Genomic DNA, 57671 nt, shown 5'->3' on the forward strand with positions numbered 1-57671 from the left:
AATGAAGAGTATGAAATCAGAAGTTCATTCTTTAAATTCAGAAATGAAGACCATGAAATCAGAAATGCATGATCGGTTTGATACGATTGAAGCAAAACTCGAAGGTGTCCCTAACCAGTTGGAATTAACTACCGAAGCACGAATAAATGAAGGGGATTTTATTGTCGATAAGGTGAATAAAATGGAGAAAGAAATTTATGTTTTAAAAAATAAGATGTCTAAGAACACTTAAATACGCATTTTTTTGATAATTAATTTTCTGTAATCGAGCGTCCTAAGGGACAAGCAATTCTATGGTTTAGCGCCCCATGATGAAAAAGGAAAACACACTTATAAAACAAAGCAAAATCTGTCGGAACATACACTTGACCCTGCAGTTTTTAAAGGCTTAGTTCAAATATCCCACGTACACTGCTGAACCGGTCGATATTTCGATATCTTAAGCGAAGTAGGATGGAACACAGGTAGGTAAACCGTCCAATCAGTATTATGTTCTAATAAAGTAGGCACTATTTAAGTCTGATGTTGATAAAGGTTAAAAAGATTAGAACTTCCATTTATCTGGAAGTTCCAATTCGTAGTAATGTCTATCTCAAATACCCCCTATTACTTACATAAATCCTTTTCTTTACAATGAGGGAGGGCTATCCGGAAGTGTTGCTGCAAGAATTAAATAAATAATCAAATTAGCTGGTAGAAATATAAATATTAGCCTCACTCCCAACGAAGGAATACCAAAGTATTCGGCAATTCCTTCACATCATACCCCGACTAGGTCTTTATCCGTTGATGATTTTCTTAAATTATTATTCAATGCTACTGCTACCTCCTTAATGTATTTATAAAAGTAATGTACTATACTGTAGTTCTACAAATTTCTAATTAAGCGTTTCATCTGCAATCAATAGATAATTGTGAAATACTTGGAAGGCTTAATTCAAATATTCCACATGTACTTCTGGACCGGTTGATATTTCCATATCTTCCGGAATCTGCAGGTAAATAAGCTGTTCACTCCATTTGATACCAAAACCAAAAGCATACCCAAATGGCCCCATTTCTTTATCCTTAAACTGCTGCATTGGGAATTCTTTGCTGAAAGAAGCAAAACTTATTTCCTCTGTGCTTTCCGGGAATATGAGTTCCAAACGATCTGAAGTCATTTGAAGATACACAGGCCGGGAATCAATCTCCACCTCTCTGCCCTGAAAATAGAGAGGCGTACGGTAGAAGGCTGCTTCAATTGTTTCATTCTCTGTTCGCTCTACTGCGATACGCGAGTCGTAATTATTTTCTCCTTGAGATGCTATCCGTAATGTATCTTCTTCATAATCAAATTCCCACTCTTCCACCAGATATTCCTCAATGGATGCCACACTGTCTGCACCGGAAATTACACTGCTAAAAGTGTCCCAGTGATCCGGATGTTGAATCCCCGCTGTTTCTTCTGTGGAAACAGGGATAAAATAGTAGATAATAACCGAAATAAGCAAAATAATCCCATATCCTCCAAGCATCCAATAGCCTTTTTTTGCTATTTTCCTTCTGCTGAACCACCTGACTCCCAATATAACCAACACTGATAAAACCAACAAAATAATGAAAGGTATGAAATCCCCTATATTCATTGTCTCGCCTCCAGCCGTTTTGTTAGTAAAATGGAAGTCATGAAACAGACAACCGATGTAACACTAACCTTCAAAATAAAAAGAAAAGCATTTGCTTCTTGAAAATAAAAGGCAACGATCCGTCCAATAAGCTCGGGATCTCGTTGCACCAGCCAAATAAAGACTCCAATGAGCAGTACTGGCAATAAATAGGGGAGTGTCCGATGCAACTGGGAAACGGTACCAAGCACATAGCCAACTGATCCAATAAGAATCAAGTAAAATATCATCGAAAATATACCAATAAATATATCACTTAGCTCATAATGTACATTGGCATCCAAAACTGGTGATGTTTCATTGAAAAAGTACACAATAACCCGTAATAAAAAACCTGCCAATATCGTTGTTGTCCCGGCTATAACGCTTGCCAGCAATATAAATAAAGCATTGGAAAGATGGTTGCTTGTATGATTGGAAACAAAGGTAAAACCGTGTTCCCGTTCAGCCTTGGTGCTCATCATAACGGAATGAGCGATGATCCATAGAATAGTAAAAATAATGACGGTGACATTCGTATAAACCGTTGCATGAATCGATACGCCTGAACCTCCGGAACTAAATGATGCATTTCCGTTCAATGAAAAGAGGATGGCAATAATTTGAATTACGACCAATGAGCTTAAAACCCCATTATATGCCTTCAGCTTATACTGAAATTGCCTGATCACCGTACTCCCCAAGCTCATATTATTTAAAGACACTTTCAATTCCCCCTTTACGCTTGCTAGTAAGGTGAACGCATAGGTCGCTGGCAGATACTGGAGAAATCTCCATGCCCAATTGCTTCGCCTGGTCCAAGGAAAAGTAGTCATTTTTCACCATGGCATAGGTCGTATTATTACCAACCTGTTCACTATGGATGACTTCTTTATTTGCCATCCACTGCATAACAACCTCAGTTCTGCCGGAAATCCCCACCGCATACTCCTTCAGTTCATCCATGGAGAGATGGAAATATTTTTTTCCACCATCAAGGAGCATTACATCTTCAAGCAAATCCTCAATCTCCTCCAGGTGATGACTGGAAATAATAATTGTTCTCGGATACGCGATATAGTCTTTCAGGAGTGCCCGGTAAAAATCTTTCCTCACACTTGCATCCATCCCGGTAGTAGGCTCGTCAAACATAGTAAGTGCACATCTGGATGCAAGCCCGATAATCATATTAAAGGTACTCTTTTTTCCTTTGGATAGATGGTGATGTGCTTGTTTTGGATGGAAGGAAAAATAATCAAATAATCTTTTCGCCAATGTGGCATCCCAATTTTCATAAAATCGTTCCGCTTCATTTAAAATTTCCGTTAACGTTAATCGGTTGGAAAACCGCATTTGAGCATCTACATAAATCACATTTGCCGAGACGAACAGATTTTGAAATGGATCCTCATTAAAAACCTGAACATTACCCGAAGTAGGATGCCAGAAACCGGCTAGAATTTTTAATAAAGTTGTTTTGCCTGCACCATTTCTCCCGATAAGTCCGGTAATGGTGTTTTCCTCAATGGAAAATGTTAGATCTTGTAATGTATTTAATTGCTCTCTCTTTTTCGTTAAGCTTTCACATTCAATAACACTCATTCTGCATCCCCCTTACGTTCATGAATGGTGGTTTGAAGCATCCGTATTAATTCCGCTTCATTCACTTCCAGCCTTTCTGCCTCCAAAGCCACATCCGAAAGCATTCCTTTTAATACCTGGTTCTTTCTTTTATCAGTAATAATCTTTTTTGCATCCACAGTGACGAATTTCCCCAGCCCCCGTTTGTTGTATAAAATCTTTTCATTGTAAAGTAAATTTAGTCCCTTGGCAGCAGTTGCAGGATTGATGGTAAACATTTCTGCAAGCTTGTACTGGGAATAAACCTTATCATCTTGCTTCAGATTGCCATTCAAAATCTCCGTCTCGATCCACTCCGCAATCTGCACATAAATCGGTTTGGTACTGTCAGAATGTAGAATCAAGCCCACAACTCCTTTCATGTGAGTCTGTGCATTAGTCGTGTAATGTAGTATAGTTCATATTTGGATATTATGCAATAGAGAATGAGCATTTTTTATATAAAAATTATCGCGTGTATAACATTAATGTTACGGACAAAGACTAAGAAAAATTCTAGTGCAGGAGGAATCGGGATGGTTAATAAAGGGAAGGAATTCAACAATATGTTCAAGGAAAACAGACAGAGTGGAGAGCATCGGAATGGGCGTAAGAGCCAGTATAAAAATAATAATAAGCAGCAGGGAGAAGCGCCTAACGAATATTTGAGTCAAAAAGAGGACTAGCTTTATTAAGGTATCTTTTGTATACAGGGAAAAAATAACCGGGGTAAACAGAGCTTTATCCCGGTTTTATCATGGTTTTTTTCGGTATGTGGTATGTAAAGTTAATCTTTTTCACTTTCCCTTGGCTACCTTTTTTCCAATGTCTACTTATCGAAAAATATTAAATTCAAAAATTTTATTGACATTTTAACTTCATAATATTATAATTTAATTAATTAAGTAATTACTTAAATATAGAAAGGTAGGTGAACATACTTGTCCTTGAATAGCTTATTCAAAGCACTATCCGATGAAACAAGAAGAAAAATATTGGATCTTCTAAGAAACAGAGATATGACAGCCGGGGAGATTGCGGCACATTTTGAAATGAGTAAACCAGCAATTTCACAGCATTTATCTATATTGAAAAATGCTAACTTGGTTTATGCCCTGAAGAAAGGACAGTATGTTTACTATTCTCTTAACTCAACGGTTTTCCAAGATGTCATGAAGTGGATCGTACAATTTAATTCAAGAGGGGAGGATGCATGATGAAAATAATGAGTATTGTTTTGTTGACTGTTTTAGCTTTCGCTGTAAGTATTTATTTGGCTGTTTCGGAAATCGTTATAGAAGAAACACAATACGGCGCGCGAGAGGTAGTACTTTTCAGTATCCCGCTCACTATGCTATTAGTTAACAGTAATCTCTTCATTATTCCTAAGCTTATTCAAAAGAAAGGTTCCTACGATCGTTTAAAAAAAGGGTTTGAAAGCATTTTTTTATCGATTTCGATTATTTTATTTTTGCTGCATGGCGGACTGCTTTTTGTATCAACCGGAACGGAAATTAACTTGCTTTTATTCGTACCATTAAGTGTAGGACTTGTACTTATTACTACCGCAAACACCCTTCCAAGATTTCAAATTGATTTGGATGAAGACACTTCACCTCAGACAAGCAAATTGTGGAACACGGTAATCCGTCCATTTTCCCTGCCATTATTTATTGGAGGCATTCTGATGTTATTTAGCATCTTGCTTCCAGAGCCACTGATGATGATCGTTTTCTTTACTATTCTTTTCCTGACTATACTTGCTTCAGTAGTTCGTTCGTATCGGGCATATCAGAGTTAGCGCTTTGATATCAGCCTCCACCATGTTGAAGTGCCAAAGAGTGTGATACTAAATACTGCAGCTGAATTTTTCTAATTGTAGAAGGTTTAATGAAAGATAGAATGGGTTTCCATGAATCACCGTATAATTGGGCAGTAAGCATATTGACTATGCATAATGATATGATGGAGAAACTAAATGCGAAATCCAAGCTATCCTTCCATTGAGTCTTATTTCTGGATGGCATACAGAAGATATACAGAAAAAGTGGATAGAGCAGCATGCGTTGACGGATGTGATGGAGGAATTATCAGAGAAATCAGAGGAGGAAAAGATCACTTTAAACCAAAATTTTGTTCAGTTGTCCAAAGAACTGAAGCAATTATATGGGAAGCCGGTAGATGATCCAAAGGTTCAAGAAATGGTAGCGGCATATCTGGAGGCAACTTTTTCATTTCTAGGCGAAGATGTAATTCACCAGCTGGCAGAGGCAGAGGTGAAAGAAGCGGAATTACAAGAATTTGAAGGTATGACGCCTTCTCCTTTTAAGGAGGATGAACAAAAATGGCTCGATAAAGCAGTGGAATATTATGTGGAACAGGCGGAAACCACGTAAAAACCATGGTTCAATGAGAGCGTTTCTTGAAGATGCTAAATTTGCAGCTTGTTCTTCACCTGCTTATTCTCCTTCAAAAGGCTTATAATGGTAAAGTATAAAAAGAGGATTAAAAAGGGGAGATTAGATGATAAAACAAATTGAAAAAATCCAACGTAATATTGATTTTTCCGGAACAGTATTGATTAAAAACGAAAAAGGTATTCTGGCAGATGTAAGCTATGGATACGCAAATCGCTCCGAACAATTAAAGAACAACACAAACACTCGGTATGGTATAGCTTCAGGCTGCAAGTTATTTACAGCAATCGCTGTCTGTCAACTTGTCGAAAAGAAAAAACTCAGCTTTGACATGAAGGTTAAAGACTATCTTGAGGTTGAATTCCCTCAATTTCATGATGAAATAACAATCCACCATCTTCTGACACATACTTCCGGAATTCCTGACTATTTCGATGAGGAAGTGATGGAAGACTATGAGGAATTATGGATAAGTAATCCAATGTACAATATAAGGTCTTTGAAAGACTTCCTGCCTCTGTTTCAAGACAAACCCATGAAGCTAAAGGCGGGAGAAAGATTTCATTATAATAATGCCGGTTATATTTTGCTCGGATTAATCGTTGAAAAGGCGAGCCAGCGCAAATTTGACGAATACATACAGGAGAACATTTTTCAAAAAGCCGGAATGGAGCAGTCGGGATATTTTGAGTTTGATGCGCTCCCTCCTAATGTAGCACAGGGCTATATTGACTTTGATGATGGAACTTGGAAAACGAATATATATTCCCTGCCTGCAAAGGGAGGGGCAGACGGCGGAGCTTTTGTAACGGCTGCAGATATGATGAAGCTTTGGGAAGCACTGATGAATAATGACCTTTTAAGTGATGAATATACACAGCTATTACTTAAATCCCATGTTCAAGCAGAAGATGGAGATATTTATTATGGTTATGGTGTCTGGATTGAGCAAGCAGGCTCTGAAATTATTAAATACCATCTCATGGGCTATGATCCTGGTGTCAATTTTTATTCTGCTTTTTACCCGAAAACTTTAACTAAAGCAGTTGTTTGTTCGAATGAGTCAGCAGGTGCGTATGATATTATGCTGGGGATTGAGAAGAAACTAGATGTTTTCAGTGGTTAGTATCTTATAGCTTTAAAATTTAAGTCATGAAAGATAATGGAAGTCTCCACAGGAATTCAATATGGATTATGTACACTTATGCTATACGTAAAAAGTGGAGACAAATAATAAAAAACTGTTTGACCGCATTCGGGAGAAGGAGGAAAATTTGAAGGTTTCCCTTACATATATGGAGAGTCAATAATTATAAAACACCGCTACTTTGAAAGGGAAGCGGCTCTTCTTTTATTTTGAGTTGGAAAGACAAACCTTCAACTGCTTCTTAGCTTATTTTCTTTATTATATTTTTCAATAACTCTACAAATACTATTCCCGATATTACTTAAGGAGTGGTTAAAGTTGAGTCAACCAGAAATCAGAAATGCAATTGAGAAAATACTGGATGAAAGTCATACTGGAACCTTGGCAACAGTTAAGGATAATAAACCGCATTCCAGATATATGACTTTTTTTCAAAGGAATATGACCCTGTATACACCGACGGATAAAAATGCGGATAAAACGGAAGAGATTGATGCAAACCCGTATACACATATTTTAATTGGCTATGAGGGGGAAGGATTTGGTGATGCGTATGTGGAGTATCAGGGGAAAGCTGTATTGAATAATTCTGAAGAAATGAAAAAAACACTTTGGAATGACGATATGAAAATATATTTTGATGGTCCGGAAGATCCTGCTTATACATTATTGGAGATACAGCCGATTGGAATCAGGTTAATGAATAAAAAAGGAGAACCGGCAAAGGAATTGGAATTATAAGAGGATAGGTTTCTAAGCCGTTAGCGAAAATAAGTAGCCGGTTACTTAATTGTAAAGATTAACTGGTATCAAAAACTTTCTGCTGGTCCGTTCGGGAGCTAAAGTTAAAATTAAAAACGGTTAAAGACCGATTCTTACAATACGGAAGTGAAATAAAAAGGGAAAAGCAATATTATACTTGCTTTTCCCTTTATTCCCTCACCTTACCCAAACCTCCCTGAAATATAATCCATTGTCCGCTCATCTCCGGGATGATTGAAAATCACATCAGTGCGGTCAAATTCGACTATCTCACCATGCAGGAAAAAGGCGGTTCTATCGGAAATACGTGCTGCCTGCTGCATGTTGTGTGTCACAATGACAATAGAATATTTTTTCTTTAAATCCTGAATCAGCTCTTCCACTTTTGCTGTTGACCCAGGATCCAAGGCCGATGTCGGTTCATCCATTAAAATGACATCCGGTTCGATGGCGAGACAGCGGGCGATGCAGAGACGCTGCTGCTGACCGCCGGAAAGGCCGTATGCATTCTCTTTCAAACGATCCTTTACTTCATCCCAGATGGCCGCATCGCGAAGACTTTTTTCCACGATTTGATCCAGTACTTTCTTATTGCGGATACCATGTATTTTTGGTCCGTAGGCGACATTTTCATAAATGGATTTTGGAAATGGGTTTGGTTTTTGGAAAACCATGCCCACACGGGTTCTCAGTTCTTCCACTTTAAATGATTTATCAAGGATGCTTTTTCCCTTATATCGGATCGTACCGGTGATGCGGACGTTTGGCACAAGTTCCACCATTCGGTTTAATGTTTTAATATAAGTGGATTTACCGCAGCCGGATGGCCCGATAATCGCTGTTATTTCCTTTTCATACATCGGTAAATTAATTTCCTTTAAAGCGTGAGTTTCCCCGTACCACAGGTTTAAATCCGTTGTATCATAGACCAGCGGCTTCAAAGCATCTGGTCCTGATGTCATTTTATTCGGTTGTCTTGTTTTTCCAATGCTATTGATTGCTTCTGTAACACTCATTGATTTTCACTCCTTAAAATCTTTTTTGGAATTTATTTCGTATAAGCACGGCAGTAGCATTCAGTGCAAACAATAATAGAAGCAATATAATGATTGTTGCTGCAGCTAAGTTTGCATATTCTGCAACGAGAGATGAATCCAGTGTCCAGTAGTAAATCTGCATTGGCAGCGCCGTGAACGTATCCATTAAGCTGCTCGGAAATGGAATAAGCAATGCAGGAATCCCAAGAACAGTTAATGGTGCTGTTTCTCCGATTGCTCGGGATAGTGCCAAAATGGATCCTGTAAGAATCCCCGGCAGTGCTGATGGCAGAATGATATTTCTAATCGTCTGCCATTTGGAGGCTCCCATACCGTACGATGCTTCACTTAAATGCTGTGGGACAGCTCTGAGTGCTTCCTGTGCTGCTACGATAACAATAGGCAGGACAAGAAGAGATATAGTCAATCCCCCGGCAAGAACGGCATTTCCCAGATCCATAGCTCGAGCAAAGACGGTCAGCCCCAGCAGTCCATAAACGATGGACGGAACCCCAGCCAAGTTAGAAATATTTGTCTGGATCAGCGATTGTAGCTTTCCTTTTTTGGCATACAACTCTAGGTAAATGGCTGTGCATATTCCGATTACCATGGTGACAGGGATGACAACAAGCATGAGCCAGAATGTTCCGAGCAGTGCACCCATTATGCCGGCTCTTTCTGGGTCAGTTGATAATGCGCCTGTTAAGAAGTCCATGTTAATCCACGAAATACCCTGGGTCAAAACGCGGGCAATCAATATACCCAATATGACGATCCCGAAAAGGGTGGCTAGGAGAAACACGATCTTAAAAAAATTGTTTTTCAGGACCCTGCCATTTATTCTTTTTTCCATGTCGACTTTGTTTACAAGTTCCATTTTAATATTCCTCCCTGAATCTTCGAGAGACATATCGTGCCAGTAAATTCATGATTAATGTAAAAACAAATAAGGTCATGGCGACAGCGTATAAACTATAGTAGATCGTGGTTCCGGCTGAAGCGTCACCGCTCGCTACCTCCACAATGTACGCAGTCATTGTCTGCATGGATTGTGTCACATCAAACGTAAAGTTTTTTGAACTTCCGCTTGCAATGGTTACAATCATCGTTTCCCCGATAGCCCGTGAAATCCCGAGTACAAAAGAGGCAATAATGCCGGATAGCGCAGCGGGAATGACTACACGAAAAGTTGTTTCCAGTTTCGTAGCCCCCATTGCAAAAGCTCCCTCCCTCATTGCATTTGGTACAGACACCATAGCGTCTTCGGATAAAGAAGCAATCATCGGGATAATCATGATACCCATTACAATTCCCGGACTAAGAATGTTTGTCACTTCTACAGCTGGAAAAATACTACGGATGACCGGTGTTACAAACGTAAAGGCAAAAAAACCATATACAATGGTAGGAATACCGGCTAGCACTTCAAGGAGTGGCTTTAATGTTCGGCGAACCTTTTCTGATGCGTATTCACTTAAATAAACAGCTGTCATGATTCCAATTGGTCCTGCAACAAGAATGGCGATAATGGAAGAGATCAGTGTGCCTGCAAGCAACGGCAATATGCCGAATTCCGGATTCTGGCTTAATGGTCTTAACACATTACCGGTAAAAAATTCAGCAAACGGCACGAGCTGGAAAAATTCAATCGTCTCGGACAGAAGTGTAAAGATGATTCCGACAGTAGTTAAAATAGAAATAGCGGTAATAAGAAAAAGGAGTGCAGGAATTAGTTTTTCTTTAAATTGAGAAAAACGATTGTTTTTGTTTTTTGCATCAATCATGTCTCTTACGGAAACGGCATCTTGTTTATTTGCCATCGTATGTTTCTCCCTCCGGCTATAAGTCATAGAGGATGAGAGTAAACTTGTTACCCTCATCCACCATGATAGTTTCATAGTTTTAAATTATTGCAGTGCTTCTAAGTCTTCAATTAAGCTTTGTGCTTCTTCATCAGGGATTGGAGCAAATCCTGTTTCCCCCGCAAAATTGTTTATATTATTCATAGCATAAATGGCAAAATCAAGTACTTGTGGTTTTTCTTCTGCATTATTCATATTCAAGTAGGTGAATACCGGACGAGTGAAGTCCGCATAATCTCCATCTTCCGCAATCGTGTCTAGTGATGGTTCTACAGGTCCGTTGCCAAAGTCAACGCTTACTGCCTGCAGGGTATCCTGGTTATTTACATAGTATCCAAATCCGAAAAAGCCAATGGCATTTTCATCTTCTTGTACCAAGCTTACAAGTGTTGAATATTCTTGCTGGAGATTGACATCGTCTATTAAATCTTGTTCTTCAAGGATTTCTTCATAGAAAAATTCATAGGTACCATGGTTTTCGTTGGGTCCAACCGGGTTGACTTCTTCATCAGGCCAATCAGGATTTACATCTGACCATGTTTCCACACTGCCATCGGCAAGAAAAATACTTGTTAACTCTTCCGGTGTCATTTCTGTTGCCCAGTCATTGTTAGGGTGGACAACAAAAGTCAATCCATCCAGTGCAACCTTTAATTCTTTTGGCTCGAAGCCAAGGTCTTCCGCTGCTGCCTGTTCATCCTCTGAAATTGGACGGGAAGCATCATTGAAGTCTGTTCCATCCTCTTGGAGGAATTGTTCAAATCCTGCACTAGTTCCTGCGCGTCCCACTTCTACGGATACGCCTGACTGTTCGTTTAACATATATTCTTCAGCAAGTCTGGACATTAACGGGTAAACCGTTCCGGATCCGTCTATAACAACACTGCCTTCAAGCTCCTCTGACTCACTGTTGTCTGCACTTTCACTTTCAGTAGAAGTTTCATTTTCCTCTGTTTCTGTGTCATTCTCATCTGTATCTTCTTCCTCACCTTCTGTTCCACATGCAGCGAGTCCAATAACTACACCTGCGATAAGCAGGAACAAAAGTACTTTTTTTAATTTCATCAACTAATTCCTCCCTGTGTTGTTGTTAACCTCAATTCCGAGTATAGGGGGCGAATGTTAAGGAAGTTTATATACAATGTAAAGATTATGTAAATTAGTAGGTCTTTTGTTTGGAATAAATTATGATAATAGGGAAAGGGGCATGGAAATGGAAGTATCCTATTTATATATCTATGAGAAATTATTGGATTTTTATGGTTCGCAGGAATGGTGGCCAGCTGATAGTGACTTTGAAATGATGGTTGGCTCCATTCTTGTGCAAAACACAAATTGGAAAAATGCAGAAAAAGCGCTGGAACATTTGCATGATCATGTACAGCCGGAAAAGTTAGCAAGACTTGAAGAAAAAGAACTGGCTGAGAAGATTCGTCCGAGTGGCTATTATAATATGAAGGCCAAAAAGATCAAAGCCTTTTTGGACTGGTTTGAAAAATATGATTATCAACTTTCTTGCCTTAAATTAAAAGAGAAGCTTGAGATACGTGAAGAACTGCTAATGGTCTATGGAATTGGCAAAGAAACGGCTGATGTTATCCTGCTTTATGCAATGGACAAGCCGGTTTTTGTCGTGGATAACTATGCGAGGCGAATTTTTTTCAGGCTGGGATACGATTTGCCTAAGGCTTATGATAGATTCAGAGAGCAGGTGGAGGCAGAGCTTCCAGTAGATATTACGTTATATAATGAATATCATGCTTTACTGGTGGAACATGGCAAAAAGCATTGTAAAGCTACGCCGATTTGTGAGGGGTGTCCGTTATTGGATGTTTGTGCACAACGTTTTTAATACGGAACCTGCGCTTTCATATTACGCTTCCAACGCAAGATTCCGGATCTGCTCTGTCAGTTTCTCCGGGATTTCATCAGTAAATAAGTGTCCTGTTTTTGGGTGCGTAACCAACTGGGCATGAGGAAGGTCCTTGGCCAGCTTTTCACCTGTTTTTAAGGATACGACCCGATCTTCCTCGGCATAAATTAATAGTGCCGGTGTGCTGACTTGCTGCACCTGCGCTGACCGCAAGTCGCCTTCCCGGTAACGAACAAGACGCAAGAGTGATTTATAAAAGTTCTTTTCATTTATTGGCCTGCCATATTCTTCAATCATTTCCTCCGTGATTACTGAATGATCGGAAAGCACCATTTCCAGTGTATATCTCACCCCTTGTTTTTTTACCTGCCTTTTAATGAAGAGATAAAAATAGGGCACATATGAAAGGAGCTTGATCCAATGATTTGAAGGCTGCAGATAACCCGAACTGTTTAAAAGGATGAGCTTTTTAACTTTTTCCGGAAAAAGCTTGGCCGTATACAAACTAATCTGCCCACCCATAGAATGCCCAGCCACATAAACCTCTTTCAGATTAAAATAATCAATGCACCCTGCGATGAGCGTGGCAAAATTTTCATAGGAATTGATAAATCTGCTTGATTTCTCACTTCTGCCGAATCCCGGCAAGTCAATGGCTACGACAGCAAAATGTTCCTCCAGTAAAGGCATCATCCTTCTAAACGTATATACGGAAGCAACCAGGCCATGTATGAGTAATATGGGTGGCTTGCCGTTTAATGTATATTCGCAATAAATATTTACGCCAGATAACTTAATGTTTGTCTTGGTGAAATTTTTCATTTTATCCGTCCTGTTCAGATAATGTGGTATATAATATGATATCAAAACAACAGTTGAGAGGAAAGAACTCACTCCCTCTGTTCTTTTTTTTGTATTAAATTGAAGTAATTAGCGGCCGTCGTTCGAAATAGTGAAAATAATTAAAAAAATACTATATTATTTTTGTGATTTCAAGTATATTAGAACTATGGGATATTTAGCTAGGGGGTGAGCCTCATACGTTACGTCATTGGCTGTTTTATGATAGGAATCTTTTTTTTCTTTTTAACTGATCAAATTATGGCCTCTGAGATCATACAGCTTCATTCCGAACAAGAGGAATATGAAGTTGGATCTTTAATGGAAATTTTGGAGGATGAAGATAACAATATCGATCTGGAAGACATTCTCGCCGGTACCTTGGATAATAAATTTTATCAATATAACGGTAATGTCCCCAATTACGGCTATACGTCATCCACTTTTTGGGTGCGCATGACGTTTGAAAACCGGACAGCAAATGAGGAATGGATGTTGGAAATAGCGTATCCCCCCCATGATTCACTTGAGCTGTACACGAAAAGCGGTGATGGGGATTTCCATTACAGCAAAACAGGGGATCAGCTGCCTTTTTCCGAACGGGAAGTTCACCACCGGAATTTTATATATAATCTTAGCATAGCCCCTGGTTCCCGGGAAACCTATTATTTGAAGGTTGAAAGTGACGGGTCTATGCAATTGCCTGTCACGCTATGGCCCCCCGATCAATTTAATCAAAAAAGCCAGCTTGAATACATCCTGCTCGGTATATATTATGGTTTTGGCCTGATTATGATTTTTTATCATTTGTTTTTGTTTTTTTCACTGAGATTATCGAGTTATTTCTGGTATGTCCTTTTCATTGCTTCTCTCATGTTTTTGCACTTTACACTAAATGGGTTGGCCTATCAGTTTTTCTGGACTGAACAACCATGGTGGAACCATCATGCTATATTATTTTTCATCGTGATGACGAACATGCCGGCATTATTTTTCACAAAATCATTTTTAAATACCGCTTTTTATATACCCAAATTAAATAAGATAATTAACGGCGTAATCATACTCCAGCCTGTTTTTATTATTATGTTGTTTATAAGCTATGAGCTATCACTTGATATAATTATGGTCGCTACCATTGGTATTATTTTACTAATCATTATACCCACAGCCATATTAAGCTGGAGGAGAGGTTATGCGCCCACGAAATATTTCTTTTTTGGCTGGATAACTTTTTTACTTGGTACTGTTGTAAGTTCTCTAGCAGATATGGGAATACTGCCCATCAACTTTGTAACAAAGTATGCTTCCCAATTGGGTTCCGCTGTAGAGATCGCTCTATTTTCTCTTGCATTAGGGGGAAAGATTAGACAACTTCGGCTGGAAAAGCAAGCAGCGGAGGAAACTGCGCTGAAAAGCCAAGAACTTGCAGTAAGTCATCTTAGGAAAGCAAATGAACTGAAGGATGAATTTCTGGCAAATACCTCTCATGAATTACGGACACCACTTCACGGAATGATTGGCTTAGCTGAATCTATAAGAGAGAAGGATGGATTAAATGAGGAGATGCAGCATAATATTTCCTTAATCATATCAAGTGGAAGGAGGCTTACCCATTTAATTGAAGACCTTCTTGATGCCTCGAAATTAAACCATCATGAAGTCAATTTGGAAGTAGTCCGGGTTGATTTGAAAAAGCTGGCAGATATGGTATGTACAGTTTCCGAATCCATGAATAATAATAAGTCAATAACAATTCGCAATGACATTACAGAGGATATGCCGCCGGTTGCGGGAGATAAAAATAGGCTGCAGCAAATATTTTACAATTTGATTGGCAATGCGATCAAGTACACGGAAAGTGGGGAAATCATTTTAACTGCTGAGCCGGCAAAGGATGAAGTGGTTGTATCCATTAAAGATACAGGCATTGGTATCTCAGAAGAGGATGTGGAACGTATTTTTGACAGTTTCACAAGAGGTTCCAACATAGATGACAAGTCTGTACACGGAACAGGACTTGGATTAAGGATTACGGAACAGCTTGTGGATCTTCATGGCGGAAAGATAGAAATAGCATCCAATGTAGGAGAAGGGACTGTGGTGTCTTTTACTGTACCAATTTTTCAGGAAAGGCATAGGGGTGATGTTATCACCTTTCCAGGGGCAGGGGCATACGCACCTTATGAACATTTACGAATGGAAGTGCCTGCAAAGGAAAAAGACGGTCCCTCTCTTGGTAAAATACTGATCGCAGATGATGAACCAGTTAATATTCAAGTGCTCATGAATCACTTGTCGACAGTCGGGTATGTATTGAAGGTGGCAATTGATGGAGAAGAAGTACTGCATTACCTTGAAAATGATCGCTCCTATGACCTGGTTATTCTCGATGTAATGCTGCCAAAGCTTTCTGGACTTGACGCAGCAAAAAAAATCAGGGAACAGTTTTCCCTGACAGAATTGCCCATTTTAATGCTGACAGCCAGATCTCAAATGGAAGATATCATTACGGCCTTTGAAGCGGGAGCCAATGATTACTTGACAAAACCGACTTCTAAAGAAGAGTTACTCGCCCGAACAAAAACGTTATTATCCCTCAAGCTGACGATGGAAGAAGTAGTGAAGGTGAATAAGGAACTGAAGTATTTGAATCAGTCACTTGAATCGCAAGTTGCCGAACGGACGGAAGAACTGGAACTAAGAACAGATGAACTCAGGATAATGGAGAAGTCGAGAAGACAATTGATGTCGAATATTTCCCATGAACTTGGTACGCCAATGACTTCTGTAAGGGGGTATGTTAAAGCAATGCTAGATGGTGTGGTTGACGGGAATGATGAAAATTATTTGACAATTGTTTATCAAAAGATACTTGTTATTGACAGGCTCATTCAGGATTTATATGATCTTTCTAGGCTGGAAGCAAGAAGGGTAAGTTTTAGACGGCAAGAAGTGACGACAGAGGAATTACAGCACATGCTGATTTCGAAATATGAAATGGATGTAAAATATCATGGCATTGATTTCCGAATTTATAATGATTTGGGTCAGGAAAGTTCTCAAGAAAGCGTGATAATTGATCCTGACAGGCTGGATCAAGTGATGCAGAATCTGATTTTTAATGCCATACGTTTTACGGATGCAAATGGCACTATTGAAGTTCATATTAGAAAATTAAAGGGTGGGAAGAAGTATAATCTGCCGGCAGCATTAGCAAAAAAAGCGCCGCTCCTGCACGTAAGTGTACGTGATAATGGGGAAGGAATATCAGATGAAGCTATAGACTATATATTCGATCGGTTCTTTCGGGAAGAAAAATCAAGAATAGAGAAGGATACCCATTCAGGATTAGGGCTTGCCATTTCCAAAGAAATCATTGAAGCCCATCAGGGACATATATGGGCAGAGAGTAAATCGGGGGAAGGGAGCATTTTTCATTTTGTTCTTCCACTTGAGTCAAAATAGATAAAGGGGCTGAGCGGAATTGAAAACGGTAAAAATACTAATTGTAGAAGATGAGGCGGAAATACGCCATTTGCTTCAATTATACCTTCAGGAATTATATGAAATAGCAGTGGCGGAAACCGGAACGGAAGCTATTGATAAAGTCAAACGGGACCCACCGGATCTTATTTTACTGGATATACTTTTGCCTGAAAAAAATGGTCTGGAAGTTTGCAGAGAAATACGCATGTTTAATGAAGATGTTTCCATTTTGTTTATAAGTTCGAAAAGAGAGTTTGAAGACCGGATTACAGGGCTGGAGGCAGGGGCGGATGATTATATTATAAAGCCTTTTGATCCAGGGGAAGTTCGTGCAAGAGTGATGGCACATATTAGAAGAAAGGATATTTATGAAAAGCATCACCAACAGGAGCAAAAAAAGTTAAGGTTTCATGAACTTGAAATCAATTTGGATAGTTATTCGGTTTATTTGAAGGAGAAACCGGTACAATTGTATGCAAAAGAGCTGCAGCTGCTTATGTTTCTGGCAAAGTATCCGAACCAGGTGTTTTCCATTGAGCAGCTTTATGATCAGGTGTGGGGGAAAGAGACAATTGGCGATTATAGTAACGTAAAAGTGCATATCAGCAATTTACGGAGGAAAATTGAAAAAAATCCAAGAAAGCCAAATTATATACAAACAATTAGAGGAATTGGCTATAAATTCACGGGGGAAAGTTAAAAAAATTGTGTTTTTTTAACTTTCTTTTAACCTTTTTTATATAGAATAAGGAAAGACATATACATAAGACAACTTAATAATGGAAAGGTGGGGACCATAGAGTGCATTCAGCGTCATTGAAAGTGAGTAAGAACTTGGATCAGGAATGGATAGAATTAATCAAAGAAGCAAAAGACGCAGGATTGACCGTAAAAGATGTTAGAAGGTTTTTTATCAACGCAAAATATATAGAAGAAGGCGACTTTTCCGAGTATAAAGCAACAAAGTAAACACAAAGACAGTGTTCCTTTGTTGCAAAATTGCATTTTATTATTTGGATGAAGGGATTATTTCTCGAGGTAAGTACAGAAGAAGTTGTAAAAGCTATTTCAAAAAAGGAGCAGTATTTTTGCCTGGCAGCATTAATTCTGAAATAATGATTATATAGTAAATAAAAGGAGTGCTGCCAAGTGAAAGTATTTGTAATTGGAGCCAATGGACAAATTGGAAAACATATAGTCAGCATGCTGAAAGACAGCAAAGAACATACCGTAACAGCAATGGTAAGAAAAGAAGCGCAGGCAGAGGAATTAAAACATGCAGGTGTAGAAGCGGTCATTGCCAATTTGGAAGGCAGCGCTAATGAACTGAAGGAAGCAATGGCTGGAAGCGACGCAGTGATTTTTACGGCAGGATCGGGTGGAGGCACCGGAGCTGATAAAACAATGTTAATAGATCTTGATGGGGCAATAAAATCTGTGGAAACAGCTGAAAAAGCCGGGGTCTCACGGTTCGTAATGGTCAGTGCGATTCAGGCACATAATAGAGAGAATTGGGGCGAAACACCGAGCTATTATTATGTAGCAAAACATTATGCGGACAGAGCACTGATGAACAGTGGTTTAACGTATACGATTGTGCGGCCGGGCGGTTTACTGAATGAACCTGGAACAGGCAAGATTACAGCAGCAGAAAACCTGGAAATGAAAACTATTCCACGGGAGGACGTGGCCCGTACTGTTATTGAAAGTCTTAATGAAAAGAATACTCATCACAAAGCATTTGATCTTCTATCAGGTGACATGAAAATTGGAGCTGCATTGAAAAATATATAAGTCTCGAAAATTAGGAAAAGCCCCGAAAGCAGTTGAGTTTTTTTTCAGGTTTTTTTCGGAATGGAGCAGGAATATAATTTATTATATGATGAAATTATAAATAAAAAAACATTACACTCCGATACCAAGACACAGGCACCATTCTGATATCAGCTCTTATTGATAAATTGCTAATCATATAAAAACACGAACCAGCAGGATAAAACCGTACTGAGTCCGTGCCTTTTCTCTTAACGCGAATAATGTATTTTTTACAACGAGACATCAACCGAAGTACCATTGTCTATTTCCGACTCTGTCTCCATGTTTATTGGAGGAGAAGATATATTAATCGTCAAATTGCTGATTTGCTCAGAAGGCGGATGATTCTCATTCAACATGTAGACTAGTGTAGCATTTTTCGGAATAGAGCTGGTATAATCTCCATCAGTCCTGCCGCTAAACATATCATGGGCGTTTAATTGATGTCCATTTACATTAATGGTGGTGGCAGCGAAAAAGAATTGAATGGGAATCTCACTGGTATTCTGCAAAATGGCATCCATTTGCAAATACCTCACCTCATCCCCTGAAATACCAGCAGTCGCTTCGTCTGTTACTTCCCCGCTTACCAGACTAACATTTTCAATTTCAATGTTTATCGGCCCAACGCTCACCGTCCCAGCAGATGCTGCTTTTTCAATCGTAAATATACCGATTGAATTTTCTGTTGTCTGACCGGGAGTCCCATCTACCGCAAAATTTCCTCTATTATCGTGGGTAAGTTCTTGTTCCTTCGACTCCTCACTTTTTTCCTTCTCAGCAGGAGCTTTTGCTTCTATATTTTCTTCAGTGGCCGTATCTTTTTCTGTATTATTTTTCGTTTCTTCCTCGGTAAATTCCTCACTATTTGCTTTTGTTTCTTCAGCTTGATCCTCTGCCGCTTTTTCAGAGGCACTTTCTATCCCTTCATCCTCATTAGCTGTGCCTTGATCTTCCTCGGGTCTATCCGACTTATCATCGGTAACGGTGACTTCCTTCTCCAGGACAATTTTTTCTTTTTCTCGTTCATCCTGCTGGCTTGTCTTAGCCATTGATATTGATGCAACTGCACTATCTGCAGCAGCTGCCGCTTCTTCTGTGTTTTCCTGCTGACTTGCTCCACAGCCCGCTAGTGCCCCCCCTGATGCTACCAACAAAACTGCTATCCATCTGTACAATGTAGTTCCCCCTCAAGTAGGTATTCTCTCTTTCTGCAAGCATAACAAATTCATAGGGCAGGAACAAACGGACATAGTGAGATGCATCATCCGTATATTTTTGAAAAATTAACGAATATACCTTTTCAACGCCTTCAGTTTTTAATCGTATTCCATAAATTACCTTAGATTATGGAGGGAATAGCTCTTGTTACTGTTGACTCCTTAATGATTTCTCCTTTTTTTAATCATTTCACAATGCATTAATTCCATTTAATGTGCGATGTGAAGTTATTGAACAGGTCGAAGGGTTTTAATAATACAAGAAAAAGAAAAAAGCTCCCTATCATGTATCATAAAGGATTTGAATGGTACAAGAAAAAGAAAAAATCGCCTGATCATGTACCATAAAGTATTTGAATGGTACAAGAAAAAGAAAAAATTGCCTGATCATGTACCATAAAGGATTTGAATGGTACATGAAAGGGCAAAAATCGCCTGATCATGTATCATAAAGGATTTGAATGGTACAAGGAAAAGAAAAAATCGCCTGATTATGTATCATAAGGAACTTTAATGGTACACACAAGAGAACAGGCTTCCTTTCGCCTTGACTTATGATGTTTTAATTCTATTTAATTCATATTGGATTATTGCACAGGTAGAAAAACTTTCCTACGAATCCATCGCATAAGACAAAGAAATAAATATTCTAAATTACACTTTACATTCAAACTAAATTTCTATATAGTATAAATACCTAATATTTCTAGGTAGGTGAGAAAATGTTTAATCGTGAACTTGTTAAAGGAAGCACATCACTGCTTGTGCTGCAGCTATTGAATGAGCGTGATATGTATGGCTATGAGCTGGTAAAAGAAATGGACCGCCGCAGTGAGCATAACCTGCAAGTGAAGGAGGGTACATTATACCCTGCCCTTCACAAGATGGAGAAGCAGGAGTACATTGCGTGCTACTGGCAGCACCGGGAGAAGGGTCCGGCACGGAAATATTACCGTATTACTGACCAGGGAAAAGAAATGCTTGAAGAAAGAATAGCAGAATGGTTCAGATACGTTCAAGTGATGAATAACTTGATCGAAAGAGGCGAATCATGAGTGAAGGGGAACAACAATTTTTACAGGCATTAGATAAAGAAATCGGGAGTCATCCCAACAAGCAGGACATTATGGCGGAATACGAAATGCATGTTTATGATTTGCTGGAGGAAGCGCAAGTCGATCAAGAGGACATCTACTGGGAATTGGTGGAGAGGCTTGGGAAGCCGGAAGAAATTGCTGAATTGTGGAAGCAGGACAAATCGGTTACACCAAGTAAAATGCAGCTTTTATTTGTACTATGCAATATTGCTATATTTGCCGGAGGAACTTTGCTGACCATTGGCTATAATATTTATGATTGGAACTGGCTGGAGGCATTATGGGCCATGCTGACGAATGTTACATCCATCATTATCATTGGTTATATCTTCTTTTGGGGACTATTGGGATATGAAATTGGGAAGGCGTTTGGCGCCGGGGGATATAAACTGTTGAAAAAAACATTTTTATTCTCTATCATTCCGAATTTAGTTTTGATGTATTTAATTATTTTTAAGCTTATTCCATATGCGTGGTTCGGAGCGCTATTAAGTATTCGCTTTATTATTGTATGTATCCTATGTACGGCAGTTCTATACCCGGTAAGCTGGCTTGGATATCGATGGGGAAAAAGAGCTTCCATTTAAAAGGGTTTGAGCATGTTTACTATGGAAGGTAATTTTTTGCACATATGCATAGAATAACTAAGTATATAGAATTACATAGTATAGGAGGGATGATAACCAATGGAAATACAAGTCAGGCAAAAAGATTGGCTGTTTTTACTTGTTTGTTTAGGACTGGGATTACTGGGGGAATTAAGTTTTTTCCATGGCAGAATTGGAATGTCTTATCTTGTATTTATAGCAGGTTTTTATTTGGTTCTGTTTCTTCGTTTCCGTTTTGTTTTTCATCACCGAAGAATTGGCTTGCTATTGATGATAGCCATTTGGATCCTGGCGGGAAGCTATCTTTTTTATGACAGTGTCCTTTTTTATCAGCTTAACTTATTGATCATACCAGTACTCGTTTTTTTTCACATTGTATTGATCACCACGCCAAATCAGCTGAATTGGAGCAGGCCGCATTTCATCCTTTTATTAACAGCAAAATTGCGGCAGGGGCTGCAGTATGTTTCGTCATTTTGCAGATTAAGTCTTCAAAAGGTATTTAAAAATATGACAGATCAAAGGGCAAAAACGATAAAACATATTTTAATCGGATTGGCCATCGGAGTTCCTTTATTGCTGATTATCACTGGACTCTTAATGTCAGCGGATGCTGTTTTTCAGGATGTGGTATTACGATTGCCGGCGTTTGTATTACAGCTTCATTTTATTGAAGGGGTATTTCGGGTTGCAGTTGTGGTCTTTCTTGCATTCTTGTTCTTTGGCATCTTTCAGGTATTGCATAGAAGTTCAGAAGTGGAAGAGCAGCTTAATCAGGAAAGAAGGAATATTCATTGGGATAGTGTTATTGCTATAACTATTTTAGTTATGCTTAATGCGATTTATGTTTTATTTGCAGCCATTCAATTTACTTATTTTTTCAGTAATGGACTGCAGGATGGTTTTACCTATGCAGAATATGCAAGAAGGGGATTCTTTGAGCTGTTATTTGTGACAGTCATTAATTGGACATTGTTAATATGTTTTCTGAAATTAGTGAACGACTCACGAAAAGGTATAAAGATGACCTTAAAAATCATGTATTCCCTTCTGATCATTGTAAGTGGTGTGATGCTGGTCTCAGCGTATCAGCGTTTAAGCATGTACCAAGCTGCTTATGGATATACATTGGATCGTATTCTGGCAGATGGATTTATGATATTTCTGATGGTGGTTTTTGCATATACTTTTATTCGGGTATGGATAGAACGGTTATCGCTGCTTCATTTCTATCTTATCGCAGGATTGGCTTTTTATACCGTATTGAATGCCATCCATATCGAACAAATCATTGTTGATAATAATTTGGAGCGATATGAAGAGACAGGAAAAATAGATGTTCATTATTTAAATTCGCTTTCTTATACCGGATTAGAAGGATTAATGGAGCTATATGAAAAAGAACCTGATTATCCGGCATTGGAAGATATTTTACAAGAACGACAAACGTACATGGAAAAACAAGAAACTTGGCATTCTTATAATTTCACAAGAGAAGCGGTAACAAAAAGGTTGCAAGAACTTGAATTTTAATCTCATTTTGGAGGGATGCTCGGATGAATAATTTAAAGCACATTGCGATTATCATGGACGGAAACGGAAGGTGGGGAAAGGAACGTGGACTCACAAGAAGTCAAGGACATTACGCAGGGGCACAGGCAATGGAAAAAATTATTGATGCAAGCATTGAATTAGATATAAAAATCCTGACACTTTACGCATTTTCTTCCGAGAATTGGTCAAGACCGAAAAATGAAGTGAATTATCTCATGAATTTACCTGTGAAATACCTCAAGCAAAAGCTGCCGGAATTTATGAAAAGGAATATTAAAATACTAGTTACTGGGAACACGGATGCACTTCCGGGATCCACAAAAAAAGCACTTCAAAAATCAGTCAGTGAAACAGAAGCTAATGATGGGCTGGTCGTCAATTTTGCTTTTAATTATGGGGGAAGAGACGATATCCTGCAGGCTGTTCAGAAAGTCATGTATGAAATTCAGCAGCATAATATGGAATTGGATCAGGTGGATGAGGCGTTATTTCAACAATATCTATATACAAAGGAGCTGCCGGATCCGGATCTTGTAATAAGAACCGGCGGGGAAAAGCGGATTAGTAATTTCCTGTTATGGCAATGTTCGCTATCAGAACTTTACTTTAGTGATGTTTATTTTCCTGATTTTGATCGGGGATTATTGAAGAAGGCGGTGCATGAAGTGCAGGAAAGGAGATATATTCATCAGATATCATAGCTGCAGATGAGCGATTGGAAATGACATGAATAAGAGAATTATTGGAAAAAATATACTGCTGAGTAAATCATGCAGAAAAAGAGAAGCTTAGCATAATAATATCTGCATGCCACTTTAGATGAACCGAAACATTTTCCATTTCTTATTAAATCAATCTACCGGGTTAATGGAAAAATTAATATCTGAAGTGAATTCAGCCCATAGTCCCAACCGGAAAAAAGGAATGATAACCGAATAATTTATTTGGGTTCACTTTCAAATAAGTGATCCCCGGCTCCCTTCGATGCCAGGTAAGCGATGTAAAGCTTGCCTGGTTTTTTTTTGACCACTTTGGATGGGACAAAAGTATAAGAACAAACACTACTATATAAACATTCAGAAATTGATAAATTACCCCCACCCTAAATGTATCGACCTGTTCAATATCCAATAGCTCCAATACGCGTTAAATGAAATTAATACATCATGAGCCTATGCGAAAGCAATCCTGTTCTCTTTTATGTACCATTAATAATCTTTGAGCTGATCGAAAAATATTATTAAAATATTTTAATCCTGACATATAAGATGTCAGGATTAATGATTTATATTCTAATTAGTCGAAATGAAAGGAGTTGAGAATGATACAATAATATCCAAGAGAATAGTTTACGGATAAGGAGAGAGAAAAATGAAACTCTATCGTTTGCTGGGGATTACGATGGAATTGCTGACGAAAAAAAGGGTAACAGCAACAGAATTGGCTTCCAGGTTCGAGGTCTCAGTTCGCACAATCTATCGTGACATTGAATTGATTAATCAATCCGGCATTCCTGTTGTTTCTTTCTCCGGAACAGATGGCGGTTTTGAATTGATGAGCGGGTTCTTCTTAACAAAGCAGCATTTCTCCATTGATGACTTTTCCATGATTTACAACCTTTTAAAGAGTGCAGATCAAGCTGTTGATGGCCCGAACTTTAAGTCATTAATCAATAAGCTTAGCACGTTACAGCCCGCTCTGCTAAATTCAAACAGTCAGAACAAAATAATATTCGATATAAGTGCCTCAGAAGATGAAAAAGAGATTATTTTTCCCTTAATGAAAGCGGTCGACCAATCGAAAAGGATTTTCTTGACCTATACAAATGCTTCCGGTCAAGTATCAGAGAGAAAGATAGAGCCGCTAAAACTTTTATGGTTAAAAGGAGTTTGGTACCTGGACGGCTATTGCTTATCAAGAAAAGACACACGTTACTTTCGTGTTTCAAGAATGACTAATCTCGAAGTGTTAGAAGAGCAATTTCATCCAAAATCAGCGTACAAACGTCCGGTTCAAGAACAAGAACAAGGCATAAACGCTCACCTTCGTTTTGATTTATCGGTACAGACGAGGGTGTTTGAGCAATTTCCAGGTGCATTCACACTTCAAGGAGATTTTATCGAAGTAAAAACGATTTTTTATTCCAGAGAATATGCGGTTTCTGTCATATTAAGCTATGGGTCGAAGGTAGAAATACGTTCCCCGGATGAACTGAAAGATGATTTGATTCAAGAGGTCAATGAAATTGGAAAGATCTATTTTGATTGAATACCTGACAATCGCAATACTGATTGAAATAGGAGGATGCATAATGACAATTTTAGTAACAGGTGCCACTGGAACAGTAGGAAGGCATGTTGTAGATCAACTCGTTAAAAAAGGGGAACAAGTGAGAGCAGTATCTCGCAATCCAGAAAGAGCTCATTTGCCGGAGGGGGTAGAGGTTGTAGCAGGAGATTTAATGTCTCCGGACACGCTGAATCCCGCATTAAAAGGTGTTACCGCTTTATACCTGATTACTTCAAGTGATCAAACTGGTGCGACACTGGAAACCAATCCTCAAGTCGTAAATTTGGCGGAACAGGCTGGGGTTCAAAGAGTGTCTTTATTGACGGTATACGGTGATGGTCCTGTGGAACAAGCACTCAAAAACAGTCGTCTCGAATGGACATTTGTGCAGCCGGTTGGATTTATGGCCAATGCTATTGATGACTGGCAGGAATCAGTTCGAAAAGAAGGGGTTGTTCGTAAGTTTGAAGCCGAAACACGGGGTGCCATTATCCATGAAGCTGACATTGCAGCAGTTTTTGTTGAAACACTTCTTGAAAAAGGCCATCATGGAAACTCTTATACACTCACTGGTCCAGAAGCCCTCTCTGCCATTGAACAAGTGGAGATCATTAGTAAAGCCCTTGGTAAAGATATTAAACTTGAAGAGTTAACGGAAAAACAAGCTCGAAAGGGGTGGCAAGAGATGGGCTATGATGAGGAAAGTATTGATTTTATGGTTCAAATGAGTAAAAATCCGCCCGAAATTGGTTCTACCGTTATACCAACGATCGAAGAAGTAACAGGACGCCCGGCAAAAACATTTGCTGCGTGGGTATCTGAACATAAAAGTGACTTTATGTTATAGTTTTTGGTGTTCTAAGGTTATAAAAGGCGTTATATGAAAAAAGTTCTTGAAAGAAGGTTTCTTACTGAAATGGCAGTTGATTTTACGCAACCTGGCCAGATCTTTATTAGAATCGTTGATAGGTGTTAGTCTTGTACGCTGACAATAGATGATTGTAAATCGATAATTATTAACAGGAGGGATTTGAATATGAACAAATTTCAGATATTACGAGGATTTACTACCATCAGTTACTGGGCAGATGATGTGGTGGCAGCAAAAAATTGGTACAGTGAGATTTTGGGCATGGAACCATATTTTCAGCGTTCGGGTGAGGACGGGAAACTTGCTTATGTTGAGTTTCGGGTCGGAGACTACCAGCACGAACTAGGTCTGATTGATCGGCTCTATGAACCTGATGGTGGAACTCCCGGTTCAGGAGGAGCAGTTATGTATTGGCATGTCGATAATGTGACAGCAACTCTTGAAAAGCTGCTATCCATGGGAGCGAAAGAGTATGAGGCACTCACACACCGTGAGGAAGGGTTTATCACGGCTTCTGTCATTGATCCATTTGGTAATATACTGGGGATTATGTACAATCCACACTATTTAGAAATATTGGATTCCAGAATTCAGTCCTGAAAAAATGGCTGCGGTTGGTGGAATAACATAAAAAAACCAAAGGGCAATACTTTGAGAAGGATCAAAAATAAATATCTATTTTTCATCAAAGGTTTACTTTATTCTCAAAGATCACATCATTTCAATAGATGTCCAGGATTATCAGCCAGGGTATATTTGAAAAGCTATATAAATGATTAGAAGGAGTTACCCAAAATGCAACATGCAATAAAAGTGAACGGTTTTAAAAAATCATATAATAACAATCAGGTGGTAAAAGGTATCAATTTGCAAGTAAAAAAAGGTGAATTATTTGCCCTTCTTGGACCGAACGGTGCCGGAAAAACAACCATTATCCATATGCTTTCGACTCTTCTGAAGCCGGATGAAGGCACAGCGTTTATTGGAGGGTTGGACGTTGTCAAAAATGCCAAAGACGTTCGAAAAATGATAAGTCTGACGGGACAGTTTGCTGCCCTTGACGAAGGGTTGACGGGTTTACAAAATTTAATGTTGATTGCCAGACTTCATGGTCACTCCAATAAACAAGCTCGTTCGATAGCCAATGAATTAATTCAATCCTTCGATCTTTTTGATGCCAGGAATCGTATGGTAGCAAATTATTCCGGGGGCATGCGTCGCAGGTTAGATATTGCAGCAAGTATTGTCACCCAACCGGATCTTATTTTTCTCGATGAGCCAACAACGGGACTGGATCCCCAAAGCCGTATCCAGGTTTGGGAAGTTGTCCGAGAGCTTCTAAAATTGGGCACGACTGTATTATTAACCACGCAGTACTTGGAAGAAGCAGATCAGTTAGCTGATCAAATTGCTGTTATTGATGAAGGGAGAATCATTGCCGAAGGAACACCAAACGAACTGAAAGCTTCATTTGGTGAAAAGGCGCTATCTTTTCGATTAACAAAATATGTTGAATTCGAAAAGATTAGTAGCATCTTAGATGATCACGCTTTAACCGTATTTCAAGATGAAGACCCCCTTGTTTTCAAGATACCTGTAAAAGAAACAAAGCTTGCAAACTACGCAATTCATACACTTTTGGTCAATGAAGTACCTGTTGAAGAATTTGTACTGGGTAAGCCAAGCTTGGACGAGGTGTTCCTGGCTTTAACAGCGCCGAAACACAGGGAGGTCGTTTAATGAACATCACGAAGAATTTTAGTGAGTCATTGTCTTTCTGGAATTCAACACCAAAAAGTGCAAGTGCTTTGAAAGCTACACAAACTATTATTTGGAGAACGGTACAAAACACAAAGAATAACTTATTTGGCTATGTTATTGAAGCTATTCTGGCTCCAGTGATCATGATGCTTATCTTTAATTATTTGTTTGGTGGAGCAATTGCAGGATCTACAAGAGACTACATTCAGTTTCTTTTGCCGGGGATGCTTATTTTGACTGTTGTTCCATTGACCGTATACAGTGGAACAACTATATGTCTGGATATTACAAAAGGTGTTTATAATCGGTTTAGAACGATGCCGTTTTGGCAGCCGTCATCTATACTTGGACCATTAATTACTGATGGAATACGATATACCATTGCATCTTTTTCTGTATTGGCTACAGGATTTTTACTGGGATTTCATCCGGAAGGTGGGATAATGGGAACAGCACTTGCCTTATTGTTTATTATTTTCTTTGCGTTTAGTGTGAGCTGGATTTTTGCTATGATCGGCATTCTTGCTAAACGTCCGGAAACTGTATCGGGGTCGAGTATGATGTTCATTTATCCTCTTTTGTTTGCCAGCAATATTTTTGTAGATTCAGCTACGATGCCCAAATGGATTCAAGTCGTTGTGGATCTGAATCCAATCAGTATTGCGGCATCTGCGGTAAGAGGTCTCATGTCTGGAACAGCCACCACTGCTGAGATTGTTGGAGGTATTGCCGTATGCATGTTATTCATCATTGTTTTTGCACCGATGACCATTTATCTCTATCTTTCGAAAAACAAGAGGTAAACGGATCAGATTCACTTCACAAAAAAATACTGAAAATAAAATAATCAAATAAACCTGCTCGAAAAATAATACGATAACCGAATAGTTTAATGGGTTACTTCCAAGGTGACCCCTTACCCCCGTGACCAGGCAAGTGTGGAAACTTACCTGGTTTATTTTTCCCTTTACCATTTTGCAATATATATTAAAAAAATCTTCTTCTACACTTGAATATTCATTCATTATAATGCATAATAATTCATAAGCATTTATAAATATAAGGAGATGGGTATTATGAGCAAGGATAAAATTGTTTTGGCATATTCTGGCGGGCTTGATACTTCTGTAGCGGTGAAATGGCTGCAGGATAAATATAACTATGATGTAATCGCGGTAGCGCTTGATGTTGGAGAAGGGAAAGACCTTGACTTTGTGAAAAATAAAGCCTTGGATGTAGGGGCGATTAAGTCCTATGTCATTGATGCAAAATCCATCTTTTCCAATGAATTTGTTTTATCATCACTGCAGGCAAATTTGTTGTACGAAGGAAAATACCCTTTAATTTCAGCGCTGTCTCGTCCGCTGATTGCCAAGGTACTAACCGCAATTGCAGAGCAGGAGGGGGCGGTAGCTGTAGCACATGGCTGTACCGGGAAAGGAAACGATCAGGTGCGTTTCGATGTGGCATTTACAGCCCTTAATCCTAACCTGAAAATTGTGGCCCCCGTACGTGAATGGGCGATGTCAAGGGATGAGGAAATTCAATATGCAAAAGAGCATAACATTCCTATTCCGATTGATGTGGATAACCCTTTCAGTATTGACCAGAATTTATGGGGGCGCAGTAATGAATGTGGTGTACTCGAAGATCCTTGGGCAGAGGCTCCTGAAGAGGCATTTGAACTGACAGTGAATCCCATGGAGGCACCGGATGAGCCGCAAATAGTTCAGATTACATTTGATCAGGGAAAACCAATTTCCCTGGATGGAGAAGAACTCCCATTAGAAGCGTTAATTTTAAAATTAAATGATATTGCCGGAAAGCATGGCGTGGGACGGATCGACCATGTGGAAAACCGCCTCGTTGGCATAAAATCGCGTGAAATATATGAAGCACCAGCAGCACTGACATTGATTTCTGCTCATCAGGAGTTGGAAGCATTGACATTGCCAAGAGAGGTTGCGCAATTTAAGCCTGTCATCGAGCAGAAGTTTGCCCAAACCGTTTATGACGGCCTTTGGTACTCTCCGTTGACAGAAGCATTGAAAGCATTTATCGATGCAACACAAAAACATGTGTCAGGAACAGTAAAAGTAAAACTGTATAAAGGCCATGCACAGGTAGTTGGAAGAGTGTCCGCTAATTCCCTGTATGATTTTGACTTGGCAACCTACAATAAAGCCGATGCATTTGATCATGAAGCAGCCCTCGGATTTATCAAGCTATGGGGTCTGCCGACAAAAGTACATGCTTCCGTGAACAAAACGCATGAAGCAACAGAAGCTTCTATAAATGATCTTATTTTAGATGTAAAGGAAGCAGTGAAACAATGAAACTCTGGGGAGGACGCTTTACAAAGTCGACAAATGAATTGGTAGATGAATATACCGCATCCATAACATTTGATAAAAAACTGGCAGCCTATGATGTGCAGGGCAGTATTGCCCATGTGAAAATGCTGAAAAAATGCGGCATTATTTCTGAAGGTGAAGCAGATACCATTGCTGCCGGGCTGGAAGCTGTCTATGAAAAAATTGAAAATGGAAAAGCTGTACTAAGTGAAAAAGATGAAGATATTCATATGAATGTCGAGCGGCTTCTCATTGAAGAAATTGGTCCGATCGGCGGAAAACTTCATACAGGACGAAGCAGAAATGACCAGGTAGCCCTCGATATGCGGCTGTATTTGCGGAATGAGTTGCTGAATATCAGCGACCAGCTTATCGAGGTGCAGGAGGCACTGTGTAAACAGGCAGAAGCAAATCTGGATACCGTACTGCCCGGCTATACACACCTGCAGCGGGCACAACCGGTATTATTTGCTCATCATATGATGGCATATGTATTTATGTTCCAGCGGGATGTAGAGCGGCTTGCTGACAGCTATAAGCGGGTGAATAAGTCACCGCTTGGAGCAGGAGCACTGGCAGGAACAACATTCCCAATAGACCGCGAATTTGTAGCAGAACAGCTCGGATTTGAGGGGATTTGTGAAAACAGTTTGGATGCGGTGAGCGATCGTGATTTTGTTGTGGAGTTCTTGGCGAATGCATCAATGATTGCTGCGCATCTTTCCCGTTTGTGTGAAGAATTGATTCAATGGTCCAGTGCCGAATTTAATTTTATTGAACTAGATGATGAATTTTGTACCGGAAGCAGCATGATGCCGCAAAAGAAAAATCCGGATGTAGCGGAGCTTGTCCGAGGGAAAACGGGCAGAATATACGGAAATCTCACGGCTATGTTGACCACCTTAAAAGGATTGCCGCTTGCATACAATAAAGACATGCAGGAAGATAAGGAAGGCATGTTTGATTCGGTGGATACCCTTAAGGGCGCACTTGCTTTGTTCGCCCCGCTGATTAAAACAATGCAGGTGAAAAAAGAAAATATGTACGAAGCGGTACGCCAGGATTTTTCCAATGCCACAGATCTTGCGGATTACCTTGTAGGAAAAGGCATGCCATTTCGTGAATCACATGCGGTTGTTGGGAATATTGTGCTGTATTGCATTAATGAAGGAAAATACCTCCTTGATATGAGTCTGAAAGAGTTAGCGTCATTTTCAGACAGGATAGAAGCGGATATATTTAATGTGCTTACACCTGAAGCTGTTGTAAATGCAAGGAATGTGGCAGGAGGAACAGCGAAAATCCGGGTGGAAAAGCAGATGACTATTGCTGAAGGGTTATTTGAAAAAAATAAGGAATGGATGAAGCAGCAGAAAGTCTAAATGAATTTCACAGCTAAAATTTACGAATTTGCTATTAACGAACAGGTGCGTATTTTTTTGCTAGTAAACAAATTCACCAGGTGATTATAAAACCTAGCTTTTTATCAATGATATTTAAGTAGTCTCTAATGTACTCATAGCCATTCATGATTCCGGAGTTGGCGAAGTCTGATTGCATAAATATGTCTTTCAGCTGTTTCACCTGTCTGCCTCGGAATTGAGATAGTAGTGCTTCCCATGCAATAGGGACAGCCGAAGAGATGAAAAATAGTCAGCAGAAAGGTTCGTTTAGTACGATTGCGAGGGGTGATCACAGCAATAGTTTTCCTTACTTACTTCAGGATTGATTCTGCTGCAGAAAGAACAAAGGCGAAAGCGCCCGTTCAGCAACGTACTGGATTTATCGTAGTAGAGGAGTGTGAAGTTTGGGGCTGCTAAATGCCCGCCCCGTCAAGATCTCTGCTAGTGGCTAAATAACTTTGCCAGCTTATCCACAGCATACAAATTTTGTAGTTTTCTAAGAAATGGTAAAAAGCTCCCTTTGAATTAGGAGCTACGTTACCAATTCAGTATTAATTTTACTGCTGTATAAGTGAAGGTATTCACATAAATACCTGCAGAATAATTTGGAGTAAGTTTATTCGCTGGACACAAACGCATAATCACGGGACAAACAGTTAAAAGTACTATACAAATTGCAGTGTTCGCTGGCGAATCTACCATACGCGGGTGTTGTTTTGGCAATTATTTTCTGACAAATATCAAATGATGCCAGCGAATCATCTTTATCACCTTAGTACAACTGTATCTTCATCATTTTTATGGCCAGTACATTTAGTGTCGCTTATTCAACCACAATACTCCACTTTTTGCAAGCCGTGGTAGAAGGCCAGTCATCGGCTTTTGCATCATATTTCCAAAGCCATCAGACTTTCCGAGCGAGCCAAGTGTTCCTTTTAGCTTTATTTGCTTCGGTATTTTCGGCTGTTTATCCCTTAATACATCAAAAAGTATTTCGGCGAGCTGCTCTCCCTGTTGCCCCGCCAATTGGGCACTTGGTGAGAACTCTGATGAAGCACAGTCACCTAAAACATAGACATTCTGCTTTTCAGGCACCTGGTAATACTCGTTCAAAATGACTTTCTCCTGATCATCTTTCGCAAATGGCAATTCCCTTACCAGGTGATTTGGTCTTACGCCAGCAGTCCAGATGGTAACATCATTCACATAACAAACGCCGTTATTACATACGCCGTCTTTTTCCACATATTCAACATTGGCGTGATGGATTACATCGACGTCATTTGCCGTAAACCATTCAGCAACATATTCCTGGATTTTGGAATCGAATGCCTTTAGTACAGAAGATCCACGGTCAAGCAAACGGATATTTAAGTCTGGTCTGCTTTCGCGAATTTCCGAGGCGACTTCAATCCCGCTTAAGCCTGCCCCGACGATGGAAACTTTACCATATGCCTTTAAATTTAAGACAGAAAGCCCAGTATAGCGTGCATTATGGAAGGTTTGTACACTATTGGTAAATTCTTGAGCCCCTTCAATGCCATGGTAATTATCTTCACAGCCCAATCCGATCACTAAATAATTATAGGGAACAACTTTGCTGGAATCACTAAAAGTGATCTCTTCCTTTTCCGTATCAATATTGTCGATTTCACCATATACGTACTGCACACGCTTATCATCCGGAAAGGCAAATCGCACATCTTTTTCAGCCGATGTTCCAGCTGCAATGGTGTAAAACTCTGTCTTTATAGAGTGGTAGGGATTTCGGTCGACTAGTGTTATTTCAATGTCCTCCGGCAGCTGATTATCCAGCAAACCCATAATAACTTTCAACCCGCCATATCCCCCACCTAATACAACTAAACGTTTCATAACAAAATCCCTCTTTTAATAATGATATATATAGACCATATTCTATTTTAACGAAGAAGTAAATGCTTGTCACTCTTTTACGATGAATTGGCAGAACGCCCCTTATTTCAATGAGGGGATGAATGCCAAGGTCTTATAAAAAATATTAAAAAAATGATACATAATTATACTTTCATCGGTGTTGATTTGGGTCTCAGACATATTGCGGTTCTTTCAGAGTCAATAAGCGGAAAAAGACAACTCTTTTCAGGTAAAGAAGTTGGTTATAAACGACACTTTCGTTTTCTAAGGCGTTCGTTGGGTAACAAAAAGGCGCAGCGCGCCATAGAACGCATAGGTAAAAAAGAAAGCCGTCGGATGAAAAATTATAATCGTAAATTAGCAAAAGATATTGTTAACTTTGCACGCCAATTTGATCATCCAATGATGAAACTAGAGCAACTGGATGACATCCGCAGTACCTGCCGTAGTATGAAAAATGCGGATAAATCAATCCATACCTGGGCTTTTTATCAACTAAAGCAATTCATCAAAGAAAGAGCTGCGAAATTCAATATTCCTGTAGCTGATATCAATCCCTATAAAACAAGCCAAACTTGTTTTAAATGCAAACATGCTGAAAGAGGGAATCGCAACCAGGATGAATTTAAGTGTAAAAAGTGCGACCACACAAGTCACGCTGACTTAAATGCTGCAAACAATATAGCTATTAGCACAACCTTGGCGGTGTAACATGAAACAGTCGTGAGACAGATTTGTATTATAGACCAAGTACAGGTATAATCCTGGTTAAAACATGCAGGACTGCTTCTCTTCGCATGGGGATCCCCGAGTGGCACGGGGTACAGTGGTCATGATGACGACGGGCAAGAAATGGAACAACATGATGACTGTCGTTGAGATAGACATTCCGTTAGAATGAGCCATTACTATGCCTTTTAGGGTGTGTCCTTAGGGGATGCTCGGTATTTCAATGCCGAGAGGATGTCACTGAAACCCTGTTACGGTTCTTTTTCTCTTAAGCTATACTGGGTAAAAAAGGAGATGATGCGAATGGCGAAAGAAACAGTGGAAGCAATTCAGGATATTTACCCGGATGATTATGCTTGGTGCTATGGCTGTGGCCGTTTAAATAAGGATGGATTACAATTGAAAACAAAATGGAACGGGAATCAGACAGTAACGACCTATACACCACGGCCTGAACATACAGCGATTCCCGGGTTTGTCTATGGGGGCTTAATCGGATCTTTGGTGGATTGTCACGGGACGGGTTCCGCTTCGATGGCGCTGCATCGTAAAAATGGATATGAAATGGCTGATGGAGAAGAACCGCCGCGTTTCGTTACAGCATCTCTCCATGTCGATTATTTAAAGCCGACCCCACATAATACAGAGCTAAAAGCAGTAGGCACGATTGAAGAAATTCATCCAAAAAAATGGAAGATACATACGGAAGTATTTGCTGGTGACATAAATTGTGCCAAAGGGGAAGTTGTGGCAGCTGTCATGCCGGATACCTTTAAATAAATGGTGTATTTTAATTTTATGGTGATTCAGCGGCATATGGACTTTAAAAAAATGAAATGATAGAATAGTTCCACAGTATTAATTGTAAGAAGGTGTTTGAGTGGAATTTCGATTTACGGAGGAAAAGAATTGGGGTAAAAAAGCATATAACGGTTTCGGTACAGCGCTTGTGGGCGTGTTTTTCATTGTTTTTCAGGTTTATTTAAATGGCGGATCGATGGACAGCTTGCTGATTTTTATTGGTTTTATTCCGGTAATAATTGGAGTTACTCAAGGCTTGTACAACATGACGAGGCAAGAGAAGGATTATGTTTATTTGGAAGAAGATCTCTTAACTATTAATAAAGGGCTTTTCTTGCCGAGAAAAGAAGTTAAATACGTCGACATTAATTACTGTACCGTCATAGGTGATTTTCTCGTATTTAAATTAAGAAAAGATAAAGAGGAACAAATCAATATAGAATATTTATCTGATGAAGATTTCGCATTATTGCGTGAAGAACTTAAAAAGAGAGTGAAAATTGATCTGTTTCGGACAAGCCCTACAGCGTATAACACCGTCCATTAAAAAAATGAATGAATTGTTTGCTTGAGTAAATTCATAAGTGAAGTATGATTGTCGATAAGGAGGCGGTTCGTGTGCATGCCGGAATTTTTTTGGATCGTGATGGTGTGATCAATGAGGTGCTCAGCCACCGCGTAAAATTTGTAAATCAGCCAGATGATTTTTATTTATTGGAGGGTGTTGGCGAGGCGATTAGGATCTTCAATGAAACAGGGTTTAAAGTATTTGTTGTAACAAATCAAGGCGGAGTTGGACTGGGTTTTATGGAAGCGTCCGCTTTACTTGATATACATACAAAAATGGCCGCCGATTTGGAAGCGTTTGGTGCAGAGGTGGATGATATTGCCTACTGTCCCCATAAGCCAAAAGCGGGATGCGCTTGCCGGAAGCCGAAACCAAAAATGATTTTGGACTTGGCAGATAAGCATCAAGTAGATTTGACGAAAAGCTATATGATTGGTGACAGAGAGCCGGACATTGAAGCAGGAAAATCAGCCGGTGTGAAAACAATACTTGTTGGGGAAAGGATCGATCAGCAAAATGCAGAGGCTGATATGTATTTTTCTGATCTTTTTTCCGCGGCAAAAGTAATAGTGGAGGAGATCTGACGTACATAGACTTTTAAAGTAGCAGGTACGCTCTGAATTAAAAAGTGAACGGGGGATTTTGGCATGGAGTTAGTCATGGCAATGATACCTGTCGTAATAGTGGGCGGGATTGTAGTATATGTAGTTGGAAGACTTAAACATAAATATGATCAGGGTAACCTGGGTAAGAAAAAATCAAAGGGAGCTCAAGATTTATTAGATAGTCTAATCCCACTGGGAATGATTTTTGGTTGTGCTATCGGTGTTATTTTTGGCATATATTCTCCATTCTCTTTACTCTATACAGTAAGTTTAGGGGCTGGGATAGGTTATTTATTTGGATATTTTGTATATGAAATTTATAGCAAAAAAGACTCTAAGTATTCATAAATAGCTATCTCTCTGAAATAGCTATCTCTCTGAAATAGTTTGGTGAAAAGAATATGTACGCTGTATTTTAACTTGTTAAAGCTGACTAATAGGAAAAGATATGGACCATAGGATCCATATCTTTTTAAATGATAGGCGGGTAATAAACGATTGCTCTATAACCACCGGAAAAGAGGTCACGTAACTAGCTTGGTTCCCGCCTGATTAAATCCACAAAATGCGTTAAAATTTTCGCCGTTAATCCCCATATAACTTTCCCATCATACTTATAAAAAAGCTCGTCTATTTGCCTGACATGCCAGTCGTAGTCTTTACCGCCAACGATTAATTCAAATGGAAATGATTCATCCGGCTGTACATGCACGTTCACTGTATGTCTTTCCGGTTTTGTTTCCAACAAAAATGACAATGGCACGGTGAAAACTTCTTCCACTTCAGCTTTATGGGGGGTAATCTGTTCAGGATTAGTAAGTGTGCCGATGAATGGATAAATGATTCTTCCCATATCGGAAACCAGGTAGTCGAGCGGAATTACTTCTTTAATGCCTTTTTCATCAATTCCTAATTCTTCTGTAGTTTCCCGAATTGCTGTATGAAGCGGGTTTTTGTCTTGTTGTTCGATTCTTCCACCCGGAAAACAAATATCCCCCGGCTGTGTACGCATTTGAAAGGATCTCACTTCGAATAAAAGATGGAGTTCATTATCTTTTTCAAGAAGGGGAATGAGAATAGCGGATTTCTTAAATTTTTCATAGTCTAATATAGTAGGTTCCCGCTTTTGCAGTTTTGCCATAATATCTTCCAGTTCCAATCTTACACCTCCATATCACAATATATGCAGCATGCTTACATTCTATTATACAGGCTTTTCTGCTTGGAAAGCCAATGAAGGGATTGCGCCAGGCAGTCAGCAAGTAAATCAATAGGTTGCTTGATATTTATTCTGGAGCATCCCTTTAAGTTTAGGAAATTTAAATAGGCCAGTAAGTGCTAATAAGCTAATGATAAATATGGAGCCGGATATCCGATATTCAAAGTGAATCAAGTCGAACCAGAATACACTTAAGGGAAACATTATAATTAGTGTCACTAAATAAGGAAAAACCATAGCAAAGTACAATCCGCTTCCTTTTTTATATTTGAAAAAGGAATTCCATTTGGATTCATCCATGTTAAAAATTCTTTTGACCACCATAAAAAAGGATAATAATATCCCAACATAGGCTACCGATCCTGCGGTACTTAATAAAATATAAGAAATGATAATGATAATGATATTCAAGTTAATCCCTCTTTTGTACGCTTTGTTACTTATATACATTTTATCATGCAGCATAATAAAATACAGCACATTTCAAAATCCCCTTTGGATGAAGCATCCAAAGGGGATTAAATATTGCAAGTAAATCATAAGAAGTCTACAAAGCACCTCGAATCACTTCTTTATAATAAAGAACCGAAAGCAATCCAAAAATGGAATACAGTGCTGTGTAAACCAGCATTACAATAATCATCGGTGTCCAAAGTTCTGTCCCGAAGAAAAACCATCCGGATTGAACGGCAAAATAGCTGTGACTTAAACCGACAATTAAAGGAATTCCAAAATTAAAGAGCTGTTTCACCCGTATCCCTTTTGCCATATCTGCCTGCGTGAAGCCGAGTTTGCGCAAAATGTTATAGCTTCCTTTTTCTTCTTCACTTTCATCCATCTGCTTAAAATATAAAATACAGCCGGATGTGATCAAGAAGCTTAAACCTAAAAATCCTACAATAAACATGGTTAACCCCATCGATTGCTTTTGGGATTGACTCATTACCAGTTGTGATGCATAGCCTGCGTTTTCAATGAAATGTTCCATGAATAACTTATTTGCCAGCTCAAGATCCCCTGAATGATCAATATCAATTCCAACATAAACAGAGAATTCATTATTAAATTCATCAGGATTTCTGTCTGCTTCCAATTGCTCATACACATTCTGATCAACAACAGCAACTGGAAAACCGCCACCTGTAAGGAGAGAAGGCAAAAGATTTATATCTTCTTTGGCGAGGTATTCCATTTCTAATGAGCTGTTTCCGCCAGTTAGGATGATCTCTCCGGAGTCCGCCAACTGCATAAATTCTTCTAGTGCACCAAGCGAATTAATAAATACTGTTTCTTCAGCATCAACGTTCACTTGATCAACACTTTCATCACTGACAATGGTCATGCTCGTATCCTCAGGCTCAAAAAACTGATCATCATAAACTTCGATCACCTCTGAGAGATCAGCATGCACCTCGATAAATTCAATTTCCGTCTCCGTATAAGGAATGCTTGCAACTTGTAAAAGTTCACCAAATTCCTCAGCATCCGCTGTATCCGGAATCGAAAAATGATTTGGCACCGCTGCTTCAGCACTTTTTTCCGCAGAATAATAGGTGATATATGTTAAAGACAATAACCCGATCGCCAATGCGGAGACGGTCGTAATGACTGTCAAGAGCACTGCATTCGATTTCATCCGGAACATGATCGAAGAAAGAGACAACACATCGTTCAAATTCAGATACCCTGACTTTTTCTTACGGATCAGATGAAAAATAAAGCTAACTGATCCTTTATAAAACAGATAGGTTCCGAGAATGACTGAGGCTAAAATAGTCACCATTGCCGCGAATAATTCGGGCATCGTTGTAAAGTTCCCGCCAAAAAGCTCTGTTGACAAATAATAACCAAAAACAATTAGGGCAATCCCGAGAATGCCAATAATAACCTGAAAAAAAGACATCCTTTGTACCTTGGCTTCCGTTGTGGAAACAACCTGGAACAAGGACAAAATACTTTGTCTTTTAATGAATACATAATTCAATATCATAATTAAGCCATAAATGCCTGCAAATACAATCACCGTCTGAATCAAAGCATTCATGGAAAACTGCAATGCCGCAACTTCTTCAATTCCAGTGATTTTCAATAAAATCATCATAATGAACCGTGACATGGCAAACCCGAACAACACACCGACAATGACCGAACCAAAATAAAGAATCATGTTTTCAAGACTAAGAATCTGAAATATTTTTCCTTTGGTCATCCCGATTAATTGAAAAAGTCCAATTTCCTTACTGCGCCGTTTAATAAAAATGTTATTTGCATAAACTAAAAAGGTAGCAACAATAATAACAAGGAAAATGGAAGCGGCTCTGAGTGCAGCAGCTCCTCGTACGGAACCTGTGGTCTCATCCATCGCCGGATCATACTGCAATGTGACAAAAGAAAAGTACAGGGCAGAAATGAACACTAAGGCAAATACATATAAATAGTAGTGCTTCATATTCTTCTTCAAATTGCGGTATATGAGCTGATTAATATTCACGCTGCACCCCTCCAAGCACAGCCTGCGTTTTAATAACATCCTGGAAAAATCCCTGCCTTGATTCATCCCCTTTATTTAACTGGGTATAAATCTGCCCGTCTTTAATAAATACGACCCGGCTGCTGTAGCTGGCGGCAAGTGGATCGTGTGTCACCATTACAATCGATGCTCCGCTTTTTTCATTCAGATCACTCAATTTATTTAATAAATCCGACGCAGACTTGGAATCGAGTGCCCCGGTTGGCTCATCAGCAAAAATAATGCTTGGATCATGAATGAAAGCCCTGGCTGCAGATGTACGCTGCTTTTGTCCGCCAGAAATTTCATTCGGATATTTATCCTTGATGTCCCAAATGCCTAGATCTGTTGTAACTTGCTGGAACTTTTGATTAGCTTCTTTTTTTGAAACCTTTTTCACCGATAAAGGAAGCAAGATATTTTCCTTCACGGTTAGTGTATCTAACAGATTATACTCCTGAAAAATAAACCCTAGGTAATTTTTTCTGAAAGCAGCAAGCTGTTTTTCCTTCATGTCTGAGAGTTCCTTACCATCTATTAAAATGGATCCCTTCGTCATATGATCGATGGAAGAGAGCACATTCAAGAGTGTCGTTTTCCCTGAACCGGATGCTCCCATAATGCTTAGGAATTCTCCTCTTTCCACATGGAGGTCTATTCCCTTTAAAACGTCCTGCCTGTTAAATTTATTTCCAAAGCTTTTATGAATTTTTGATGACTTTAAAATAGTCACTATCAATCACTCCCTCTATTAACAGGATAGCCAATTCACGGAAAAAACTCCTTTCATTTTCCGAACAAAACAGGAGAAGCATGTGACGATGTTGTCACATGCCTGTAAGTTCCACAAATTCGTTTTTCTTTGGAAAGGTTAGCGTAAACGTGGTACCTTCACCCAACCTGGAAGTAACTTGCATACGTATATTCAATGAATCAGTGACTTTTTTAGCCAAGTATAGACCCATTCCGGTGGAAGCACTGTTGGCGTGATCCGTAGTTGATGTAAAACCTTTATCAAAAATACGCGGGAGGTCACGCTGATTCATGCCCCGGCCAAAATCCTGTATAGTCAATGTGACCTGCGCTTGTTGTATCTCGCTGGTCATTACTATATCAGAGGATTCACTGTACTTCACCGCATTGGTTAACAGCTGTCTTAAGACAAATCCGACCCATTTTTCATCCGTGTAAACATCTGTCACAGGAAAGTTCACATCAAAACCAATTCCTTTTTGCATGCACCATGATTGTAATGCTTTGATTTCCTGGTGGATGATTGGTTTTAAGGATGTTTTTTCAATATATAAGTCATTTTCAATCGAAGGAATGCGCCGCTGATGCAGCTGCTGATCAATGAGTAAGTGAATCCGCAGCCATTCATAGCGTAATTGGGAAGAGAGCTGCTTATCTTCGACCCGGTCAATCATTAACTGCATTGCTGTCAGCGGCGTTTTTATTTCGTGCATCCAGGATAAAATCTCGTCTTTTTCAGATTCCAGCTGGTTTAGCTGGTCATCAAGTATCTTTCGGTAATGATCGATTTGTGTCTGTGCATGCGCTCTGGTTATTCGTTCAAAAGGGGTTCTCGCTTCAGGGGCAGCAAATATTTCATGCTTGCGATCCCATCCCTCGAGTTCCTTGTAAAATTTTGATTCTCTAAAGTAACGGATAACGAGAAACAGGAGAAAGAAAATAATGGACAATAATAAAATATACATGATAGATAAGGTAGGTATGGACGCATCTAAATATCCGACAATAAGAATCAACAGATGCAGTACGACAAAAAACAAAATCCAGCTGCGTCTTTCTTTTAAAAATTTCATCATCATAAAGCTGTTTCTTCCATCGCGACATACCCTTGTCCAATTTTCGTTTCTATATATTTTCCAAGTTCAAACGTGTCCATTTTCTTACGGAGTCGGTTCACATTTACCGTCAGTGTATTGTCACTGACAAAACGTTCATCTTCCCATAAGCTTTCAATCAGTTCCTCGCGTGTGACAATGGTATTTTTCTTTTCCACGAGGATCTTTAAAATATACATTTCGTTTTTCGTCAGTTCAATGGTTTCTTCGTTGTTTGTTACTGTCCCTTTGATAAAGTCTATCGTCGCATCATGCCATGTCTTTATTTCCAATGGCTGCTCCGTATTATAGTTATACACTCTTCTCAATGTCGCTTGAATTTTGGCAATCAGCACATCAAAATGGAATGGCTTCTGAATGAAGTCATCCGCACCAAGCTGCATGGACATGACCATATCTGTCGGATGGTCTCGTGATGACAGAAAAATAATCGGCACATTCGAGTGGGCGCGGATCATTCTGCACCAATGAAAACCGTCAAACTTCGGCAACTGTATATCAATAATGACTAAATCCGGTTTGCTTTCCGTGAATTCCTGCAGTACATTGGAAAAGTCAGTTATCCCAAAAACGTCGTAGGACCACTGGGACAGGCGTTCTTTTATTTCTTCAAATAAGGTTGTGTCGTCTTCTATAACCATGATTTTGAACATTCCATTCACCACGCTGTATCTAGTCAAAAAATATCTTATATTTATTTTTAGTATAGTCTAATTCAAGCCAAAAGAAAATGGAGTCAGGAGAAAAACACCCTGAAATAAAGGAAAATCACCCGTCTTTCGGGAATATTTATATATAGATATTATAAATTAGGGAGATCTCGTGTGAAATATGACGTGATCGTAGTAGGATCCGGTCACGCCGGGCTTATAGCAACAGCAAAAATTGCAGACCAGGAGAAGAAAGTACTGCTTTTGGATCAGGAGCCTGAAAGCTCATTTGGTGGTCAGGCCTGGTGTTCGTTTGGCGGTTTATTTTTGGTGGATTCACCGGAACAGCGGATGATAGGAGTAAAAAAATCCAAAGAATTGGCCTGGCAGGACTGGATGGGTACAGGGAAGCGATTCCCTGCACTGGATTTCCCGGGCTTTGATACATTGGGGACATTGAAGGCAATTCAAGAAACTGGATATGATTATTCCTAGTTCATTTTGACGCAAAAATTTATTGAACGGGAATTTGCTTTAACAGGCTCGGAACAAAATCCGGATTTGACGGGGAGAAGTATTAAGAAGCTGCTTAACCGGGAGAAAGTGGAAAGGCAGATTCAAGCGAGGGATCGTGAAATAGATAACGTATTTACGAAGGGTTTGCAGGTAACCGCTATGCGAGGCGTGAGGAAGTATTTGGGTGATAAATTGATCCGAGTAACTTCCCCGCATAAGCTGCTGGACCGTAAAAATGGACCGCTGATTGCTGTTCGATTAAATATACTCAGCAGGAAAACACTGGGCGGCCTGCAGACAGATCTGTCCGGACGTGTGATAAATGATTCCGGTAGTACCATTCTTGGACTATATGCAGCAGAAGAAATCGCCGGCTTTGGCGGTGGCGGCATGCATGGCTATCGTTCACTGGAAGGGACGTTTGTGGGTGGATGTCTTTTTACTGGAAGGGAGACAGACAGGGTGATTGCTGAAGAATTGAAGTAGGTAATCAATCGGCAAAAAGGTTGCAAATTTGTTATTGGAAAGAAAATTTGTGGATGAAAACATATAAACTATTTGGTTCGTTAATGAAAAAGTCTTAAACCTTATTGAGTGGTAGTAGTATGGGTTTCTTATTTGTTTATTTTTATCACTAAATTAAGCGTGTACAACGAAATTCCCAATGTAATAAGTGAAATTACTAAAGCAGTCCATGCCATAACAATACCTCTTCTCTTGTTTATTTTGCATATTCATTATATAATAAGAGTAGAATGTAGTAGGGAGGAAATTAATCCTCTCCGGGGTTTAGTTTTTGGACTTTCTTCTGTCGTTACCAGAATGAAAGTCTTTTTCCTGTTTACGCTTTGATAAAATGACAACCGTTATGTTAATAACAGCTATAGCCAAGTTTATCGTTGTCGTAATCAGGGCTAAAACCTCTACCACATCTAATCACCCCCTTTCTTTTGGGGATGATTATTTTTCTGAAAAGTATAAATCTAGATTGGAATGAAAATATTTTGCATCGATAAAGTGTGGAGGAAGCAGGAAACTTACATGTTAAAATACTAATATCATTTTTATGCAGAAAGCTGGTAGATATATATGGAAGATAAAACAGTTATTCAAATATGGAAGAATTATAGAAAAATAAACCCAAACGCACCGAAAGATTATGAAGCATGGGCATTTGGCGATTCAAAAGAAATGGCGGATGAACTTGCAAAACTGGTGCTGGACGGGAAGAAGACCGCCACAGCTTCCAACTATATATTATACGAATTGGAAAATGAGTCACTGCCGTATGTCGGTCTCCATAATATTATTCTCGACGGAGAAGGTAAAGCTATTGCCATCGCGGAAACGACATCTGTGGAAGTAGTTCCTTTCGATGAAGTCACGGAAGAGCATGCCTACTTGGAAGGAGAGGGAGACCGTTCGTTAACGTATTGGCGTAACGTGCATGAAACTTTTTTTAAGAAAGAATTGGATGCTATTAATAGGGAATTTCATGATAAAATACCAGTGGTATGTGAGAAATTTAAAGTAGTTTATAAAATGAAATAATTGCGGAGGAAAAGAAAATGTCTGATGAATTGGTATTAAAAGCAATGGAAAAAGAAGACCTGGACTTTGTTCACGGTTTAATGAATGATCCGAATATCATGTCTTTTTGGTTTGATGAACCATATCAAACAAAAGCAGACCTGGAAGAAAAATATATGAAGAATAAAGACAATGAGCATATACGGTTCTTTATTTTAAAAAAGAAGGAGGAACAGCTGGGTTTTGTTGCACTTTATTCCATTGATGCTATTCATCGTAAAGCAGAATTTGCGATCATGATTGACCCTGCTCATCAAGGTTTTGGTTACTCAGGCAAGGCAACGAGGCTTGCAATGGATTATGCATTTAATATATTAAATCTACATAAATTATACTTGATTGTCGATAAAACAAATGAAAAAGCCATTCATGTATATAAACGAGCAGGATTTACGAAAGAAGCTGTATTAAAAGATGAATATTTTATTAATGGGAGTTACCATGATGTAGTTTATATGAGTATTTTCCAAAAGGATTATTTGCAAGGCTAGTTTAAATTTAGTTAAGCAGAAAAAAGCATGGGTTCGAGTCCCCCATGCTTTTTACCTTTCAATTGTTACTTCCACTGTACGAACTCCCCAGTTTGTAGCTGCTTGTTCATCTGATACGAATACATCAATTTTATTTCCTTTTATGGCACCGCCTGTATCCCCTGCAGTGGCATATCCATATCCTTCGACATATACTGTGCTGCCTAGGGGAATAACACTTGGATCTACTGCGATGACTTTTGCATCAGGATTGCTGTTTAAATCAATACCAGTGGATGTGACACCGGAACAGCCATCACAATTTGCGGTGTAAGCTGTTGCTGTTACGGAAAAGGTGTTATTGTCGCTGTTCTCTTGCTTCTCTTTTTCGTCTGTTTCTTCTTTCGCTTTTTCTTCTTTTTCCACCGTTGTTATTTGAGTATCTTCCTTAGGTTCATTATCTTTTGATTCGTTCGGTTGCGTTGGCTCTTCAGAAGCGACTTGTCTCACCGCCGATTCTGGTTCGGCAATCCTTTGTTCTTTTTCCGCCGCAATTTCAGCCTGCCTCTCTTGTTCAGCTATACGCTCCTTCACTTCATCTTCCAGGGAAGCCAGGTCACTGGATTCTACTCCCAATTCATTCGTTAAATCCTCTAATTCCTGTTTCTTATTTTCCATTGCTTCTTTTTGCTGCTCACTATCTGCTAATTGTTCACTAATGAATGTCTTCATCTCTTCTTGTTCTGTTTTTAAAGCATTTAAGTCATTCAGTTTATCAAAAACAACCATTTGCTTTTCCGTTTTCTTATCGTTATCTTCCTTCTGTTGTTCCAATAATGCAGCATCTGAATTTGTAATCTTGTTCACTGCGGTTACTCTGTTAATAAAGTCACTAAAGCTATTCGCGCCAAAAATAACCTCTAAATAGGTAATTGCACCACCAGTTTTTTGAATAGAGGCCATACGTGCCTTTAATATTTCATTTCTTTCTTCCATCTTTCTATCTAATTGTTCCAATTCTTCATCCAGAAGGGAAATCTCATCAAGCGTATTCTCAATTTCATCCTCAGTTTTATCAACGCGTTCTTGATAATCACTTCTTTCTGTATCTATACGTTCAATTTCTTTATTTAATGTTTCCAGTTGTGCTAAGATCGCTGCAATTTTACTTTCCGCTTCGGATAAATTTTCATTGATTATTTTACGCTGTTCACGAACATCCTTCAATTCATCCGTGGTATCTGCATTGGTCGGGATGCTAAAAGATGAAGCTGCCAGCACAAGAATTACCGTTACTATTGCAATGACTTTTCTCATTTGCTCCCTACTTCCTCTTCACATCATTGATATAAAAATTTAATTGGTATAAATATGTATTTTCTCTAGCAGTAGTATAACATTAGGAAATGTCAAAAAGATGATAGACATGTTACAATCATGTTTCATAGACGTACGTTTGTTCTTGGTGCCTGCCACTCCCCAAATTTATTCGAATATTGATTTAAAAAAATGGCATTCCAACCGGAGCCGAAGCGGTGGCAAGCCCAATTGGAGGATATTCGTGCAGGCGCCCGCTTTTTGGAACAGGAGATTTCAGCTTCCATATCCCCTGACCACGCAACTGGTTTGATTAGTTGCTGTAAAAAAAGAGACAGCAACTAAAGATATTGCCATCTCTTTGTGAATTTCTATGCAATTTCTTCTGTTTTCAATCTCCTATCTTGCGTTGACCAATAAAAACCCAGTATTCCGAATCCACCTATTAAGAGGAACAGTCCTGCCATCATTCCATTAGATAATATAGCACTAACTACTAGTCCTAAACTGCCTCCAATCTGCCCTGCATCCATGGCTAATCCGCTTAATGCTTGATAAGAGCCTTTTGCATCTTTGCTGGCCATCTGTGCTACATAGGTTGAACGAACGGGCTGGAAAAGGAGCTCTCCTATAGTTGCAACTGCGATTGCAACTATTAGTACCGCTATTATATTGGTCCATGCCAAGAAACTGTAACCCACTACATACATAAACAACCCTATATGCAAAGCAGTTTTTATGTTGAATTTTTGAGCCATTTTTCCGATTATAGGAGAGGCAAAAATCACAATCATCGTATTTGTGACTATTAGAATGCTTAACATTTTAGGGCCGTCTATTAAGAATCCAAACATCGAAACATGGATATCCTCATTAAGCCGAACGGAAATAAAACCATATAAATGAAATTCTAATGAAATGATAAAAAATGTTGCAAGGCAAAGGATCATAAAGCGAGTGTCTTTCAAAACATCTGCATAATTGGTGATTAAGCCTGCAACAACTCCGCTTTTCTCTGTTCCCTTATTCTTTGGTACATAACGGTCTTGAATCCAGCCAAGTGTCAATAGAAATGTGAATACTGACAAGATGGCAAACCCTAGAAACAACTCATATTTATGGGTGTTGAAGAATAAACCACCAAGCACAACTCCAATGGAAAAGGCAAGGTTTGCAGACCAATAAATAAACCGATACATTGACGGGCGTTCTTCCTCTGAACTGACATCGATCAAGAGTGCTTCGGAAGCAGGATCGATAAATCTGGTGGTAATACTTAATAGAAAAAACATGATAAATGTAAGCCACACCGATTCGAACCATGGTGAATTAGCAAGTGCTATAATTACAAATGACGCTGTTTGGATCATATACCCTACTACCATTACTCTCTTTCTTCCAAACCGGTCTGCCCAAAATCCACCATACATGCCAAAGATTATAGATACAACTGTGGTTAATGTTAAAATTCCACCCGCCCAAGCCAATCCTAACTTACTAGAAAAATAAATCGCCATAAAGGGAAATATACTCATCTCTGCTACATCTGAAATAAATGATGCCACCATGCGAATTTTAATATTTCTATGAAATTGCTTAAACGCTGTTATAGTCATAGTTTTCCTTCTCCTTCTTCCAATTTTATTGTATATTGGAAAATGGGAAGTAAAAAGTGCAATTTCTTTTTTTTATTTCATATTTTTGGAGGAGTTTGTCACGATATGGATGTTTTAGAGTATTATATTGATTTAAAAAGTTTGCCAGAATATCAACAAGCCCAAAAAATCGTTATATCTAAAAATGAAATAGCAAGTATTCTATATTGTTCTACTAGAAATGTTCACCATATAGTACAAAAATGGACTCAGGCAGGATATGTAGATTGGAAAAGCCAGCGTGGACGAGGTAAAAAATCTACTTTAACTTTTTTAAAGTCGCTTGACGAAGCAGCACTTCTCCTTGTGAATAATTTGATTAAAAAAGATAAAGTAAAAGAAGCCATGAGCTTTGCAATAGAAAGTAAATTTCCCCCTGAACTAAAAGAGACACTTTTATCAACACTTCAAAGGTCTTTTGGTATCCAACACATAGAGAACCAGGAGGAAATGAATGATATTTTACATATACCTTTGCAACATAGCCTGTCCAATGTGAACCCTTTCTTTGTGACTATTGCTACAGAAGCTCAGATACTGAGTGAGGTTTTTGATACTTTGGTTCATTATAATGTTGTTAGCAAATCTATCGAACCCCACCTTGCACATGGATGGGAAGCGAATGAAGAAAACACGACTTGGATTTTTTATATTCGTAAAGGGATTCGATTTCATGATGGGAGCATGTTAACCAGTGAAGACGTTCAGTGGACATTTCAATCAATTATAAATGCAGAAGAAAACGTTCCAAATAAATGGTTACTGGAGGGCATACAAGAAATCAAAGTTGAAAACAAGTACACCATATCATTTCACTTAAACAATGGAAACCGCATATTCCCAAATTTTTTAAGTGCTATTTTCACGTCCATTGTTCCAGTAGGATCAGATATCAAAGACTCTCTTCTTATAGGAACCGGCTCTTTCAAGATTGACCAAATGAATGATAAAAAAATTGTCTTAAAGGCTCATGATTATCATTTTCGAGGAAGACCTTTTCTAGATAAGATTTTTATGTGGCAACTCCCTGAAAGTGATTTTAATGCGTTGAACTTTTTTACCCATGACAATCTAGGGAAGGATAGTAATGAGGGATCAACATTTACAATCCATGATAATGGGAGCAACTACTTAATTTTTAATATGAATAAGGAAGGAGCTCACCAAAATCGTTTCTTTAAAAAAGCTGTAAATGAAATGATTGATTCTCGTGAAATGGTACAACAGCTTGGTGAACCAAGAGTAGCACCTTCCACTAGCTTTATTCCAGAAAGAAGTAATGATAAAAATATCAAGCATTCCATCGAAAAAGCAAAGCAGTTTCTTAGCAAATCTGCCTATAATGGTGAAACAATTCATTTAGCTGCATTACGATTTGAAGACTTTTTAGAGGATGCCCACTGGATGGAAGATAAACTAAATGAAATCGGCATTAAGGTTAAGGTTCATCCCATTGAGTTGTCTGATATCTACAATGAGAATTTGATGTTATCATTCGATGCCATATATACAGGAGAAAGTTTTGAGGATAACATTGAATTAGCCATCTTAATATTGCTTCATAATGAATTTGGGATCCGCCGGTTTCTTAGTGCATCTCAAATCAAGGAATTAGATCAAGGATTTGAAACTATCAAAAAACAGCCAGATGAGAATAGTTGTATTCGGGCGTTCCAAGCAGTCGAGAATAAATTAAAAGAGGATGGTACAATTATCTTTACCGTTCACGCATCTGAACAAAACACCTTCCAATCGAATTTACAAGGGATTCAAATAAGCGGATACGGTTGGCCGATATTTCATCAATTGTGGGTAAAACAGATATAAATCTAGGTTTAATTTAATGACAAAAAATTACTGTGTACATTTAAAAGCGAACAGCCATCAAAAGCTGTTCGCTCAAAATCTTATCCCCAAATCTCTTTAGAAATATCCACAATATACTTTAACTTCGCCCATTGCTCTTCCTCGGTCAAAATATTTCCGTGATGCGTAGAAGCAAAGCCGCATTGCGGACTGATGCATAATTGCTCCAGTGGTACGTAATTTGTTGCTTCCTCCACGCGTGCTTTAATATTTTCCTTATCTTCCAGTTCTCCATGTTTGGATGTAAATACACCTAATACAACCCTCGGCCCGTCATTTGGAATGTATTCCAATGGGTTGAAATCACCGGAACGGTCATCATCATATTCCAGGAAAAATCCGTCCACTTTTTCTTTTGCAAATAATGTTGGGGCGATTTTCGCGTAACTTCCTTCAAAAGCCCAATTGGATCGGTAGTTTCCTCGGCAAAGATGGGTGGTTACAGTAAGATCTTCGGGCTTATCATCCAACACACCATTCGCCACGCGCAATGCCAAATCGATTAATTCCTCTCGTGAATAGCCGCTGTCATTGAATGGAATTTTGGGTGCGTTCAGCCCGGCAATATACACATCATCCAGTTGCAAGTAGCGGCAGCCTGCATCATAAAATGCTTTAATTGCTTCACGGTAGGTCTGAATAACATCATTCGCATACGCTTCAATATCCGGATATATGTTAAGATTGCGGATACCAGCATTAAAAAGCTGATTTGGACTTGGGATGGTTTGTTTAGCGATAGCGCGTTCCCCGACAATTTCTTTAAATTCGATAAAGTCTCTTACATGTGGGTGATCCGGGTTAAATGAAACTTTTCCATTTACACGCACATCATATCTTTCCGTTTCCTCGCCTTTAAATTGATAGCCCTGCTCCGGTATATAGCCTTCAACACCATTTAAATGCTCCAGAAAATCTGTATGCCAGAATCTGCGGCGGATCTCGCCATCCGTCACAGCCTGCAGTCCGACTTCAATTTGTTTATCAACGACTTTTTTTATTTCTTCAGTTTCGATTTCCCGCAGCTTTTCCTCTGTGATGCTACCTTCCTGAGAATCCTTTCTCGCGATATGGATTCTCTCTGGTCTTAATAAACTTCCTACATGATCTGCTCTAAATGGAGCTTTAACTTTTGTTTTGGTCATCTTATTTTCTCTCCTTGGTTTTATTTATTCGAATTTTTGTATTAGAAAATGCTTATGGCAATATAGCAAAAGAACGTACCGGGAACCCGGTTGCCTTTTCCGGTTTTGGACTAATATTAAAAATAACAGCTCCTTTTGCAGGAAGTTGATCCAGATTAGTCAGCAATTCAACCTGGAATGTATCCTGCTCCAGCACATAGTATTCGCCTATGAGGGAGCCGTTTTTACGTAAATCAACAGCTGCATCCGTATCAAAGGTTTCATGTCCCACAGCATTAATATTCCTTTCCTCAAATAAAAATTTCAGGGCATCTATTCCCCAGCCGGGAGTGCGACTGTTTCCATCATCATCTTTATTTTCAAATGCTTTCTTATCGGGCCAGTGTTTTCCCCAGTCTGTCCGCAATGCCACAAAGGTTCCTGTTTCTATTTTTCCGTGTTCTTTTTCAAAATCTAGGATGTCATCCTTAGTAAGAATAAAATCATTATTTTCTTCCGCTTCCTTCGATTTATCAATTACCACCAGAGGCAGCACAACTTCCTTTAACTTTAATTCCTCCAGGAAACGCTGTTCACGGACAAAATGAATCGGTGCATCAATATGGGTGCCGTACTGCCCGGGGAAGTTAAAACGCTGTGCAAAAAAGCCGTCATCATGTGTGAAAAGTGTTTTAAACTCGGCATCTTCAAAAGCTGAAAAATGTGGAGAATCCGGGCCAAAGGTATGTGTAAGATCAACCCACTTTTTCTCTTTCAGTAATTCAATTGCCTTCAATAATTCATTTTCTGTTTTAAACGTTGCCATGAAATCACCCCATAAATGTATTTGAAAATATAAAAAAGCCCTCTTCTTATTTATAAGAAGAGGGCAGAATAAACAAATTAATTAACCTTCTCTTCTTATCTTCTAGCATAACGCTACTGGAATTGGCACAGTACTCGTAAAAGTCCGTTGCCGAGGCTTCAAAGGGCCAGTCCCTCCACCTCTCTGGATAAGAAAAATTCGATGTATTAAGTTATTAGATATTACCTTACACCTTTAAAATATAATTGTCAATAATAGAATTGTACAGTTATCATTCAAAAGGTTGTTCAGCTAATTGATTAAATAGTTAATAATGAGAGTTACTATGCTTTCTACCTTAGAATTGTTATTTCTACTATACGTACTCCCCAGTTTGTGGCTGTTTGTTGATTTGGTACAAAGACATCAATTTTATTTCCTTTAATGGCACTACCCGTACTAATCAGGGGTCTGGCGAGCAACTGGGATTATTCTAAGAAGAGAACAGGCTTTCGGGTCTGCTTTTTTGGTGCCTAGCTAGTCACTATCCTAATTTATTTCTTCGCATAATTTCAATGCGAAATGATTCGGGAAATCATTTAATGGATAAGGCGGTTTTACTTTATTTACATTTCTTAATCTCGGCACTTTGCGTTCTATCAAAGGTAAGCTCTTCTGGGTAACCAAGTTTTCTGATGAATTTCGAACGGTCATTCTTATTATTTTTCTAATTGAGCTAAATATATGGTGAAATATAAGTAGCAACTACATAGGTATTGTGGGCGGTTGGCCATCGTTCCTTGTCCCTTAAGCCACGTGAAAGCTTAAGGAAGGGGAGGTGGTAGGATAACGACATATGAAGTACTTAGTTTGCTGGGTACAATTTGGTTTGTTCCAAATAGCTGCGCTTACATTGATTGTAACTCTTGTCGTCTACCTGAATAAAAAGAAGTACCCGCTCCCTCACAGGCCAGCGATTACTTCTTTTAGTTAGACAACATGTTTTAGCGGCCAACTGCACTTAATGCAGTTTGTAGTGGCCAGCATCAGGGTAGTTAGCGCTACCTTGGTTCCTTATTCTAAGTATATTATAAAATTCATTTATTATCTTATCAATTTTTTACTGCTGTAGTCTGGCTTTCTTCACTGTGTGAAATTCAGACCCTTAGCGAACCACGAAACCCTCTCGCCCCATAGTAAGAGGACGCACCGTTGTGATATACAAATACATGCCCATAGCGATAATCGCAAAATAGGGCACCGCCACGTTCTCTGATATCCGATGGTGTTTGCACCCAGCTCGACGTTTTCTTATCGAAATTCTCAAGTTTCTGCAACTCTCTATATTGCTCTTCCGTTAAAAGTTCAATGCCCATGGCAGTTGCCATATCAATAGCATTATTCTCCGGCTTATGTTTTTTCCTTGACTCCAGCCCTGCACGATCGTAGCAAACACTTCTACGGCCTTTAGGACTTTCCGCTGAACAATCATAAAAAATGTATTCGTCCTCACTTTGATCATGACCAACAACATCTGGTTCTCCGCCAGTTATTTCCATTTCATTAAGTGACCACAGTTTTTCCGTATGAGCTTCCAGCTTTGTTTGGACATCAGCCCATTCAAGACCTTCATGGCGGTTCAGGTTGTTCTCAAAACGGGCTTTCAATGCTATCAGTAATTCTTCTCGTTGTTCTCGTGATAACTCCTTTTTATTGCTGCTATTATTATTCTTTGTCATATTCGTTTCCTCCTATGATTTTACTTACACTGGTTTAAGTATATATAAATATTTATATTTAGGGAAGTAGGCCTTATAAAGTGATTGGCAGTAAAAAACTATTACAATTAAAGGTAACATGTTCTCTATTGTATCAATGATTCTCCACCTAAAAAACAATTGCTTCCTAATCCATATATTCATGAATAAAACCTTGCCACTGAGGAAACATAACCCTGTGAAATGCAGAAAGGTGATACAAAATATGAATCTGATTAGGAGGCTAACAATGGGAATTTTGAGTGGAAATCCAAAAGATGAACCGATGCATTATGGGGAAGTGTATAGTGTCTGGTCATCTTTAATGGCAACAGAGGCGACAATTGCCGGGAACCAGACGTTACATAATCACGCTGGTGACGAGGATCTAAGGATGCTGATAAAAGAAACTATTCAGCAGGGACAGCAGCATGTCGATGAAATAAAAACGCTGCTACAGGAAAATGGAGTAGGTTTGCCTCCAACACCTCCGGAGCGCCCGCAAGCCCAACTGGAGGATATTCCTGCAGGAGCTCGCTTTATGGACCAGGAAATTGCAGCATCCATTTCCGCTGAAATAGCAGCAGGAATGGTTACATGCAGTAAAATAATGGGGCAGGCAATCCGTGAAGACATTGCCATGACGTTTGGGCAATTTCATACACAGAAGGCAACGCTCGCAGGAAAGTTCCTTCAACTTAACAAAGAAAAAGGCTGGTTGGTACCGCCCCCGCTTCATCATCATAAAACAGAAGAGAAATAAGGCAGAGAGCAGGCTTTAGCGTCTGCTCTTTTGTTATTCGAAAGACCAATACATGACACCCCCTTGAATTTGGTGTCTAGTCACTCCTCGGATTTTATCTAATATTATATTCTATATTAATTTAATATATCATTCAATTAATATAGAATATAAATACGGAGGTGTTCTTACATGGATATACTAAGTACAACAAGCAGGAAAAGAGAAACATATAAAGTGGAAATGAAATACTCTGTTTTACGGGAGAGAGCTTTAGGCATAGCGGCAATTACAAATACACCGTTACTTGATTCCTTGGAGAAACCCATAAGTTATTGGGATGAAATAAGGGTTGCTTTGTCAGTGGAAATGCGTGATCATCTGGAATATGTGGAGAAAAATAACACATGGAAAGCGTTCTTCAATTGTTGCATGAAAAGGATTTTACCACATTAGAGGAATTCACATCATTCATCAAAGAACTCCCTGAGAACAAACTGAAATGTACCTGTATACCCTTAGTCGATAATTCCTTCCAGTTCGAAAGAGAATATGCAGCGAAAGGTAACCCCGAGACAATCCATAAGTTAAAAAAACAAACGAGAGACAATTCTTTCCCGATTACATAGCGTTTATTTGCCATGTAGAAGTAAATTATTTGAAAAATCACCTAATAGAGGTAATCACAGGGTGGTATGAAAATGTGATCAAACCAAATCACGATCGGCTAACAAGATTCTGCAGACAGATGTAGAGACAAAGCAGAATATGAAAGCAAAAATGGAACCGGAAGCATTTGTAGAATGGGCGACAGCCGGTGTTACCTATCCACCGGAACCCAGTGTTCATAATGTCCTGTTAATTCCGCATTACATATACCGGCCATGGAATATTGTCGCAGATATTGAGCATACAAAGATATTCTATTATCCCGAGTATATCACCAGCGGATAAATATCTTCCAAGTAACTTCTTATATTGAAACATAAAGCATTGGGATATGAAGTGAGGCTGAGAATCGTAAAAATACTATACGAAAGGAGTCGAACACTTCAGGAGCTTACCGAACAACCAAATATGGGGAAATCAACGATACACCACCATTTGAAATTATTGAGATCGGCTCAGTTAGTTACGGTAGAGGGCTTCGTATATGTTTTGAAAAAGAAACTTCCGATTCAGTTTCTATGACTATGCTTGTTGAAGCTCGTTGGAAAAAGAAAGTGTTCAGGCGCAGAATGCTTATGCTGGGTGCTTTGGTAATAGGCGGTTCGACTTTTATTGCATTAGGCGTTACACAGTCAATAGTATTAGCAATCACCACCGAAATATTGGTGGAATGGCGATGGCCATTTTTAATGTACATAATACAACGATTACTCAACAGATCGTACCGAATCATTTAATGGGGAAAGTTTTCTCGGTCCGTATGTTAATTATTAGAGGAATGATGCCCCTCGGCGTGCTTGCTGGAGGTATATTAAGTGAACTATGGGGTATTAGACCATTGTACATATTGATTGGAACTGTGATTTGTACGGTATCTTTTTTGGGGTTGATACTGCCATACTTTAGATTTATCTATGATTCCCTGGATGAGAAAGAAGATGTGTTTAGGGCTATAGGGAGGTGAACATTTCTACTATGAAAGGCCTATCTATTAGTCTGAGCTTTTAATTATTTCATTAAAGAAATGACAAACATTTATTCTTATTATTCTACCAATTCAGCATAACATATGGTAAACTGTAACCAGCAACTACATAGGTATTGTGGGCGGTTGGCCATCGTTCCTTGTCCCTTAAGCCACGTGATAGCTTAAGGAAGGGAGGTGGTAGGATGACGACATATGAAGTGCTTAGTTTGCTGGCGCAATTTGGCTTATTCCAAATCGCCACGCTTACTTTGCTGGTAACTCTTGTCGTCTACATAAATAAAAAGAAGTAACCGCTCCCTCACCAGGCTAGCGATTACTTCTTTTAGTTAGACAACATGTTTCAAAGGCCAACTGCACTTAATGCAGTTTGTAGCTGCCGGAATCAGGGTAGTTCACCGCTATCCTGGCCTTATTCTAAGTATATTATAAAGTTTATTTTTTATACTGTCAATTATTGCTGTGAAGTCAGTTTTCTTTTACGCTTCCCCTTTTTACAATTGCATCGTATAAATTACTATAAATTACTCTTCACAATTATTTTTCTAATAGTAGAACAGTGTCCTCTCTCGAATAACATCTTTATCACTTTCAATTTTAAAACACAACCTGTTTGAAATTACTATTTTTAAGCTACAATAGTAATAGAAAAGAGGGTTACTATGAAGAATATCGAAATCAAACTTCAGAAAGCTTTGGAAGAGAATAAGCGTCTAAAAAATGAGAATGAGCGGCTAAAGGAAATATTAACCACCAATCATATCCCATTTCATCATAATACAAAAGAAGAACAGTTGAAAGTGAGGGTTCAAATATTCCGCAATCTTTTTAAAGGTCGAGGAGACGTTTATGCAATACAACGGAAGGATAAAAAAGTTGAGTATTTCCCATCCGAACAAAAGGGAAGCAAGCCGAAGAAATACTACCCATTAACAGATCAAGTAATTTATGATCACCTATCTGGAAAGAAAACGATTGGTGTTTACCCAGTTTTAATAGACAATACTTGCTGGTTTCTTGCTGTGGATTTTGACAAGCAGCATTGGGAAAGAGACGCAAAAGCTTTTGTGGAGGTCTGCCAATCACTCCGTATTCCTACTGGTATGGAAAGATCCCGCTCCGGAAATGGGTGTCATGTTTGGATATTCTTTGAAACTGCTATCCCGGCAAGTTTGGCACGAAAGCTGGGCTACACTTTATTATCAAAGGTTCGTGAAACAAGGGGTTCCCTCCATTCCTTTGACAGAATGTTCCCTGTTCAGGATACGGTACCTGAAGAGAAACTTGGCAATTTAATTGCCCTGCCACTGCAGCATGATCCCCGTCAACAAAACAACAGTGTCTTTGTGGATGAAAATTTTAATGCCTATTCGAATCAGTGGCAATACTTATCTCAAATCAAAAAGATGAGTGAAGTGGAAGTAAAGGAAATCATTAAGGAACCAGGTGAAACAGAGTTCGCCACACAAGTTAATGAAAGAGCGGCCAGTCAGACGAAAATCCCAAAAAAACTGGAGATATCTATTAAAAATGGAATTCACATTCCTACAACAGACCTGCCCATTAATTTCTTAAAGCAGATCGCCAACCTGGGTAAATTCAACAATCCAAAGTATTATCAAGCAAGAGCGAAAAGGCATTCAACCTATAACATTCCAAAAGTGA

At 39.0% G+C, this 57671-nt stretch carries 58 protein-coding genes, 4 pseudogenes and 1 riboswitch (2 of these 63 running past the window's edge); of the genes and pseudogenes, 37 read left to right on the forward strand and 25 right to left on the reverse strand.

Annotated elements, in window-relative coordinates; translation table 11 throughout:
• Positions 1 to 232: the 3' portion of a hypothetical protein gene (locus ACDX78_RS03785; RefSeq protein WP_486025626.1), read on the forward strand. The gene continues 80 nt to the left of window position 1, outside the view; the window shows 232 of its 312 coding nt (coding positions 81–312); its start codon lies beyond the left edge, outside the window; it ends in the stop codon at positions 230 to 232.
• Between the two features lie 396 nt (positions 233 to 628).
• Here the strand turns inward: ACDX78_RS03785 and ACDX78_RS03790 are convergent, their stop codons facing one another.
• The 5 genes from ACDX78_RS03790 to ACDX78_RS03810 all read right to left on the reverse strand — a co-directional run bounded on the left by ACDX78_RS03790 (position 629) and on the right by ACDX78_RS03810 (position 3631).
• Positions 629 to 751: a PspC domain-containing protein gene (locus tag ACDX78_RS03790; RefSeq protein WP_486025628.1), complete on the reverse strand. Its 123-nt coding sequence runs from the start codon at positions 749 to 751 to the stop codon at positions 629 to 631.
• Between the two features lie 181 nt (positions 752 to 932).
• A complete protein-coding gene (locus tag ACDX78_RS03795) occupies positions 933 to 1628 on the reverse strand; it encodes a hypothetical protein (protein WP_486025481.1) in 696 nt (231 codons plus the stop codon).
• The gene (locus ACDX78_RS03800; RefSeq protein WP_486025483.1) at positions 1625 to 2371 is read right to left on the reverse strand and encodes a hypothetical protein; all 747 of its coding nucleotides are present in this window, start codon (positions 2369 to 2371) and stop codon (positions 1625 to 1627) included. Before ACDX78_RS03800 ends, ACDX78_RS03795 begins: the two co-directional genes overlap by 4 nt.
• The gene (locus ACDX78_RS03805; RefSeq protein WP_486025484.1) at positions 2358 to 3248 is read right to left on the reverse strand and encodes an ATP-binding cassette domain-containing protein; all 891 of its coding nucleotides are present in this window, start codon (positions 3246 to 3248) and stop codon (positions 2358 to 2360) included. The genes ACDX78_RS03800 and ACDX78_RS03805 overlap by 14 nt, the downstream gene beginning before the upstream one ends.
• Positions 3245 to 3631: a GntR family transcriptional regulator gene (locus ACDX78_RS03810; protein ID WP_486025486.1), complete on the reverse strand. Its 387-nt coding sequence runs from the start codon at positions 3629 to 3631 to the stop codon at positions 3245 to 3247. The genes ACDX78_RS03805 and ACDX78_RS03810 overlap by 4 nt, the downstream gene beginning before the upstream one ends.
• 171 nt (positions 3632 to 3802) lie before the next feature.
• Between ACDX78_RS03810 and ACDX78_RS03815 the strand changes: the two genes are divergently transcribed.
• The 6 genes from ACDX78_RS03815 to ACDX78_RS03840 all read left to right on the forward strand — a co-directional run bounded on the left by ACDX78_RS03815 (position 3803) and on the right by ACDX78_RS03840 (position 7571).
• Positions 3803 to 3952, forward strand: a complete 150-nt coding sequence (locus ACDX78_RS03815; RefSeq protein WP_486025487.1) for a hypothetical protein — start codon at positions 3803 to 3805, stop codon at positions 3950 to 3952.
• Between the two features lie 261 nt (positions 3953 to 4213).
• Positions 4214 to 4483, forward strand: a complete 270-nt coding sequence (locus tag ACDX78_RS03820) for an autorepressor SdpR family transcription factor (RefSeq protein ID WP_486025629.1) — start codon at positions 4214 to 4216, stop codon at positions 4481 to 4483.
• A complete protein-coding gene (locus ACDX78_RS03825; protein ID WP_486025489.1) occupies positions 4483 to 5067 on the forward strand; it encodes an SdpI family protein in 585 nt (194 codons plus the stop codon). The genes ACDX78_RS03820 and ACDX78_RS03825 overlap by 1 nt, the downstream gene beginning before the upstream one ends.
• A 202-nt stretch (positions 5068 to 5269) precedes the next feature.
• Entirely contained in the window at positions 5270 to 5662 is a 393-nt protein-coding gene (locus ACDX78_RS03830) for a TipAS antibiotic-recognition domain-containing protein (protein WP_486025491.1), read from the forward strand.
• Positions 5663 to 5789: 127 nt separating this feature from the next.
• Complete coding sequence (locus ACDX78_RS03835) at positions 5790 to 6809, forward strand: serine hydrolase domain-containing protein (RefSeq protein WP_486025492.1); 1020 nt, start codon at positions 5790 to 5792, stop codon at positions 6807 to 6809.
• A 339-nt stretch (positions 6810 to 7148) separates the two neighbouring features.
• Entirely contained in the window at positions 7149 to 7571 is a 423-nt protein-coding gene (locus ACDX78_RS03840) for a pyridoxamine 5'-phosphate oxidase family protein (protein ID WP_486025494.1), read from the forward strand.
• 203 nt (positions 7572 to 7774) lie between these two features.
• Here ACDX78_RS03840 and pstB read toward each other — a convergent pair whose 3' ends face one another.
• The 4 genes from pstB to ACDX78_RS03860 all read right to left on the reverse strand — a co-directional run bounded on the left by pstB (position 7775) and on the right by ACDX78_RS03860 (position 11556).
• Positions 7775 to 8554: a phosphate ABC transporter ATP-binding protein PstB gene (pstB, locus tag ACDX78_RS03845; RefSeq protein WP_486025631.1), complete on the reverse strand. Its 780-nt coding sequence runs from the start codon at positions 8552 to 8554 to the stop codon at positions 7775 to 7777.
• A gap of 67 nt (positions 8555 to 8621) precedes the next feature.
• The gene (gene pstA / locus ACDX78_RS03850) at positions 8622 to 9506 is read right to left on the reverse strand and encodes a phosphate ABC transporter permease PstA (protein WP_486025496.1); all 885 of its coding nucleotides are present in this window, start codon (positions 9504 to 9506) and stop codon (positions 8622 to 8624) included.
• 1 nt (position 9507) lies between these two features.
• Positions 9508 to 10449, reverse strand: a complete 942-nt coding sequence (pstC, locus tag ACDX78_RS03855) for a phosphate ABC transporter permease subunit PstC (RefSeq protein WP_486025497.1) — start codon at positions 10447 to 10449, stop codon at positions 9508 to 9510.
• Positions 10450 to 10536: 87 nt separating this feature from the next.
• Complete coding sequence (locus tag ACDX78_RS03860; RefSeq protein ID WP_486025498.1) at positions 10537 to 11556, reverse strand: PstS family phosphate ABC transporter substrate-binding protein; 1020 nt, start codon at positions 11554 to 11556, stop codon at positions 10537 to 10539.
• A 148-nt stretch (positions 11557 to 11704) separates the two neighbouring features.
• Here ACDX78_RS03860 and ACDX78_RS03865 point away from each other — a divergent pair, with 148 nt between their 5' ends.
• Positions 11705 to 12343, forward strand: a complete 639-nt coding sequence (locus ACDX78_RS03865) for an endonuclease (RefSeq protein ID WP_486025500.1) — start codon at positions 11705 to 11707, stop codon at positions 12341 to 12343.
• 21 nt (positions 12344 to 12364) lie between these two features.
• Here ACDX78_RS03865 and ACDX78_RS03870 read toward each other — a convergent pair whose 3' ends face one another.
• The gene (locus tag ACDX78_RS03870) at positions 12365 to 13186 is read right to left on the reverse strand and encodes an alpha/beta fold hydrolase (RefSeq protein WP_486025502.1); all 822 of its coding nucleotides are present in this window, start codon (positions 13184 to 13186) and stop codon (positions 12365 to 12367) included.
• A 279-nt stretch (positions 13187 to 13465) separates the two neighbouring features.
• Here ACDX78_RS03870 and ACDX78_RS03875 point away from each other — a divergent pair, with 279 nt between their 5' ends.
• The 4 genes from ACDX78_RS03875 to ACDX78_RS03890 all read left to right on the forward strand — a co-directional run bounded on the left by ACDX78_RS03875 (position 13466) and on the right by ACDX78_RS03890 (position 18487).
• Complete coding sequence (locus tag ACDX78_RS03875; protein ID WP_486025504.1) at positions 13466 to 16672, forward strand: ATP-binding protein; 3207 nt, start codon at positions 13466 to 13468, stop codon at positions 16670 to 16672.
• A 19-nt stretch (positions 16673 to 16691) separates the two neighbouring features.
• Complete coding sequence (locus ACDX78_RS03880) at positions 16692 to 17393, forward strand: response regulator transcription factor (RefSeq protein WP_486025506.1); 702 nt, start codon at positions 16692 to 16694, stop codon at positions 17391 to 17393.
• 101 nt (positions 17394 to 17494) lie between these two features.
• A complete protein-coding gene (locus ACDX78_RS03885) occupies positions 17495 to 17662 on the forward strand; it encodes an anti-repressor SinI family protein (RefSeq protein WP_486025507.1) in 168 nt (55 codons plus the stop codon).
• A 180-nt stretch (positions 17663 to 17842) separates the two neighbouring features.
• Positions 17843 to 18487, forward strand: a complete 645-nt coding sequence (locus ACDX78_RS03890; RefSeq protein ID WP_486025508.1) for an SDR family oxidoreductase — start codon at positions 17843 to 17845, stop codon at positions 18485 to 18487.
• A 251-nt stretch (positions 18488 to 18738) separates the two neighbouring features.
• Here the strand turns inward: ACDX78_RS03890 and ACDX78_RS03895 are convergent, their stop codons facing one another.
• Positions 18739 to 19686 (reverse strand): hypothetical protein, encoded by a 948-nt coding sequence (locus tag ACDX78_RS03895; RefSeq protein WP_486025509.1) that lies wholly within the window; start codon positions 19684 to 19686, stop codon positions 18739 to 18741.
• A gap of 764 nt (positions 19687 to 20450) precedes the next feature.
• Between ACDX78_RS03895 and ACDX78_RS03900 the strand changes: the two genes are divergently transcribed.
• The 11 genes from ACDX78_RS03900 to argH all read left to right on the forward strand — a co-directional run bounded on the left by ACDX78_RS03900 (position 20451) and on the right by argH (position 31644).
• Positions 20451 to 20783, forward strand: coding sequence for a PadR family transcriptional regulator (locus tag ACDX78_RS03900; protein WP_486025510.1), 333 nt, complete (start codon positions 20451 to 20453; stop codon positions 20781 to 20783).
• Positions 20780 to 21412 carry an HAAS signaling domain-containing protein gene (locus tag ACDX78_RS03905; RefSeq protein WP_486025512.1) on the forward strand — a complete coding sequence of 211 codons (633 nt, stop codon included), beginning with the start codon at positions 20780 to 20782 and terminating at the stop codon, positions 21410 to 21412. Before ACDX78_RS03900 ends, ACDX78_RS03905 begins: the two co-directional genes overlap by 4 nt.
• A gap of 99 nt (positions 21413 to 21511) precedes the next feature.
• On the forward strand, positions 21512 to 22966 hold the full coding sequence (locus ACDX78_RS03910) for a DUF4153 domain-containing protein (protein WP_486025513.1): 1455 nt from the start codon (positions 21512 to 21514) through the stop codon (positions 22964 to 22966).
• A 23-nt stretch (positions 22967 to 22989) separates the two neighbouring features.
• Entirely contained in the window at positions 22990 to 23688 is a 699-nt protein-coding gene (uppS, locus tag ACDX78_RS03915; protein ID WP_486025515.1) for an undecaprenyl pyrophosphate synthase, read from the forward strand.
• A 670-nt stretch (positions 23689 to 24358) separates the two neighbouring features.
• Positions 24359 to 25255, forward strand: a complete 897-nt coding sequence (locus ACDX78_RS03920; protein WP_486025517.1) for a helix-turn-helix transcriptional regulator — start codon at positions 24359 to 24361, stop codon at positions 25253 to 25255.
• 43 nt (positions 25256 to 25298) lie between these two features.
• Positions 25299 to 26123, forward strand: a complete 825-nt coding sequence (locus ACDX78_RS03925) for an NAD(P)H-binding protein (RefSeq protein ID WP_486025519.1) — start codon at positions 25299 to 25301, stop codon at positions 26121 to 26123.
• 189 nt (positions 26124 to 26312) lie between these two features.
• Entirely contained in the window at positions 26313 to 26747 is a 435-nt protein-coding gene (locus tag ACDX78_RS03930; RefSeq protein WP_486025520.1) for a VOC family protein, read from the forward strand.
• Between the two features lie 195 nt (positions 26748 to 26942).
• Positions 26943 to 27887, forward strand: a complete 945-nt coding sequence (locus ACDX78_RS03935) for an ATP-binding cassette domain-containing protein (RefSeq protein WP_486025521.1) — start codon at positions 26943 to 26945, stop codon at positions 27885 to 27887.
• The gene (locus tag ACDX78_RS03940) at positions 27887 to 28711 is read left to right on the forward strand and encodes an ABC transporter permease (RefSeq protein WP_486025523.1); all 825 of its coding nucleotides are present in this window, start codon (positions 27887 to 27889) and stop codon (positions 28709 to 28711) included. Before ACDX78_RS03935 ends, ACDX78_RS03940 begins: the two co-directional genes overlap by 1 nt.
• A 273-nt stretch (positions 28712 to 28984) precedes the next feature.
• On the forward strand, positions 28985 to 30244 hold the full coding sequence (locus ACDX78_RS03945; protein ID WP_486025525.1) for an argininosuccinate synthase: 1260 nt from the start codon (positions 28985 to 28987) through the stop codon (positions 30242 to 30244).
• Entirely contained in the window at positions 30241 to 31644 is a 1404-nt protein-coding gene (gene argH / locus ACDX78_RS03950) for an argininosuccinate lyase (RefSeq protein WP_486025527.1), read from the forward strand. The genes ACDX78_RS03945 and argH overlap by 4 nt, the downstream gene beginning before the upstream one ends.
• A gap of 834 nt (positions 31645 to 32478) precedes the next feature.
• On the opposite strand, the gene ACDX78_RS03955 is transcribed toward argH, so the two are convergent.
• Positions 32479 to 33540: an NAD(P)/FAD-dependent oxidoreductase gene (locus ACDX78_RS03955; RefSeq protein ID WP_486025529.1), complete on the reverse strand. Its 1062-nt coding sequence runs from the start codon at positions 33538 to 33540 to the stop codon at positions 32479 to 32481.
• Positions 33541 to 33693: 153 nt separating this feature from the next.
• On the opposite strand from ACDX78_RS03955, the gene ACDX78_RS03960 reads away from it, so the two are divergent.
• The 5 genes from ACDX78_RS03960 (at position 33694) to ACDX78_RS03980 (ending at position 36612) form a co-directional block, all read left to right on the forward strand.
• Positions 33694 to 34272, forward strand: coding sequence for an RNA-guided endonuclease TnpB family protein (locus ACDX78_RS03960; protein ID WP_486025530.1), 579 nt, complete (start codon positions 33694 to 33696; stop codon positions 34270 to 34272).
• Between the two features lie 321 nt (positions 34273 to 34593).
• Positions 34594 to 35070 (forward strand): PaaI family thioesterase, encoded by a 477-nt coding sequence (locus ACDX78_RS03965; protein ID WP_486025532.1) that lies wholly within the window; start codon positions 34594 to 34596, stop codon positions 35068 to 35070.
• Positions 35071 to 35170: 100 nt separating this feature from the next.
• Positions 35171 to 35638 (forward strand): hypothetical protein, encoded by a 468-nt coding sequence (locus ACDX78_RS03970; protein ID WP_486025534.1) that lies wholly within the window; start codon positions 35171 to 35173, stop codon positions 35636 to 35638.
• Positions 35639 to 35709: 71 nt separating this feature from the next.
• Positions 35710 to 36243: a D-glycero-alpha-D-manno-heptose-1,7-bisphosphate 7-phosphatase gene (locus ACDX78_RS03975; RefSeq protein WP_486025535.1), complete on the forward strand. Its 534-nt coding sequence runs from the start codon at positions 35710 to 35712 to the stop codon at positions 36241 to 36243.
• Between the two features lie 63 nt (positions 36244 to 36306).
• On the forward strand, positions 36307 to 36612 hold the full coding sequence (locus ACDX78_RS03980; RefSeq protein ID WP_486025536.1) for a hypothetical protein: 306 nt from the start codon (positions 36307 to 36309) through the stop codon (positions 36610 to 36612).
• 184 nt (positions 36613 to 36796) lie between these two features.
• On the opposite strand, the gene ACDX78_RS03985 is transcribed toward ACDX78_RS03980, so the two are convergent.
• The 6 genes from ACDX78_RS03985 to ACDX78_RS04010 all read right to left on the reverse strand — a co-directional run bounded on the left by ACDX78_RS03985 (position 36797) and on the right by ACDX78_RS04010 (position 42513).
• Positions 36797 to 37423 carry an NUDIX hydrolase gene (locus tag ACDX78_RS03985; protein ID WP_486025538.1) on the reverse strand — a complete coding sequence of 209 codons (627 nt, stop codon included), beginning with the start codon at positions 37421 to 37423 and terminating at the stop codon, positions 36797 to 36799.
• 108 nt (positions 37424 to 37531) lie between these two features.
• A complete protein-coding gene (locus tag ACDX78_RS03990) occupies positions 37532 to 37963 on the reverse strand; it encodes a hypothetical protein (protein ID WP_486025540.1) in 432 nt (143 codons plus the stop codon).
• Between the two features lie 67 nt (positions 37964 to 38030).
• Positions 38031 to 39974, reverse strand: a complete 1944-nt coding sequence (locus ACDX78_RS03995) for an FtsX-like permease family protein (protein WP_486025542.1) — start codon at positions 39972 to 39974, stop codon at positions 38031 to 38033.
• The gene (locus ACDX78_RS04000) at positions 39964 to 40725 is read right to left on the reverse strand and encodes an ABC transporter ATP-binding protein (RefSeq protein ID WP_486025544.1); all 762 of its coding nucleotides are present in this window, start codon (positions 40723 to 40725) and stop codon (positions 39964 to 39966) included. The genes ACDX78_RS03995 and ACDX78_RS04000 overlap by 11 nt, the downstream gene beginning before the upstream one ends.
• A 94-nt stretch (positions 40726 to 40819) precedes the next feature.
• Positions 40820 to 41824 (reverse strand): sensor histidine kinase, encoded by a 1005-nt coding sequence (locus ACDX78_RS04005; RefSeq protein ID WP_486025545.1) that lies wholly within the window; start codon positions 41822 to 41824, stop codon positions 40820 to 40822.
• Positions 41821 to 42513: a response regulator gene (locus ACDX78_RS04010; RefSeq protein WP_486025546.1), complete on the reverse strand. Its 693-nt coding sequence runs from the start codon at positions 42511 to 42513 to the stop codon at positions 41821 to 41823. The genes ACDX78_RS04005 and ACDX78_RS04010 overlap by 4 nt, the downstream gene beginning before the upstream one ends.
• Positions 42514 to 42684: 171 nt before the next feature.
• Between ACDX78_RS04010 and ACDX78_RS04015 the strand changes: the two are divergent.
• Positions 42685 to 43512 (forward strand): annotated as a pseudogene (locus ACDX78_RS04015) (FAD-binding protein).
• Positions 43513 to 43815: 303 nt separating this feature from the next.
• Here the strand turns inward: ACDX78_RS04015 and ACDX78_RS04020 are convergent.
• Positions 43816 to 43956, reverse strand: coding sequence for a hypothetical protein (locus ACDX78_RS04020; RefSeq protein ID WP_486025547.1), 141 nt, complete (start codon positions 43954 to 43956; stop codon positions 43816 to 43818).
• Between the two features lie 159 nt (positions 43957 to 44115).
• On the opposite strand from ACDX78_RS04020, the gene ACDX78_RS04025 reads away from it, so the two are divergent.
• On the forward strand, positions 44116 to 44577 hold the full coding sequence (locus tag ACDX78_RS04025) for an ASCH domain-containing protein (protein WP_486025549.1): 462 nt from the start codon (positions 44116 to 44118) through the stop codon (positions 44575 to 44577).
• 17 nt (positions 44578 to 44594) lie between these two features.
• Positions 44595 to 45107 (forward strand): GNAT family N-acetyltransferase, encoded by a 513-nt coding sequence (locus ACDX78_RS04030; protein WP_486025551.1) that lies wholly within the window; start codon positions 44595 to 44597, stop codon positions 45105 to 45107.
• Positions 45108 to 45158: 51 nt separating this feature from the next.
• Here ACDX78_RS04030 and ACDX78_RS04035 read toward each other — a convergent pair whose 3' ends face one another.
• Positions 45159 to 46403, reverse strand: coding sequence for a PcsB-like coiled-coil domain-containing protein (locus ACDX78_RS04035; RefSeq protein ID WP_486025553.1), 1245 nt, complete (start codon positions 46401 to 46403; stop codon positions 45159 to 45161).
• Positions 46404 to 46774: 371 nt separating this feature from the next.
• Entirely contained in the window at positions 46775 to 48019 is a 1245-nt protein-coding gene (locus tag ACDX78_RS04040) for an MDR family MFS transporter (protein WP_486025554.1), read from the reverse strand.
• A gap of 105 nt (positions 48020 to 48124) precedes the next feature.
• Between ACDX78_RS04040 and ACDX78_RS04045 the strand changes: the two genes are divergently transcribed.
• Positions 48125 to 49885: an ABC transporter substrate-binding protein gene (locus tag ACDX78_RS04045; protein ID WP_486025555.1), complete on the forward strand. Its 1761-nt coding sequence runs from the start codon at positions 48125 to 48127 to the stop codon at positions 49883 to 49885.
• Positions 49886 to 49965: 80 nt separating this feature from the next.
• On the opposite strand, the gene ACDX78_RS04050 is transcribed toward ACDX78_RS04045, so the two are convergent.
• From ACDX78_RS04050 to ACDX78_RS04065, 4 genes and pseudogenes are all read right to left on the reverse strand, one after another.
• Complete coding sequence (locus tag ACDX78_RS04050; protein WP_486025557.1) at positions 49966 to 51069, reverse strand: 5-methyltetrahydropteroyltriglutamate--homocysteine S-methyltransferase; 1104 nt, start codon at positions 51067 to 51069, stop codon at positions 49966 to 49968.
• A gap of 52 nt (positions 51070 to 51121) precedes the next feature.
• On the reverse strand, positions 51122 to 51874 hold the full coding sequence (locus ACDX78_RS04055) for a cyclase family protein (RefSeq protein WP_486025558.1): 753 nt from the start codon (positions 51872 to 51874) through the stop codon (positions 51122 to 51124).
• Between the two features lie 92 nt (positions 51875 to 51966).
• Positions 51967 to 52068: riboswitch (SAM riboswitch) on the reverse strand.
• A gap of 138 nt (positions 52069 to 52206) precedes the next feature.
• Positions 52207 to 52311: pseudogene (locus tag ACDX78_RS04060) on the reverse strand (3D domain-containing protein); the annotation flags it as partial.
• Between the two features lie 699 nt (positions 52312 to 53010).
• Positions 53011 to 53592, reverse strand: a complete 582-nt coding sequence (locus ACDX78_RS04065; protein ID WP_486025559.1) for a DUF4256 domain-containing protein — start codon at positions 53590 to 53592, stop codon at positions 53011 to 53013.
• 268 nt (positions 53593 to 53860) lie between these two features.
• Between ACDX78_RS04065 and ACDX78_RS04070 the strand changes: the two genes are divergently transcribed.
• The 5 genes and pseudogenes from ACDX78_RS04070 to ACDX78_RS04090 form a co-directional block, all read left to right on the forward strand.
• Positions 53861 to 54373 carry a DUF3231 family protein gene (locus ACDX78_RS04070; protein ID WP_486025561.1) on the forward strand — a complete coding sequence of 171 codons (513 nt, stop codon included), beginning with the start codon at positions 53861 to 53863 and terminating at the stop codon, positions 54371 to 54373.
• A 171-nt stretch (positions 54374 to 54544) separates the two neighbouring features.
• Positions 54545 to 55543: pseudogene (locus tag ACDX78_RS04075) on the forward strand (ArsR/SmtB family transcription factor).
• Between the two features lie 23 nt (positions 55544 to 55566).
• Positions 55567 to 55985: pseudogene (locus ACDX78_RS04080) on the forward strand (MFS transporter); the annotation flags it as partial.
• Positions 55986 to 56191: 206 nt separating this feature from the next.
• Positions 56192 to 56299, forward strand: coding sequence for a putative holin-like toxin (locus ACDX78_RS04085; protein WP_486025563.1), 108 nt, complete (start codon positions 56192 to 56194; stop codon positions 56297 to 56299).
• 369 nt (positions 56300 to 56668) lie between these two features.
• Positions 56669 to 57671, forward strand: partial view of a TOTE conflict system archaeo-eukaryotic primase domain-containing protein gene (locus ACDX78_RS04090; protein ID WP_486025564.1) — the 5' portion only. Its footprint extends 1280 nt past the window's final position; only the first 1003 of its 2283 coding nucleotides appear in the window; its start codon is at positions 56669 to 56671; its stop codon lies beyond the right edge, outside the window.

The sequence above is a fragment of the Virgibacillus oceani genome (genome assembly GCF_041521345.1).
GTDB classification, from domain to species: Bacteria; Bacillota; Bacilli; order Bacillales; family Amphibacillaceae; genus Virgibacillus_N; species Virgibacillus_N oceani_A.

Bases quoted from the DNA above. Each gene is read 5' to 3' on its own strand.
- ACDX78_RS03795 (WP_486025481.1), bottom strand. From the start codon at position 1,628: ATGAATATAGGGGATTTCATACCTTTCATTATTTTGTTGGTTTTATCA.
- ACDX78_RS03805 (WP_486025484.1), bottom strand. From the start codon at position 3,248: ATGAGTGTTATTGAATGTGAAAGCTTAACGAAAAAGAGAGAGCAATTA.
- ACDX78_RS03815 (WP_486025487.1), top strand. From the start codon at position 3,803: ATGGTTAATAAAGGGAAGGAATTCAACAATATGTTCAAGGAAAACAGA.
- ACDX78_RS03825 (WP_486025489.1), top strand. From the start codon at position 4,483: ATGAAAATAATGAGTATTGTTTTGTTGACTGTTTTAGCTTTCGCTGTA.
- ACDX78_RS03835 (WP_486025492.1), top strand. From the start codon at position 5,790: ATGATAAAACAAATTGAAAAAATCCAACGTAATATTGATTTTTCCGGA.
- pstB (WP_486025631.1), bottom strand. From the start codon at position 8,554: ATGACATCAGGACCAGATGCTTTGAAGCCGCTGGTCTATGATACAACG.
- pstA (WP_486025496.1), bottom strand. From the start codon at position 9,506: ATGGAACTTGTAAACAAAGTCGACATGGAAAAAAGAATAAATGGCAGG.
- pstC (WP_486025497.1), bottom strand. From the start codon at position 10,449: ATGGCAAATAAACAAGATGCCGTTTCCGTAAGAGACATGATTGATGCA.
- ACDX78_RS03860 (WP_486025498.1), bottom strand. From the start codon at position 11,556: ATGAAATTAAAAAAAGTACTTTTGTTCCTGCTTATCGCAGGTGTAGTT.
- ACDX78_RS03865 (WP_486025500.1), top strand. From the start codon at position 11,705: ATGGAAGTATCCTATTTATATATCTATGAGAAATTATTGGATTTTTAT.
- ACDX78_RS03870 (WP_486025502.1), bottom strand. From the start codon at position 13,186: ATGAAAAATTTCACCAAGACAAACATTAAGTTATCTGGCGTAAATATT.
- ACDX78_RS03875 (WP_486025504.1), top strand. From the start codon at position 13,466: ATGGCCTCTGAGATCATACAGCTTCATTCCGAACAAGAGGAATATGAA.
- ACDX78_RS03900 (WP_486025510.1), top strand. From the start codon at position 20,451: ATGTTTAATCGTGAACTTGTTAAAGGAAGCACATCACTGCTTGTGCTG.
- ACDX78_RS03905 (WP_486025512.1), top strand. From the start codon at position 20,780: ATGAGTGAAGGGGAACAACAATTTTTACAGGCATTAGATAAAGAAATC.
- ACDX78_RS03910 (WP_486025513.1), top strand. From the start codon at position 21,512: ATGGAAATACAAGTCAGGCAAAAAGATTGGCTGTTTTTACTTGTTTGT.
- uppS (WP_486025515.1), top strand. From the start codon at position 22,990: ATGAATAATTTAAAGCACATTGCGATTATCATGGACGGAAACGGAAGG.
- ACDX78_RS03920 (WP_486025517.1), top strand. From the start codon at position 24,359: ATGAAACTCTATCGTTTGCTGGGGATTACGATGGAATTGCTGACGAAA.
- ACDX78_RS03925 (WP_486025519.1), top strand. From the start codon at position 25,299: ATGACAATTTTAGTAACAGGTGCCACTGGAACAGTAGGAAGGCATGTT.
- ACDX78_RS03930 (WP_486025520.1), top strand. From the start codon at position 26,313: ATGAACAAATTTCAGATATTACGAGGATTTACTACCATCAGTTACTGG.
- ACDX78_RS03935 (WP_486025521.1), top strand. From the start codon at position 26,943: ATGCAACATGCAATAAAAGTGAACGGTTTTAAAAAATCATATAATAAC.
- ACDX78_RS03940 (WP_486025523.1), top strand. From the start codon at position 27,887: ATGAACATCACGAAGAATTTTAGTGAGTCATTGTCTTTCTGGAATTCA.
- ACDX78_RS03945 (WP_486025525.1), top strand. From the start codon at position 28,985: ATGAGCAAGGATAAAATTGTTTTGGCATATTCTGGCGGGCTTGATACT.
- argH (WP_486025527.1), top strand. From the start codon at position 30,241: ATGAAACTCTGGGGAGGACGCTTTACAAAGTCGACAAATGAATTGGTA.
- ACDX78_RS03955 (WP_486025529.1), bottom strand. From the start codon at position 33,540: ATGAAACGTTTAGTTGTATTAGGTGGGGGATATGGCGGGTTGAAAGTT.
- ACDX78_RS03960 (WP_486025530.1), top strand. From the start codon at position 33,694: ATGATACATAATTATACTTTCATCGGTGTTGATTTGGGTCTCAGACAT.
- ACDX78_RS03965 (WP_486025532.1), top strand. From the start codon at position 34,594: ATGGCGAAAGAAACAGTGGAAGCAATTCAGGATATTTACCCGGATGAT.
- ACDX78_RS03980 (WP_486025536.1), top strand. From the start codon at position 36,307: ATGGAGTTAGTCATGGCAATGATACCTGTCGTAATAGTGGGCGGGATT.
- ACDX78_RS04005 (WP_486025545.1), bottom strand. From the start codon at position 41,824: ATGATGATGAAATTTTTAAAAGAAAGACGCAGCTGGATTTTGTTTTTT.
- ACDX78_RS04010 (WP_486025546.1), bottom strand. From the start codon at position 42,513: ATGTTCAAAATCATGGTTATAGAAGACGACACAACCTTATTTGAAGAA.
- ACDX78_RS04025 (WP_486025549.1), top strand. From the start codon at position 44,116: ATGGAAGATAAAACAGTTATTCAAATATGGAAGAATTATAGAAAAATA.
- ACDX78_RS04030 (WP_486025551.1), top strand. From the start codon at position 44,595: ATGTCTGATGAATTGGTATTAAAAGCAATGGAAAAAGAAGACCTGGAC.
- ACDX78_RS04035 (WP_486025553.1), bottom strand. From the start codon at position 46,403: ATGAGAAAAGTCATTGCAATAGTAACGGTAATTCTTGTGCTGGCAGCT.
- ACDX78_RS04040 (WP_486025554.1), bottom strand. From the start codon at position 48,019: ATGACTATAACAGCGTTTAAGCAATTTCATAGAAATATTAAAATTCGC.
- ACDX78_RS04045 (WP_486025555.1), top strand. From the start codon at position 48,125: ATGGATGTTTTAGAGTATTATATTGATTTAAAAAGTTTGCCAGAATAT.
- ACDX78_RS04050 (WP_486025557.1), bottom strand. From the start codon at position 51,069: ATGACCAAAACAAAAGTTAAAGCTCCATTTAGAGCAGATCATGTAGGA.
- ACDX78_RS04055 (WP_486025558.1), bottom strand. From the start codon at position 51,874: ATGGCAACGTTTAAAACAGAAAATGAATTATTGAAGGCAATTGAATTA.
- ACDX78_RS04065 (WP_486025559.1), bottom strand. From the start codon at position 53,592: ATGACAAAGAATAATAATAGCAGCAATAAAAAGGAGTTATCACGAGAA.
- ACDX78_RS04070 (WP_486025561.1), top strand. From the start codon at position 53,861: ATGGGAATTTTGAGTGGAAATCCAAAAGATGAACCGATGCATTATGGG.
- ACDX78_RS04085 (WP_486025563.1), top strand. From the start codon at position 56,192: ATGACGACATATGAAGTGCTTAGTTTGCTGGCGCAATTTGGCTTATTC.